Below are 54,560 nucleotides of genomic sequence, written 5' to 3' on the forward strand. Positions count from 1 at the left end.
TCTTCCCAGCACCGCCCTTCGGGACGGTGTGGGGCTGCTGTCGGAAATAGCTCAAAGGCATCAAAGTTGTTGCCGATCTGCTCACCCAAGAATACTACGGGATTGCTACACCTAAAGACTCCCCCTATCTGGATGCAATTAACAAAGGTATAGCGACTTTGTTATCCAATGGCACTTACAAGCAAATTTATCAAAAATGGTTTAACGCAGAACCTCCGCAATTGCCAGACTCGTTGGCCATAGGGCATAGGGCATAGGGCATACGGCATTGGGCATTGGTTATCGTAAATCAAAGGGTTTAAGACCCCTACCTCTATAGGTAGCACCAGTTTCAGTCCTTCCCTGCGGGACGCTACGCGAACGTCTGAAAATGTCTTTAATTTTGAATTTTGAATTTTGAATTGTTAATCTCCCCCTGCTCCCCCATTTATAAGGAATTGGCTGCCAATATATTAAATATTTATCTAATATGCGTCACAATTAATACTGCCACCAAAATTTATTGATCAACTACAATCTCTTGTAGGTCTACTGTAGTCAGGGGCAGCCAATTGTGGCACCTTGGATCTTAGTGGCTATAAGCACCTTGGAACCGGAATTAAGGAACCTCCACTATGCTGATTTGCCCTCAGTGTAAATTTGAAAACCCCAATAGCAACAAATTCTGTCAAAACTGTGGCACGTCCCTGACTCACAAAGTCTGTCCTGAATGCAGTACCGATGATGTACCTGTGAATGCACTACGCTGTCATAACTGTGGTACGGAATGTGGAACAGTGTTTTGGGCAATTATTGCTAAGGAAACGACTGGGGAAGCTTTGGGAGATGAGGGAGATCAGGGAGATGAGGGAGTAATATTCGGCTCATCTCCTTTATCTTCTAGTTCTCAGATTGGATTAGACTCCTATTTAGACTCCCAAGAGCGCTATCAATTGTTAGATCCGCTACCTGCACAAACGGAAACTGCCACCATTACTGATGTAGGTGTGAAAGTTCTAGACTGCCAGCCGTATCAAATATCACCTATTGAGGCAATACTAGCAGGTCAGCAATCAGATTTGCTAACGCCATCAGTGGAAGCAAGTGCAATTCCTCCCCTTGCTCAAGTTTATATTGCCTTACAATCTCAAGGTCTGCGGGAGATACCGCCGATTCACGATGCCTGGCAGCAGGGTGATATCCAGGTAGTAATAATCGAAGACCGCTCGCATTGGCAGCATTTACTCGACCTATGGCAAGAAGAAACAACGAGTTCGTTAGAAATTTTACACTGGTGTTATCAAATGACCCAACTTTGGGCAGTATTGGAACCAGTAAATTCTTGTCAAAGCCTTTTAGATTTGTCGAATTTGCGATTGGATGAAGACCAAACACTGGGGCTACAAAGGTTGTATGTAGAATCATCGAATTCTCAGCTCCCCGCCGAGTCCCCAGAAGATGCCCAAGACCAAACATCTGTTATTCCAGATCAACCATTAACCATTCAAGCTTTGGGGCGGGTTTGGCAAGCGCTATTTAAGCAGTCTCAACGCACTCAATTTGGGTCTGTAGTCCAGATGTTGGGGGATTTAGATGCAGGTAAGATTCAGACGATCGCCCAGTTGCGATCGCGTTTGGAGGAAATCTCTATTGAACTCGAAGCACTAGGAACCGCAACTTTGCCCCCAATAAACGATGAAAATACTGCGGTGTCCACTATCCCGCAATTAGATCAGCCAGAAGAGATCATTAGTAAAATTGATGATATGCAAACTGTTGTGCTGGGCATGCAGTTAAATAGCTTGGAAGATGCAGGATGCACAGATGTGGGGCATCAACGTGATCATAACGAAGACTACTTTGGCATTGAAACCAAAATTCATAAGTTGCAGTTGCCTAAAAGTCGGGTTCTCCAAGGGCATGGTTTGTATATTCTCTGTGATGGCATGGGTGGACACGCTGGCGGCGAGATAGCCAGTCAGTTAGCAGTCAACACCCTACGGGAATACTTTCAAGAACACTGGATTGCCAACCAACTGCCAACAGAAGATAGCATTCGTGAGGCAGTGTATTTAGCTAATGAGGCAATTTACAAGCTCAATCAACAAGATGCCCGTTCTGGAGTTGGGCGCATGGGTACAACTCTGGTAATGCTCTTAATTGAAGATACTCAAGCAGCAGTTGCTCATGTGGGAGATAGCCGTCTCTATCGTTTGACGCGCAAGCGGGGACTAGAACAAGTCACAGTAGATCACGAAGTTGGACAACGGGAAATTACGCGCGGAGTGGAAGCAAGCATAGCTTACGCCCGCCCAGATGCCTACCAACTCACTCAAGCCTTGGGGCCTCGTGATGAAAACTCGATTAATCCCGATGTTGGCTTTTTCGATATCAATGAAGATACCCTGCTGCTGTTGGCATCGGACGGTCTATCAGATAATGATTTGCTAGAAACCCATTGGCAGACTCACTTAGAACCCTTACTTAGTTCTGGTGTTAACTTAGAACAGGGTGTTACAGATTTAATTGATTTGGCGAACCAACACAATGGTCATGACAACATTACTGCTATACTTATTCGAGCAAAAGTACGCCCAAATCTGGAAAGTTAAAAATAAATGAGAATGGGGCATGGGGCATAAGGGACTTCCAAGAAATAAATTATCCATCTTGTGGCGTGGGCAGCGTTCGACTGAGCGCTCACGCCGAAGTCCTGCCCGCCCTGAATATAGGACGGGTGAGGACACCCATCCCACAAGAAAATTTGGGATGTTTTTTTATTTGGAAGTCCCTAAGAAAGAATAATTATCAATTCCCAATAGACATATCCGTGAATTAACCTAAAAGCCTTACAAATCAGGGGTTAAAACCTAAATTTACAGATAAGTTTAATGCCCAATGCCCAATGCCCAATGCCCAATGCCTGATCCATTTATCTTTTAGGTTGTATTGTGGTTAGTCTGACACTGTTAGAACCGCAACAGAAAACGCCCCTCCAGCAGTGGTGCTTTGAGAACTCCTCCATAATTCGGATTGGTCGAGCGGCAGATAATCACGTTGTTTTAACTGATAGTTTAGTTTCGCGGCATCATCTAGAACTCAGACAAGTCGATTTGGCCAGCAATGGCGCTGCTTGGCGACTGATTAGTCAGGGTACAAATGGGACTTTCCTTAACGGTGTCCTGGTGATTCAGAGTCCGTTACCAGATAATTCCCTTTTGCAACTAGCACAGGGAGGGCCAATACTGCAATTCCAAATTCAGGAGGTAACAGTACTGGAAACTGGTTTGCGATCGCCAGATATGCAACGGCCAGAAGAAAACGCCGCCGAGACATTTTACTCAGCAAAAAATCCGGCAAATTCATCCTCCACTTGCACGCACGAAGGTAACTCACCGAATAATCTATTTTGCATCCACTGCGGTCAACCTCTCTCTGTACAACAGAGGATTCGCCATTATCAGGTGTTGCGAACTCTCGGACAAGGAGGTATGGGTACTACTTATCTGGCTAGGGATGCGACTGGTGAGATTGCGGCTATGCCACAACTGCTGGTGTTGAAGCAAATGAATGCTGATATGGTGAAAATTGCCAAAGCTCAAGAGTTATTTGAGCGGGAGGCGTACACTCTCAAATCCCTTAACCATCCTGGAATTCCCAAGTATTATGACTTCTTTGTAGAAGACGGAAAAAAATACTTGGCAATGGAACTAATCCACGGACAAGATTTAGAGAAACGTGTTTATACTACTGGGCCAGTGACACCAAGCCAAGCGATCGCTTGGATGATCCAAACCTGCGATATCTTAGACTATCTTCATAGCCAAAGCCCTCCACTGATTCACCGCGATATTAAACCCGCCAACTTAATGGTGCGAAGTTCAGTAAATCGCATAGTGTTGCTGGATTTTGGCGCAGTTAAGGAAATTGGCACAGCGCCCGGTACTCGAATTGGGGCAGAGGGTTACTGCGCTCCTGAACAAGAGCGAGGACAACCTTTGACTCAATCTGATTTGTATGCAATTGGGCCAACGCTGATTTTTCTGCTCACTGGAGAAAACCCGTTTAAGTATTACCGCCAACGAGGGCGAAATTTCAGGTTTGATGTGGCAAAAGTTCCCACCATTAGTTCCCAATTAAGAGATGTGATTGATCGCGTTACAGAACCATTGCCACGCGATCGCTATCAAACTGCAAAAGAATTAGCTGCGGCTTTAGCTGCTTGCAAAGTTTAGGGAGTAGGGAATATTGAATATCCCTATTCCCTATTCTCTACTCCTCATCCCAAGTTTCTACAGCTAGCAATTCACTAACTGGGTCTTGCATACTAAAGCCAAAGTCGAGCAGTTCTTGTTTCCAGTGCTGCCACTCATTACCATAGAGCAAAGCGATTTTCCAGATGCTATCGCTTGGCTTGATAATGTTCGATTCTATGAGTGATTGCACGTTGCGCTGCAATTTCACCATTGGGTGAATCACTTTTTGAGTCATAACCTCGATTAAATTCAGATTTGGTTGGTAAATACTTAATTAAAACTGCTTACCATTCTGCAATTGTTGCCGGCCGTAGAGTGGTGTAATTTGGTAAAGCTAGTCTTAACTTTCTAACTATACCATAATAAATTCTACTAAGTTACTGGTAAATTCGGTTTTGTACGGTAATTACCACCACAAAACTCCGATTTCACCAAGCAGTCCTTAAACTTCTTGCAGAAATCAGGCAAAGGTTCAGACTGGGAAAATTCTATTTGTTGAAATCACAAAAAATATGTGTGGTTGTTGAAGAACCCATAGGACACGGGCTAGTTTAAAGTTTTTGACTGACAGGAAAATTTACAATTGAGTAGAAGTGTCTACTGTTTCTGTTTATCTAAACGTTATTTAGAATATCGCAAACATCTGGCATTAAGCAAATTAATTGCAAATCTTTATATAATTTTAATATTTTACGCCGTGTGCAACTTTCTCTCAAACCTAACCTCCAATCCCTTCCCGACAAGGGAAGAAACCTCACCCTGGTTCTGCTACGCAAAACCTGTCCCTTTCCTTAGTAAGGAGAGGGATTAGATTAAAGTCAGGACTCTTTGAGGTTTTGTTTTGGCTAATTCGATGACTTGTGTGTACACCGTAGACGAGGGAAGGGGAGCAAGAATCAAAGCCTCTCGGACTGTGGAGGAGAGGGTTGTGGTTTGAAGCATTAGGACGCGTGGCAAAATTGTTGCTACAGCATGGGCTTACCATAAAGTTCTCTGGTATTCAGAGTCAGCATTTGAAGTTTGTGTAAAAATTTTTAGCGAAGATGTTAGTTTTTTTTGAGGAGATGGGCATCCTCATAACAGGAGGCTTGCTGATACCTAAGTATTTACCGCAGCAAGTATGTGAGGCATGGCTAGTTCGGAGGCAGAATACCTAATTACCCGCAAAAAGCAGATTCAGCGGCGACAAAAGATTGTCACGATAGTGTCCATGTTCTCGTTTTTTGGTTCAACGGTGTTTGCTGTAATTCCGGCAATACAACAGGCTAGTCAACCTAAGCCAGCAATTGCGTCTCCTTCTGCTGAGTCAGTATTACAGCAACAGGCGCGGGGCTATGAGCTAATTTTACAACGGGAACCAGAAAACCAACTTGCTTTAGAGAATCTGTCTATGGTGCGGTTGCACTTGAAGGATGCTAAGGGTGCGATCGCACCTTTGGAGAAGTTGGTGAAGTTGCACCCTGATCGGCAAGATTATAAGACTGTGTTGGAGCAAGTGAAGAAGAGAGTAGGAGAGTAAGAGCGATCAATAGAGTAAACAACTAAAGATACGAATATGAATGACAAAATTGCCGATTCTGAACTTAACCGTTTGATTCCTCCAGAAATTAAAAACGATGAATTTTATGCAGCTATTCAAAGGATTGCTAAAGAAGAAGATATTAAAACAGTTCTAGAAATTGGTTCATCTTCAGGAGAAGGAAGTACCGAAGCATTTGTAACAGGACTTCGTGAAAACCCTAACAAGCCGACATTGTTTTGCATGGAAATTTCAAAAACTAGATTTACTGAGTTAAAAAATAATTATAAAAATGAATATTTTGTAAAATGCTATAATATGTCTTCTGTTCCTCTAGAAAACTTTCCTGATGAAAAGGAAATTATTGACTTTTATAATACCCATCATACTAATCTAAATCTTTATCCTCTTGAGCGTGTGCTTGGTTGGTTACGACAAGATATTGAGTATGTAAATAAGTCTGGAGTATCTGACAACGGAATTCAAAAAATTAAGAAGGAAAACAACATTGATTGTTTTGATTTAGTTTTAATTGACGGTTCAGAATTTACTGGTCAAGCTGAATTGGATGAAGTGTATGGAGCAAGTTTTATTTGTCTAGATGATATTACAACATTTAAAAACTATCAAAATTTCAATCGCCTGTTGAGCGATTCTGATTACATCCTCATTATCTCAAACCAAAATGTACGTAATGGCTATGCGATATTTCAACGAAAAACAGTGCAGCCAGTCAGCTATCAAAATATCCATGATGCCGTTGAATCTATTGAAGGATTTATGGTTACTGGGCAAGAAGAATACCTTTTTAATAAGGTGAAATCTCTTCCTGAAGATGCTGTTATAGTTGAGATTGGTTCTTTTAAAGGTCGCTCGACAGTTGCGATGGCATATGCTTGCATAGGAACCAAACGTAAAATTTATTCTATTGATACATGGGATGGTAATGATGCTGACTTTTCTGAGCGACAATTCTTTGAAGTTTGGCAGCAGAATGTTCAATTAAACGGTCTTGAGCAATATGTAATACCACTACGCGGCTACTCTCATGATGTATTAAACCGTTGGGATAAATTTACAAATAGTAAAGCTATTGATTTTATTTTTATTGATGGTTCTCATCAGTATTTAGATGTTTTAAAAGATTTTAACCTATCGTTTTCATTGGTAAAAAACGGCGGATGGATAGCATTTCATGATGTTGTACCCACCTGGCCTGGACCACAACGTGTATGGCATAACATTGCTAAACTACGTCTTATCAACCATGAGTATTCTTCAACGCTAGCATGTGGTCAGAAAAGTTTGGCTGCTATCACCTCTACCTCAACGCCAGAATTACCAATTCACTTTTTTACCATAGTCCTCAATGGTCAACCATTTATCCGCTACCACATTGAGATATTCAAACAACTTCCTTTCAAATGGCATTGGCACATTGTCGAAGGTGTAGCTGAATTAAAGCACGATACTGGATGGAGTCTGAAGCTGGGTGGATATATAAACGATGAAATCCATAATAATGGTCGCAGCAATGACAGTACAACAGAATATTTAGATGAACTCGCACAGCAATATCCCGACAATATCACAGTTTATCGTAAGCCAAATGGTGTATTTTGGGATGGCAAACGGGAAATGGTTAATGAGCCATTGGTCAACATAAATGAAGAATGTTTACTATGGCAAATAGATGCAGATGAGTTATGGACAGTCAAGCATATTTTGACTGCACGACAGATGTTTATTGAGAATCCTGATAAAACTGCCGCTTTCTATTGGTGCTGGTATTTTGTAGGAGAAAAAATAATTATCAGTACTCGTAATTGTTACGCCCAAAATCCCAGACAAGAGTGGTTGCGAACCTGGAGATATAAGCCAGGATCAGTGTGGGTAGCACATGAACCACCAAGACTAGAAGAACCTTTACCAAATGGTCAATGGCGGGATGTTGCAGGAGTAAATCCTTTTCTGCATCAAGAGACTGAAAGGCATGGTTTAGTTTTCCAACATTTTGCTTACGTAACACCAGAACAATTACGCTTTAAAGAGCAATACTACGGTTATAGCAATGCTGTTTCGCAGTGGAAAGCTTTGCAGGAAACTACTAAATTTCCAGTTCTGTTACGCGAATATTTTTCGTGGGTAAGAGATGAAACAATGGTTGATACCGTTGAATCATACGGTATATTACCAATTGCACAAAGAGAACTCAGCAACAATGGTTGGCAGTTCTTGCAACCAGATGAAGTGCAGCAACAAGTTTCACAGATTAAGAAAGCAACACCAATAATTCTGGTTGACGGGGTATTTTTCCAACTTTACCAAACTGGTATTGCGCGTGTCTGGAAATCCTTATTAGAAGAATGGGCAAATAGCACTTTTGCTAAACATATTATTCTACTTGACCGGGCTGGAACTGCTCCCAAAATTCCCGGTATTAGATATCGCAACATTCCACGTTATGACTATAACAATACTGATGCTGACCGAGGAATGCTACAGCAAGTTTGCGAAGAAGAAGGCGCAGATTTATTTATCTCTTCTTACTATACAACGCCGACTACAACGCCTTCTGTGTTCATGGCTTATGACATGATTCCAGAAGTTATGGGATGGGATATGAATAATCCCATGTGGCGAGAGAAGCACCATAGTATTCAACATGCATCTGCTTATATAGCAATTTCAGAACATACAGCGCGTGACTTGGCACGTTGTTTTACTGATATACCTATACAATCTGTTACCGTAGCTCATTGCGGAGTTAGCAGTACTTTTTCACCAGGCAAATCTGAAGAGGTTAATGCTTTTAAATCAAAATATGGGATTACAAAGCCGTACTTTATTTTAGTTGGTGGTGGAACTAGCTATAAAAATAGTATTTTGTTTTTCCAAGCTCTTTCAAAACTTGCCAATAGCTACGGATTTGATATTATCTGTACAGGAAGCGGCGGTTTATTAACACCTGAATTTAGAGCTTACACATCAGGTAGTGTTGTTTATATGCTGCAACTCAGTGATGAAGAGTTGGCAATAGCTTACTCTGGTGCTGTAGCACTAGTTTATCCTTCTAAGTATGAAGGTTTTGGAATGCCTGTGATTGAAGCAATGGCTTGTGGTTGTCCAGTTATCACCTGTCCTAATGCCTCTATTCCAGAAGTAGCAGGAGACGCAGCAATATATGTGAATGATGATGATGTGGATGAACTGGCAAATGCGCTCTGTGAGGTGCAAAAGCCTAGTATTCGTCACTCCTTAATTACTGCGGGTTTGGCACAGACCAAAAAATTCTTATGGTCAAAAATGGCGCAAACTCTAAGTTCTGCCTTGATTGATACTACTCTTCTTTCTTTAAACCTCAACGAGGTTAATTTAATTATTTTCCCAGATTGGTTGCAACCAGAAGAGTTAATCGGTTTAGAATTGCAACGAGTGATGAAGGCGATCGCCACTCATCCTAATAGTGAAAAAACTACCCTACTTATCGGTACTGGTAACATTGGTAGTGAGGATGCTGAACTATTTTTATCTAGTGTGGTTATGAATCTTTTGGTACAGGAAGATTTAGACGTTACCGAAAGATTAGAAATTTCTCTAGTGGAAAACTTGGCTGATATTCAGTGGTCAGCTTTGCTACCTCGCATACATGCAAGAATTCTTTTGGAATACGAAGATAAAAACGCGCTGAGTCAAGCAAAAGCAGAAACTCTCACATCTTATGAAATAGAAAGCTTTAGCGAAGCACAAGCTGAACAGTTTTTTTTTGCTTGAGCAATAAATTATTTCTTGAGGGAAGATGGAAAGAAGCGATCGCGCAATATCAAAAACTCCTAGAAATCCAATCAGATGATGCAGATATTTATTGGAATTTAAGCTATTGCTATAGACAGTTAAACCTGCTAGATGAATATTTTAGTACTCTCCAGCAAGGAATTAAGCTTTACCCTACAGATGAAAGACTACATTTTTCATTAATCATCGATTTGCGGCAGAATGGACGTATTCAAGAATCAATTTTAAGTGCCGATCATGCTGCTAAATGCTTCCCTGATGATTATACTTTTCAACTGCTCAAATATTTAACAGTTCCATCAATATATGAGAATCAGGCGGAAATTAACTTTTTTCGCCAGCGCTACACCCAAGGGCTGCAAAAGTTAATTCAGTATACATCTCTTAAAACTACACAAGAACAACATAGTGCTTTAGCAGGTATAGGTCGCCTCACAAACTTTTTCCTATCATATCAAGCACAAAATGATATAGATTTGCAACGCCAATATGGAAACTTAGTGCATGAAATTATAGCTGTTAACTATCCACAATGGGTGGTTCCTTTATCTATGCCTAAGCTTCAGCCTAATAAAAAAATTCGTATTGGTTACGTTTCCCATTATCTACATTCTTATAGTGGAACACTTTGGTTAACAGGTTGGTTGCGTCAGAGCAATCATGAAAGCTTTGAAATCTACTGCTATTACACAGGAAATGAGCCAGATCCAATTACCCAAAAATTTCAAGAATATAGTGATGTTTTCCACCATATTCCTTATAATTTATCAGCAGCCTGTGAACAAATAATTGCTGATAAGCTGCACATTTTAGTTTTCCCCGAAATTGGGATGAATCCGCAAACTATGCAAATGGCAGGTCTGCGGCTTGCGCCTGTGCAATGTGTCGCTTGGGGACATCCGGTAACAACTGGCTTACCGACAATTGATTACTTTTTATCTAGCGAGTTAATGGAACCTGAAAATGGCCAAGAGCATTATTCAGAAAAATTAATTCGCTTGCCTAATATTGGCGTTTCTTATCCTAAACCGTATATTCCACCAGTTATCAAAACTCGCTCAGATTTTCAGCTACTAGATGATGCGGTTATCTATTTATGCTGTCAAGCTCCTTTCAAGTATCTACCGCAATATGATTTTATTTTTGCTGAAATTGCTCGGCGTGTTCCACAGGCTAAATTTGTGTTTTTGCGTGGTACTTTACTTCAGCCACGCCTGAAGCGTGCTTTTGCCGCTATCGGTTTGAACAGCGAGGATTATTGTGTATTTATCAGTATTGCAGAGCGACTGGACTATCTAATGATTAACTTGCTTTCAGATGTTTATCTAGATACATTCACTTGGTCTGGTGGTAATACTACCTTAGAAGCGATCGCTTGTAATCTCCCCATTGTTACCTCTCCGGGAGAATTTATGCGCGGTCGTCACTCTGACAGCTTCCTGAAAATGCTAGGAGTGACAGATACTATAGCTGAAGATGAAACTGAATACATCGAGATTGCTGTTAAATTAGGACTAGACCCAGCTTGGCGACACAGCATTGCAGAGCAAATGAGTCAAAATCACGACCGTCTGTTTGACGATAAAGCCTGTGTTGCAGGTTTAGAAGCCTTTTATATACAAGTTTGTAGTAAGCACTTCAGTGCTTAAATTTGTAATTAGAGAAGAGGACTAAAGTCCTCACTACGAACTTTTCAATTGTTTGTAGTCAGCACTTTAATGCTAAAAAAATCTATGTATGAATATCGCAAACTCACAGCAGAACAAAAAGCTGAACTAGTTAAATATCGCTTAAGCCAGGGTTATCCACCACACTCACCACCACATGAAGTACGAGATAAGCAATTTTATTTGCTAACGGTAGCTTGTTATGAACATCAGCGTCATATACACATTGAATCTCGTCGTCAGCAACTCCTAGATATGATTTTTGATAAGCTTGGTGGGAGTGTAAATGAAGAGAGAAGCGCTTCAGCGCTGACTACGAACTTAAGAATTTGTGCTTGGGTTGTTTTGCCTAATCACTATCATCTACTGGTTGATGTTGAAAATTTTGATGTATTAGGTGAATTATTTCGGAGAATACATGGTGCGCTTTCTCGACAGTGGAATATAGAGGACAATATTACTAAGAGAAAAATTTGGTATCGTTGGAGCGATCGCGCTATTCGCTCGGAAAGACATTACTATACAACTCTTAACTATATTCATTACAACCCAGTTAAACATGGTTTAGTCAAATCTCCTTACGACTGGGTTGAAAGTAGTGTTCACTGGTATTTACAAGCTTTTGGACGGCAATGGCTGCGTGATTGTTGGACTCAATATCCAGTCCAAGATTATGGTAAAGATTGGGATAATTTTTAATGTTCGTAGTAAGGGCTTCAGCCCTTATTAACAATCTATTTTCAGGGCTGAAGCCCTCACTACGAGGTTATTTCCCCTCAATATACTTCTGCCACATCTGCTCATAAGCCTTCTCCATTTCACGGGTAAACTGCTTGCCATTCCACAACGGTGCTGTTTGCCGCGATGCTTTCAGCTTCAAAGCCACCTGCTGGCGTAAAACTTCATCCTTGCCCAAACGCACACCCCATTCTATATACTCTTCATCAGTCCAGGCAATGCCTTCTGTGATACCCGCATTTATCATCATGGTGTAGCTGTTACGCGCTGCAAACTGTTCGCCAACTCGCGTCACCAAGGGGATACCCATCCACAATGTTTCTAGAGTTGTTGTCGCTCCGTTGTAGGGAAATGTATCTAATACAATATCAGCAATCCCTAAATTAGCACGATGAACTGCCTCTGAATGAACCATTGGTAAAAATCGTAATCGAGAACAATCTACACCTTGTTCTTCGGCAATTTGATAAAAGAAGCGTTTAATTGTTTCCTCCTCAGAAAGTCCTTTAATCAAAAAGTAGCTGTTAGGTACTTGTTTGATAATTTGCATTTGCCACTTTGTCGTTTCTGGATGGCGTTTATATCCTCTTTGGGCGCTGAGATATACAACGGCATCCATAGGAATATCCAAGTCATCGCGGCGGAGAGTTGGCACACCAATTTCAAAACCATCTACTGCTATGTAAGTTTGAGGTAATCGCCAAATTTTCTCTGTATAATAATTTTGTGCATCATCTGGTAGTACATAAGGGTCTGCGATAAAGTAATCAATTGCAGGTATACCTGATGCATCCCACCCTAGCCAAGTAACTTGAATTGGGGCTGGCTTAAGTGCCATCACTTCACAAGTAACATCTAGAGTAATGCTATCAAGGTCAACTAAAATATCAATTTTATCTTGATATATCTGGTCAGCATTTTGTAGGCCATTCATACCTAATTTCCAAGCTTTTCCTGGCTGATTTAGATACCACTCTTGGAGATTGTCAGTTACTAATTTGTAGCCAACAAAATAAGTATGAATATCAAATTTATCTCGATCATGATGTTGAAATAACCAGCGAGCTAGCCAACCAACAGAATGATTCCTTAAACCGTAAGATATATAACCAATTTTTATTTTTCTCGGATGGTGTATTAAAGATTGATGATTAATAATTTCATGATCATAGTTTTTTCCTTGTGATTGGCCAAGAGCTTGAATATAATTATTAAAAATCCCAGCTACCTGATTATGAATAGCTCGGAAATCAGCAGGAGCATCTTTAATGTGAGGTATCGCAAAAGATGGCACAAGTAACCGTAATATTCTTCCTTCTTCTATAGGAATTCGTTCAGCTTTAATAAACTGTTGAAACACAGTTTCTAATTCTTGACAAGTTGTACATACCTCTTGCCAATATCCTCCTGCTGACATTAGACCCCTTAACAGCAAATGGAGGGCAAAAATTTTATCAGCCAAGTTTTCTGATAAAGAATAACATAACTTAGCTGTCTCTATGCCCTGAGAATAATTACGAGCATCTTGATAAAAAGCCGCTAAGTGCCGCAAAACTTCTACATTATCTGGCTCCAATCGTAAATACAATTCTAGTACAGATGATGCTAGTACAGGGTTTAGTAAACTATGACCAATTTCCATAGCAGCAGGAAGCAGTATAGAGAAGCATTGATGAGGATCAGAGAAATAAGACAGACTAGCTTCTATTAAATTTAGATTAATTGGATGTAAGGGTATAGTATTTAAAATTTCTTTTAAAACTTGGATTAATAATTCGCTATTAATTTCTATACTTTCTTTTATATTTAAGCTTTCAATTAATCTCCACTCATTCAAATCATCAATTTGTTCAAACTTTTGCAATTTGATAGAAAGTATAAGAATTTGAAGCCAATTATTTATATAACTAGGATTAATTTCCCGCATATGCTGGCGAATTAACCAAGCAAGGGAATATTCTGCCAGTGTTTCACGCCTTTCAGCTTCTATTTGCAAAACTTGAAATAGTTCATTTGTCCAAATTGGTAACTGTTCTTCATCTGCCTCTGTCATTGGCAGCATCCAAGTCATTTGAGCTTCTGCTTCTTGCCCTTGCAATAGCAACAGTAACCCTAAATGCCAATAATAATAAAGAGTATTTGGTTCTATTGCTATTGCTTGTTCATATAACTGTGCTGCTTGCGAATATTTTTCTTGAATTAAGTATTGTTCAGCTTGATTTTGCCAATTATATATATCAGTAATCATTGTAATTCTCTGAGAAAATTTTATGAAGAATATACTTGTGAACGACTTCATAGGCATCTCCGAAAATGACATAGGCACAATTCATGAACTGTCCCTACCAAGGATTTCGGCCAACGCATAATTAATTTCTGGAGATGTCTAATGGAAATAAAGTGGATAGAAGCATCTACCCACTTTGGAAACTATCTTGTTGAGAGACAATTTATATACTGTTTGTCCTTGGTTGCTTACTTACCCAAAGAGGTGAAGTTGTTGGGACAAGTCATTACTCCAGGGGTAGCGAGGTAGGTAAAAGTAGTGCCACTTGCATTTGTACCACTGTTAGACATGGGAGAATTAGATTCACACAAAAGACCTATTGTAGTAGCTTCACTGGTAGCACCTATGTTTGTCACCTCTACACCACCAACATAGCTTTTGAGAGGTGCACCGACTACATTTACTGATGCTTGGTTGGTTACTAAAGCACCAGTGCCGGACAAAGTACCAGTAATTGTGTATGCGTAATTTACGGTTTGTGATTGAATACCAAGTCCTAAGCTACTAATTGAACTTGAAAATGCAGTATTTTCTAAGTAATAAGCTTGCTGCGCGCGGTTCAACGAACCTGTATAAGTTTTAGCTTCTGACTGCTTGGCTTTGTTAGCTTGGTTCAAGAAAGAAGGCAAAGCGATCGCAGATAAAATACCGATGATGATAATTACTACTAGTAATTCAATAAGTGTAAAACCCTCATCTCCCTTCTTCTTGGCGAGGATGTGTTGGAGAAACTTGGCTTTTAGTTCGGTTTTCATAAGTGTTTTTCCGGGGGTAGGAAGTGGTTGGGTGTTCTAGATGTAACTTACCCAACTGCGATCGGTTTCCTATCACCCCACCTAAAAAAACTTTTGCCTATATTTATTCAAACTCAGGTGGCCACAGCTCTAATATTGCCAGTTCCCAACCTGGTAGCAAGTCTGGTAATCTGAGCGTGTCGCCATTCTGCAATATCACCGGAGCTTGGTTTAGTCTATAAACTGTTGAGGAAATTGAAGCCATGCTTGATTTAGATGAATTCCAAAATACTCGATTGTACGAGAGTATCTTGGAAAAGACAAAGCCGAAAACAGAATTAGAAACAAAATTGAAATTAATCTCAAAATATGTTGAGAAAGGTATGAGCATTCAAGAAATATCAGAATTTTTAGAATTAGATGTTGAAATTATCAGAAAATACTTGCAATAACAGCCTTAGAGGTTGTTTGAAAAGTATTAGGCCAATAGAATTCGCTACTACACAAGCAAAGTCCAAAGTCCACCTCCGTGGACTAACGGGAAATCAACGGTTTTTAACCCACGGAGGTGGGTTTTGTCTGTGTAGCCGCGATTTCTAATCGCCAGGATACTATAGAATGAAAATCTTCAAAAGAAAGTGCTAGCATTTATCCAAGCGATTGTATTTTATAAGTTTCCCAATCTTGCTTTAGAGGAAATTGAAGCATAGCTTCATTTAGATGAATTACAAAATACTCGATTGTACGAGAGTATTTTGGAAAAGACAAAATTTAAATTAGTCCCAAAACTTACTGAGAGAAATATGAGTATTAAAGAAATAGCAGAGTTGCTAGAATTAGATGTTGAAATTATCAGTAAATATCTGCAAGAACAGTCTTAGAGGATGTTTGAAAAGCATCGTTATTAACATCACAACCGGCGAAACCTAAATTTAATTTTTTCTTTACTTTTTCTTTGACTTTCCGTAGCGATCGCCCAAATGGTCGCACATAAACCTTTTTTGGTAACTCCTTTGTATTTAAACTTTAGGATGATACATAAAAAATGATCCTTAGAATACTTTTCTGTGCAAGTAAAAACTATATATTTTGCACATCTAGCACAGTAGGAAACGCCGAGGGGGAGACTAGGTAAAAGCTAAAACGTACAAGATAAAAAGTAAAAGGTAAATTTACTTCTTCATTTTTGCTTTCTTTCTATCCTTGTGACGCAAGCATTTAGCCTACTCACTCTTGGCGTTTTAATTTTTCCTTTCTCCGCCGTAGCAAGTTCACAACAGCTACGACGGAGTTTTGTTTTCTTTGTTTCTCACGTCTAGATTTAGTTTTTTTAAACTTCCTTCGTATTTAAGTTAATAACCTTCATTTAATGATTTGTCAAGATATTTCGGAAAATATTTTAGATGAAGAATTCAGATGGCTATTGGCTACTCTTGCGCCCCAGCTTTTTGCAGACTCCGCACGACATTCTTATAACCATTAAATTCTGCAATCATCAAAGCAGTATAACCGCCCCGGTTTTTCAAATTCACATCTGCCCCGGCTTGGAGTAATAACTGCACAATTTCGTCATAACCTGATGAGGCAGCCCACATTAATGATGTTGCCCTCGCTGAGTCTTGAAAATTCACATCTGCCCCCTTTGCCAGCAGCAAATGTATGATCTCTGTGTACTTGCGTTCGGTTGCCTTGATCAAAGCAGTTTTGCCCTCATCCCCCGGAGTGTTGGCATCAGCACCATAGTCTAGCAACACTTTCACTGTTTGGGTATGTCCTTGTGATGCAGCCAGAATCAAAGGTACTTCACCAAGGTTTTCCCCAGTAATATCTCCCCCAGAATCCAGCAGTGCCTTGACAATTTCGCTGTGTCCCTGCAATGCTGCTATAAGCAGTGGCGTATCACCCAGATGGTTTCTAATTTGGACATCTGCACCTCTGTTAAGTAACACTTGCACGACATCAATGTAGCCTTCCACAACGGCAAGATGTAGGGCAGTTTCATCATCTTGGTCTTGGAGATTAATCTCGGCACCTCGATCTAGTAAAGCTGCTGCGATCGCACTCTGTCCAGCTGCTGCTGCTGCCGATAAAGCAGTTCCACCATCAGCGTTTTTCACATTCACATCCGCCCCTGCTGCTAGGAGTGCTTCCACAATCTTCAGATGTCCCAAGTCTGCCGCTAGCATTAAGACTGTCTCACCCTCCTGATCTTGAATATTGACATCGACACCAGTTTGGAGAATTGCTTCTATAACTTCTATTTTTCCCTGCTTAACGGCGAGTTTCAAGGCAGTATCATCATCTTTATCTACGATATTAACTTGGGCGTTAGCAGCCAATAAGACTCGCACTACATCAATATGACCTTTGAGTACTGCTGCCATTAAAGCTGTGCTGCCATCTTCATTAGTGGCATTAACATCAGCACCTCTGGATAGTAAAAGCTGCACAATGTCAAGCTGTTTGGCACTAGCTGCCAACATCAAAGCCGTCAAACCATAGAGTTTTCTGGGCAAGTTGATATTTGCCCCGGCATCTAGCAGCGATCGCGCAATTTCGGTGTAGCCTAAATTTGCAGCAAACATTAACGCCGTCGTGCCTTGGCGATCGCACGCATCCACTAAGGCACCAGCAGCCAGTAGCGCACACAGCCCTTTGATATCACCACTTTTAGCAGCTTTTAGCAGCAAAGTATCGTTGTTTTCAGTCATGGATGAGATCCCACACAGGGGCTTTTGTTCGTCTAACCTTAAAATTTAGCTGAAACAGCAGAAACCCCACATCTCACTCGAATGAGCGTGGGACGGCAGTTGCTTTAAGTCGGCAGAACCGCCCAACGCACTGCCTCATGAATGCGAGGGAAAAACGAAACATCGTCTTTATTGCTTTTCTGCGTAGCAGTAATAAATAAAAATGATAGTTGAGTTTTTCGCAAAATATTTATTTTATTTCTTTAAGCACTGGCAGACTGTCAATATACTCTTCAATTAACTGAGTCAGCGTCTTGTCTTTTTCTACAGCATATTCTCTAAATTTTTGCATCCTTCTTGCCGATACCCTTAAACTAATCCGACAATCTTTCATCTCATCCACCCAATAGACGTACATTTATGTTATTATAGTTTATAAGGAGGCAAGACAAATGCGGACATCCTATCAGTATCGAATTAACCCAAACAAAGAACAAGCAGAAAAGATTGACAAAACGCTAGAAATGTTGCGGTATCAATATAACTATTTGCTTACTCAACGGTTTAATTGGTATGAACAAAACCGTTCTCCCATTGATAGATGCTCTGTTATAGTCTCACATCTACCAGAGTTAAAAGGCAAACCTACTTATTATAGCCAAAAAGCATCACTAACTCAACTCAAAAAAGACAGACCTTGGTACAAAGACATTCATTCTCAAGTGCTACAGGAAATCCCCAAGAAAGTTGAAATAACTTTCGATAGATGGTTAAAAGGTGATCTTAATGGTAAGAAATCTGGTAGACTTAGATTTAAAGGGAAAGGACAATATAAAACATTTACGTTTCCTCAGTTTAAGCAATATCATTTTACTAAGAATAAAATTACATTGTCTAAAATTGGCACAGTCAAAGTAATTGTTCATCGTCAAATACCTGAAGGCTTTGATATTAAAACTGTGTCTGTCACCAAAAAAGCAGATGGTTACTATGTAACTCTAAGCCTTGATAGCAAAACAGTTTCGACCATTAAACCTAATTTTAATGATGCAAATATTGTTGGTATTGATGTCGGTCTGATTGATTTTATTGTTACTTCCGATAATGAAAGAATTGCTGCACCAAAGTTTTTACGTAAAGCTGAACGTAGATTAAAATCAGCACAACGTCGTGTTTCTCGCCGTAAAAAAGGTTCTAATCGTCGTAAAAAAGCTATTAAAAAGCTGGGTATTCAGCATAAAAAAGTATCTGATACCAGAAAGGATTTTCACTTCAAAACAGCTAAAAATATTCTTGATAAATATGATGTAGTAGCCGTTGAAAAACTGAATATCAAAGGACTAGCTAAAACATGGTTGGCTAAAAGTATCAACGATGCCGCATGGGGGCAGTTTATAACCATACTTTCAAATAAAGCCGTAAACGCTGGTTTGAAGGTAATATCTGTAAACCCAAATGGTACGAGTCAAGAATGTTCTAATTGTGGTCAAAAGGTCAAGAAACTGTTATCTGAACGGATACATAATTGTCCTAGTTGCAAAATCAGTTTATGCAGGGACTTGAACGCAAGCATAATTATAAAGAATCGTGGGACGCACGATCTTAAAGCTCAAATTATGTCCTCAACGAGGAGTCTTTGAGAAGCCTACACTTACCTGTACTCAGGAAGTGTAGGTACGTCACTCTGAGATTGTTTATCCACTTTGGCAAGAGGGCGAAGGAAAATTGCAGGGCGAGATGGGGGAGATGAAAGAGCGAAATCTTCCTTATTCTCTTTTAATTTGTGCAACTTTAAGCACAGAAAATAGAGTTATGCTAATTTTTATGAATATTTAATACTTGGGCGAGAACACGATGACTCTGGAACTTTCTGCGTCGGTAAAATATTGGCTGAACTTCATTCATCCGGTGCTGATGTGGGCGCTATTAGCACTCTCAATTTATGCTGCCTACTTGGGGCTGCAAGTACAGCGTACCAGAAATGCTCAGGGGGAAGAAAAGAAAGAACTGATTAAAGGTAGATATAACGTCAGACACTACCAAATGGGGTCTATACTCCTAGCTTTGATGGTGACAGGTGCGATCGCTGCTATGGCTGTCACTTACATTAATAACCAAAAGTTATTTGTCGGGCCTCATCTACTAGCAGGACTGGGTATGATGTGTTTGATTGCATTTTCTGCTGCTTTGTCTCCTTATATGCAGAAAGGGGCGAATTGGGCGCGTGCAACTCACATTCTCTTGAATTTCACCCTTTTGGGACTTTTTGCTTGGCAGGCTGTTAGTGGCGTGCAAATTGTCCAAAAAATTCTCACTGGTACATGAACCTATCCCACTAATAAAATTTGTGCTACAAAGCTTAAGTTGATTGAGAACTCAAAACGAAAAATCAAGCTTTTCAAGCACATTTTACGAAAAGAAGTAGAGATTTTTAGAATAGTGGGATAGGTTCATAGTAAGTAGTCATTTGTCAGTTGTCATTCGTTTATGACAACTGACAAATGACTCAGGGCTTTTGCTTGAAATTGCCACTACAGGGTATTTCTAAAGATTTCTGAAAATCTTCCTGAACTTTGCGAGTTAAGCGACGGGAGACTTGGCGGACAATTTGGTTAAGTAAGCGATCGCCTGTAGATTGAATTATAGACTGGGGTAAGCGCTGAATAAACCTGGGAAAGTGCAAATAAACCATTAAATCCAATTCCCATTCAACTCTGGTAACCTCGCCAATACTAGTAAAAGCATCGCTTTCTATTAACTGTAGAGATGCGCGATAGTCTACGTCATAACCAGGCGGCTGGTAATCAGGAATGGGAATTGTACGGATGCGGTAAATACCTTCTTCTGGGGGCAACAATTCCAAACCAATTTTCGGTTCTACTTCATAACCAAAAGCACCAAAACGACCAATTACTAAAGCGTAGCCATTTTCCCCAAGTGATTCCACCTTCATCGGTTGAGCGCAATCAGAAAACCATGAAGCGTGAGCATTAAGATACTCGGCAACCTTCTCTATTGGGGCAGGCATTTCCATAAAATCTTGATAACGACCAGAAAATGTTGTGAGCGTCGCTACATTTCCTTGTCTGAATACGTCCTCGGCTTGTTCTTGGCTGGACGCTACAGGTAAAACTGCTTCTGTTATTTCCCAGGATTTATATTCGCTTTTTCTTGAAAGCATAAATGCGTTACTGTATAATTTTGCGTTCGTCTATATTAATAGTTCCCCAGATGCTTGGGTCATTTCGTACCAGTATTCCATTTTCACCCAAACCTTATAAATCTACCATCAACTCCATAGAATTACTAAAATAAAGAACTGAGCAAGCACATAATAGTTTCCCAGGATAGCATTTCTCATGAAAGCATTTGTAGCAGGGGCAACGGGTGAAACAGGTCGGCGGATTGTCCAAGAGTTGATAGCGCGGAATATTCCCGTCATAGCCTTGGTGCGGGATATTGAGAAAGCTAGGGGTATTCTGTCTCCTGAAGCCGAATTGGTGGTAGGTGACGTGTTACAACCAGAAAGTCTGACTGCTGCGTTGCGAGATAGCACAGTTTTGTTAGTTGCTACTGGGGCAAAACCTAGCTTTGACCCCACTGGCCCCTATAAAGTGGATTTTGAAGGGACTAAAAATTTAGTAAATGCTGCTAAGGCAAAGGGAATTGAGCATTTTGTCTTCGTTTCTTCTTTGTCTACTTCGCGGTTATTCCATCCACTGAACTTGTTTTGGCTGATTTTGCTATGGAAAAAGCAAGCTGAAGAGTATATCCAAAAAAGTGGTCTTACTTATACGATTGTGCGTCCTGGTGGGTTGAAGAATGAAGATAACCCCGACCCGATCGTGATGCAGAGTGCTGATACACTCTTCGAGGGTAGCATCCCCAGGCAAAAAGTCGCCCAAGTTGCTGTTGAGGCGCTGTTTGAAGCAGATGCACGCAATAAAATTGTCGAAATTGTTGCCAAACCGGAAGCAGCCTCAAAAAGCTTTCAGGAGCTATTTCAACAGTCCTGATATCCGATCTAAATTGACCGCCCCTTGATTCGACTCCGTAAAGCGATCGCTCCATCCCACACCCAAAACGTAGGGGTAAAGCGCAATGCTAAACCCCTTATTCAGGACAGACAAGCGATCGCTCTGAAAAATTACCTCTGAAAAAATGCAATTTTAGTATGATAAAAGAGACAAAATATGTTCAGGTGTCATAGCCGTTAAACCTTCAATATGAAGTACTCACTATTGAAAATATCTTCAGGAGTAAAAGGGCATTTATCTGGAAAAATCTCAGGTGTAAAGCTGTTTTTTGAATTGCTTGCCTTCTGGCTTTAATATAAACTGCATCTAAGCAGTTAAGAGAATAGTTATAAAGTATTTTGGAACGAAAAGAAAATTCTAGCTCATCACGAAAATTAGTTATTTTTATTTGCCAGCCTCGTTGGCAATCTTCTTTTTGAATTTTCCAATAACGATAAAGTAAAAGATGAATTAATAATTGTTTTAAGTAACTTTCTACTTTTCGTCTTTGTTCAATTCCCAAAGCTTCGATTTCTTCTGATAAATGTTGCCAATCGAGATTTTCAATATCTTTATTTTCTAATTGTTTAAGTGTTGTTTCTACCTATAAATAATAATCTTCTTCGTAACGGGGAGGTTCAACAGATTTTAATATTTCTGTTGTCATAGCTAATCGCTGGAAAAATCAATTCTGTAATTATAACATAGGTAAGCGATCGCCTTAAGTTTCAGCCGCATCATTAATAACAACTTATGTGATTTTAGCGACTAAGACAATACTTATTCGGTATTTTTGGGAGGATGTCGCTTGCTATACTTATTTATGCTCGTTTTTTCTAATTATTAAAAAAATGAGCGAATCGGCAATGATAACTGATAATAAAGTATGAACTTTGCCAGAATGAGTACGTCAATGATTATTGTTAGCAAAAAGAGCAAATTTGAAGGAGTCGGACTCTGAAAGGCTTTGAATTCAAAGGCGTTGAAAAACTTATTGGGCCAATAGCCGCGCTTCTCGGCTTTGTATATTTGTTGCAATGGTATATTGGAGACTTGCGATCGCCTTCTGATCCCATCTTTGAAGAGAAACAGCCGCCTTTGGTGATGAAACAGGGCGATCCCTATATCCGTGCTTTAATGCGAACTATTTCGGCGAGTGAGGCTAGTGGAAACCGTCCCTATTCGCTGTTGTATGGTGGACAACAAGTCAACGATCTTAGCCGACATCCTGAGATATGCGTCACAATTGTCACAGGCCCCAACACAGGTAATTGTTCCACTGCTGCTGGTAGATATCAAATTATCAACGTTACTTGGTATCGTTTAGCCCCGCGTTATCACCCAAAGCCGATGCAGATGATGTTTTGGACTGCTTATAGTTTTGAAGCAGAATATCAAGATGTAGTAGTTTACCGTTGGTTAAATGATTCTAAAGTTTGGGGAATTGATATTTCCCAACAGTTGCGTCACGGAAAGTTAAATGATGTTTTGCGGCGACTCTCTCCCACCTGGACAAGTCTCGGATATGGTATACAAACAAATTTTGTTAGTAGCTCTTTGCCTAAAGTTTATCAGAAAATGTTGCAAGAGGAATTAACCGCAGCCAAGCAACCAACCCCTTCAGGGAATTCAAAATTCAAAATGAATTAACTTATGAATTAGGGTAGCAACGGTTAAAGAAGTAGGGAAGTTATTCTAGTTTTGAATTTGCTTTTTAAAAAAATATTTGATATTTTGCACAAATTCTCCAGCATTTTCAAAGTGAATGTTATGTGCAGTATTACTAATTACTTTTAGTTGGGCAATTTTACATATATTAGCCATTTCTGTATTTATATCTCTAAACTTTTCATCATTTTCACCAGCTACTAAAAGTAAAGGCATTGTATTATCTTTGAGTTTTTCCCATAAAGATGGTTGATTACCAGTCCCCATAAATTGGAGTGATTTCGTTAATTCAGTCAGATGATTCTGCAAACGATTTTCTAGCAATCTTTCAAATTCTGGATGATTTTTGATAGAACCAAAAATTGGCTGACTATACCAATTTGACACAAAAGCAGCAAAATCAGTTTTAATAATACTTCTGCTTAATTTTCTAGCTATTTGAGCATCACGTCTAACTCGTTCTAATCGATCTGCTTCTGTTGCTAAACCTGGGGAAGCTGATTCTAATACAACTTTAACAAAACGTTCTGGGAAATGTAAAGTTAGGTATAAAGCCAATCTTCCACCCATTGAATAACCAATTAAGTAGCATTTATCTATTTTTAATTCATCTAATAAATTGATTATTGCTTGAGCCGTGGGTTCTATTTTATAGTATTCATCACCTCCTAAAACTTGGGTTTTACCATGTCCTGGCAAGTCAAGAGTGAGATAAGAAAAATCCTCAGCTAGTAATTTTATAGCTTCATCAAATTCATTAATGTTTCCCATGAAGCCGTGCAAGAAAAGAATTAGAGGTTTGTTTATATTGACATTTAAATAATAGTTAAATTTATATTTTTTTAAAGTCATTTCCGCAAGCTTCATTAGGAATTACGAATTACGAATTATTTTAATTTTGGCATAAATAACCCTCTGCCTGAGTCAATACAGCAAATCTGGCATCTCTACAAAATGTCTTGTCGTGCTAGTTAATTTTTTCTTTTTGTAATTATTAAGGTAAAAATCGATCTAAAGCAGCTTTTAGCTGTTTAATTTCAAGATCAATATTACCCTCTTGTGCGGCTCTAGCAATACACTCAGTTAAATGTTCATCCAAAACAATTCGCGCTACCCGATCCAATGCGCCGCGCACTGCGGCAATTTGCAGTAGAACATCAGGACAAGGGGTACTTTGCTGCACCATTCCCTTAATACCGCGAACATGTCCTTCTATACGCGATAATCGATTAACAATTCGCCGTAAAGACTCTTCGCTATGGACATGAGGATGAGTCGATTCTTCACTCCCATGAGTATGATCTGTATACTCATGGTCTGTATCTTGATGGTGGGAATGTTCTGCTTGCTGGGATATTGGCAAGGATTCCTTGCCTAATCGGTTTGATACATTCATGAGTTATCAAAGAACTTGTAGTTTTAAGATCCTAATTTAGGACTCGACCAACCAAAAATTTCTAGGTCAGGGTGGAGAGTGGAGGAATGAGGGAGAATTAGAATTTCGTTTATTTAGCTTAAAAGACTTCCAAATAAAAAATATCCAACTATTTCTTGTGGGATGGGCGTCTCGCCCGTCCTAAGAACTGGGCGGACTAGAGACCTTACCCCACAAGACTCGTTCTTCTGCCTCATCTCCTCCACTCTCCATCCCCCCTAACTCTACTACTGACGATTAGCTTTTTCTTGGGGAATAATTTCTGTTACTACTCTACCGCTAGAACTGCCACCTTTGACAACAATATTTTCTGTTTGCAGATTACCAACGGCTGTTTCACCCCGAAAATTTAACGGTGGGTCAACTTGCCGATAAACTATATTTCCCTGAGCTTCAACTAACTTATTGTCTAAATACCAAGTTAATGAATTAGATTTCAAAGACTGGCGACGCTGACCAATGGCGTTGACATTACCTGTTAAATAAACCGTTTTTTGCGGTATTTTCATTTCACCTTGATTGGCGGTAACAGTAAGATTTTCGACACGCTGGAACATCCGCACGGGGGAATTTGTAATCACAGTTTCTGCGTTCATGTTCCAGGTCATAGAGTTACTAGCTATTTGCACTGGTGGGTCTAGTAATTCTAATTGAGCATTCTGTTGAATAGTAGCAATTTTCGTTTTTAAGTTGACTTCGGCAGAATTTCCTTTACCGCGATCGCTAATTTTATTATCTTTATATCGGTCAATTTGGATGGGGCGATCGCCAATCAATTTTTCTTCTTTGATTTTCCAAATTAAATGCTCGGTTATGACTTGCATCTGGGGATCAACGGAATTTGCTACTACCCCTCCAGAAAATTCCATGCGCTGTTCGCGGGTTTTAACTCGCGCTTCCTGTGCCACTGCTTGTAGTTGTTTATGACTCCCGTTAATCTGGTTGCGGACAATCAACAAATCTTCTTGAGGACGCCATTCTAATTCATTACCTTGCAACACAACCCCATTATTAGGATCTGTGGCAAATATTTTACCCTTAAGAAACAACTGCTTCCCATTTTGTTCAATGTCTGCTACATCTGCCTTGATTTGGTAAACCACTTTCCCATCTTGGTATAGTTCACCATAAGGACTTTCAGCCTGACCAATTTGTTTTTCTTTGGTGTATTTCGCCCGTTTAGCTCTAACTTTCCAAATCGGTCGTCCGACTTCATCTGCTTGTTCTAAGGTGACATCAAAGAAAGTTAAATTGTTATCTTGATTCGCTGATCCCTCAGTATTTTGTTGAGAAACTGTGGGGGATTTACCCCCGCAAGCAACTAAACCAAATATCAAAAAAAAGGTTAAAGGTAAAAGAACAAAGGAGCGAGTGGAGGAGAAATTTTGGATTTTTTTTCCCACCTCTCTCCCCTTTTGATGAAATTGATGCGCCATTATTCTTGGATTTCTAGATGTCCATCACTACTTCTGGGGTCTTCCAAAAAACCAATACCCGATAACGGCCGATATGGATAGCTTTGGCGAGGGGTTTTTTGAATATCTTCTTTGATGGCTTCTAAATCAATGTAGCGATCGCTTACATTAATTAAGCTGTCGCTAGTCATCGAACGCAAACTCACCACTTCTACCCGCACGCCGCGATAGCTGACTGAATTTACCGCATAAGCCAAATCTCCATCACCGCTAACTAAAACTGCGGTATCATAAGAATCAACTAGCGCCATCATATCTACTGCTATTTCTACATCCAGGTTAGCTTTTTTAGAGCCATCTGGTAGCTGTACCAAATCCTTCGCAATGACTCGATAACCATTGCGACGCATCCACAGCAGAAACCCCTGTTGCTTCTCGTTTGTCCGGTCTACCCCAGTGTAAAAAAAAGAACGCAGTAGTCTAGAACCTCCAGTTAATCGGCACAAGAGCTTCGTGTAATCGATTTCGATCCCTAGTTGCAATGCAGCGTAAAATAGATTTGAGCCATCTATAAATATGGCAACCCTGCCCCGATTCTCCAAAACTTGTTCTGGCGTAAAAATTGAATCGGTTTCAAAATTATTCAACATCATTGTCATACCTCAATTTTTATCCCTGTTATTTTTGATACAAATTACCAACTTTTAGATGCTAGTCACAGCGGCTTATGATAATGTTCCGGGGCTAATATAAGTTGAGCCACGATAAATTTTTTGAGAGAATAAGAAATTGAACAAAATCAGAGTTTGATCAGGACTAATCGCTTTTCGGGGGTTCTATTCGCTTAAAAATTGGTTGGGGTGTACCCAACTGTTGTTTACTCGATAGTATCCCCCATGTCGAATGGATGACAAAAGGAGCGATAACTGAACTTTGTATTTGATCGTTAAAGTTTATTCCGAAGCCCAGCTGCTGATAAATATCGCTACTGATGTTCGGAATAATTGGGGAAAGCAGATAAGCTGCTAGTCTAACTGATTCTAGAACTGCGTAGAGAACTTTTTCCACCGTCTCCTGCTGTCCCTGCTTATATAATGACCAAGGAGCTTGTTGATCAATAAACTTATTACTAGCTTGCACCAGTAAAAGGATGGCCTCGCAGGCTTGACTGAAAGCTAGCTCCTGGTAGGCTTGTTTTACCTGTTCACCTAAACGTAAACCAATTGTTTTCAAAGGATTTTCGTCAGGAATTGCTTCATTGCCGATTGATGGGACATTATTCTGGGCGCAGTATTTCTTCACCATGTTTAAGGTGCGATTGAGCAAATTACCTAAATCATTCGCCAAATCTGCATTCAGAACATTAATGAACCTAACTTCATTAAAATCTCCATCCTTGCCAAATTCGATTTCCTTAAGGAAGTAATAACGAACGGCATCACTACCATAGCGCTGAACTAACGCCACCGGATCAAGGGTGTTACCCAGACTTTTACCCATTTTCTGACCATCTTTAGTCAAAAAGCCATGCCCGAATACTCGCTCTGGCAAGGGTAAGCCAGCCGACAACAACATTGCTGGCCAGTAAACTGCATGGAAGCGCAAAATATCCTTACCAATTAGGTGCAAGTTAATCGGCCACCATGTTTCTAAAGCATTTGCTAAAGTCGGTTCTGCATCTGGTTCAAGTAATGCTGTGACATAACCTAGCAGCGCATCAAACCAGACATAAAGAGTGTGCTTGGGATCAGTTGGTACAGGAAAACCCCAATCTAGATTTACCCGCGAAATTGAAAAGTCTTGCAGCCCTTGATTTACAAAGCTGAGGACTTCATTCCGCCGACTTTCTGGTTGAATAAAATCTGGTCTAGATTGATAAAATTCTGTCAGCTTATTTTCATATTTGGATAAGCGGAAAAAATAGTTTTGCTCGTCTCGCCACTCGACTTCTTTGTTAGTATGAATCGGGCAACGGTGTCCTTCTAAGAGATCCCGTTCTTCTTTGAATTCTTCGCAGGATACACAGTACCAGCCTTGTTGTTGTCCCTGGTAGATATCACCAGATTCCCAGACTCGCTCAAAGAATTCTTTGACGATCGCTTCATGACGAGGTGCAGTAGTCCGACTAAAACGATCATATTGAATGTCTAGTAACTGCCACAAACTAATGAAGCTAGGGACAATTTCATCACAAAACTCTTGCGGTGCCTTGCCTAAACTTTCTGCCGATCGCTGAATTTTTTGCCCATGCTCATCTGTACCTGTAATCAGCAATACCCGATGCCCCAGCAGCCTCTGAAATCGCGCGACAACATCGGCGGCGATCGTTGTATAAGCACTGCCTATATGAGGGACATCGTTTACATAATATAGTGGTGTTGTTAGTGCAAATGTCTTTTTTGTTTTATTCACTAGATTCATGCAAAATATAAATTAACTTATTAAAATGTTTTACATCTTAGCTTTGTCCGGTAAAATCACAAAATTATACAATATTATTCCCATTTTTTCCAATAATACCTTAATACTAGCAAATTTATCAGGTCAACAATCCTTTTGTAATATGCCTCAATTCATCTCATTTTTGCCTAAAAGATCGAAATTAACTAATCATAGTTTTTTTTAATAGTTACTATTAGATGATATTATTGTATTCAGGAATACATAATTTCCAAGGCAGAAAATCTAGCTGCTTTTGTGGATTAGACATTTCTATCTTAAGACGGTGATGGCAATAGTAAAGAAATGTAAAAATTAATTTAAGATAAACTGCCATATTTACTGGAAAAATATATTGATTAGGTATGAGTCGAAATAGCCCCCTAGAGATTTCTCGCGCTTTGGTGGCGGCATTCTCAACCCAAATGTTTCGCTATTATGAGGATCGCATTCCCCAGGATGCCAGCGTACTGGTAGTCAGTAATCACCGCAGCTTTATGGATGCAGTGGTTTTAATGGCGGCGTTATCGAGTCCGATTCGCTTTGCTTGCCATCACTACATGGGACAAGTGCCAGTAATGCGGGAGATTGTCACCGGACAATTGGGGTGTTTCCCCTTGGAGGAAACTGAAAACCGCCTGCAAAGCTTTTTTTCACAGTCGCAGGTGCTATTACAGTCGAAGCAGATGGTGGGAGTATTTCCAGAAGGGACAGAACCAATGGTGAAATTTACTGTGCCAAATCATCTGGGTGAATTTCATCGGGGATTTGCTCATTTGGCATTGCGAGCGGATGTGCAGGATTTAGCTGTTTTGCCCATCGCGATCGCCTCCTTAGAAGAGGTAAACACGTCTGGCTTCCCCTTAAAGCTTTTGAGCCTATTTGACCCTTCAGAACCTTTATTTAACCAAGGTGGTTGGCATCCTTTGGTAATTTATCGGCGGGTTGCGGTGTTAATCGGTCGCCCTTATTGGATTACACCCCAACAGCAGAAAAAATATCACGGCAAACAGGCCAGAACTATTATAGCTGAACTGACGGAACACTGTCACGGCGAAATTAGTAACTTACTGCGTCAAGGTTGCTATTAAGGTCAAAAGAACCGAAGCTTTTATAAGCAACAATCAGCATTCCAAAAGTTTTATACCATTGACTAGTAACAAATGACCATAACAGAAGTTGAGCTAAACCCTTGTTTCCTGACTCCTGAAAGAGTACAGCCAGAGTATCCTTTGTTGGTATATTTGCCAGGAATGGATGGAACTGGCCAACTATTGCGATCGCAAACTGCTGGGTTAGAAACTGGCTTTGATGTCCGCAGTTTGGCGATCCCACGCAAAGACCTTAACACTTGGGATGTGCTAACTAAGAGTGTATTGGACTTGATCGACGCCGAATTAGAAAAAATCCCTGAGAGGCCAGTTTACCTGTGTGGTGAGTCCTTTGGTGGTTGCTTGGCAATGAAAGTGGCGATCCAAGCGCCACATTTATTTAAGCGAATTATCCTAATTAACCCAGCTTCGTCCTTTCATCTTCGTCCTTGGTTGAGTTGGGTATCGCAACTTACTTACTTAGTGCCATCAGAATTGTATGATGTTGGCGCACTGGGGTTGTTGCCCTTCCTAGCATCTTTGCCACGCATTTCTCCAAGCGATCGCCATGAACTGTTGAAAACTATGCGTTCTGTACCGCCAGAAACCGTTCATTGGCGGTTGTCTTTACTGCGAGAGTTTAATGTTGATGAGGAACAGTTAGGCCGCTTGACTCAACCAGTTTTGTTGATTGCCGGTGCTAGCGATCGCCTTTTACCTTCTGTAACTGAAGTGAAGCGGATAGGGAATATCTTACCAAATAACAAGATTGTGGTCTTGCCCCATTGTGGACACGCTTGCTTACTAGAACAAAATATTAATCTCTATGAAATTCTTAAGGCTAACAACTTTTTAGAAAGTAATGCTGATATCGGTACGGGGTTAGAGATGAGAGGATAGGGTAAAAGGTAAGGTGAAGCTGTGAAGGCTAATGCTTGTGGGCGATCGCTCTACGAGTGCAAATCGCCCACAAGCATTAATACTTTAACTACTCAAAGCTATCTGGTTTCAGAACTTGCATTCGGAAAGCGATCGCTCTTTTGCCAAAATGGGTAGGCTTGCTTTCACAAGCAGTGATTGCATTTTAAATTTCTTTAATTCATAGATTCAAAGTCAACAAGAAGCCAATTTATTCCATCCATTATTATTGGAAATTTTTCTGAAGGTATGTTTAACTCCTGAAAACATTTATCTCTATATCTTTCTTTTTCAGTAAAATTAGTGATGGCTTTAACTAATGGCTTTTTTACTTCGTAGCTTTCTGAAGCTTTAGCGATTGCACGTGCGGGTATTTCGTTATTTACACGCAATATTGCTAGAAATTAACCAAGGCGAAGGAAATTTGCTTCAAGAAGACTCTTATGATTGGGGTTTCCAAGGACAGCCAAAAGGCAACCCAGCAGAATATATCCCTGGAGTTGGGCTAACAGTTGTTGGTGGCAAGAACACTCACCCCTGAGCAATATGTTCCTATTCTTGATGGATTAACACAGTTATTCAGACAATAAAATAGTTGCTCTTAAACTGATATTTACGTTTATAGACGGATGTCAAGCCACTCACACTTTCGCTACAAGTTAAAGAGAGAGGCTTTACAAGATGGTATCAAGCAATGGCAGACAAACCCCAAAAAATAGAGGTGAATAAATTAGTTAATTCACCCAGAGAAACTTCAGAAGTAAAAATCCAGGCTCAATCATCGGTAGAAAATAAACCGTCTGGATTAGAGTCTTTTGTTGAAACTGTTGCTCAGACTGGCAAAGCAGTTTTTGACACAGCAGTAGGGGTGGGAGAAGCGACGGCGAAACAAACACACAAGTTAATTGAACAAACAACTCAAACTAGCGGTCAAATTGTAAATCGCCTTAACGAAAATTGGCTAATTAGAAAACTATCTGGAGTGTTAAATCTCAATTGGCTAATTGGTACTACTAACCTTGTTGATTTGGAAAAAGCAGAAGTTGCGGTAAATAAGCTCAAGCAACAGTATCCCAATGAATCACCTAGTCAGATTGCTCACCGAATCATGGTGGAAAAAGCAACTCAAGCAGCCACAGTTGGACTCGCAACTAGTATTTTGCCAGGAATAGCAGTGGCATTGTTTGCAATTGATTTAACAGCGACAACAAAATTGCAGTCAGAAATGCTTTATCAAATTGCATCTGTCTACGGGCTAGATTTAAAAGATCCTGCCCGTAAAGGTGAAGTTTTAGCAATTTTTGGTTTGGCTTTGGGTGGAGAGCGTCTTTTGAAAGCTGCGGGATTAGGCTTGCTGCGAAATGTGCCTTTGGCGGGTGTAGCGATCGCAGCTAGTTCAAATGCGACGATGATCTATTCATTGGGGTATGCTGCTTGTCGATTTTATGAAGCCAAGCTGGATGAATCAACTTCACTGACATCGCCACAGACATTGGCAACATTAAAAGCCGAAAGTGAGAAATATTTGTCAAGTGCGATCGCTCAAGAAGCGATCATGGATCAAATTTTAGTCCACATGATTCTAGCCAGTCATCCCGAAAAGACTTGGAAAGAAATTTTGCCAGAATTACAAGCTCTAAAGCTCAGTCCTACCTCGTTGGATGTCATTGCCCAAAATATCAAATCACCTAAGTCTTTAGATATATTGCTCAATCAGCTAAATCGTGATTTTGCTATGCCTTTGTTGGCTCAGTGTGAGAAAATTGCCCAGCTTGATCATCAGACTACACCAGTTGAGCAAGAAATAATCAAAGCGATCGCCAGGAAATTTGACATTGACACAAATGCAATTGGGGTATAGGGCATTGGGCGGAAAGCAGGAGGTAAATAAGTGGAGTTATGAACGGAGTTCACAAGTCTCAAAGACAGAACTAGCCATTTCAAGATGATTCAAAAGGTTGAATAAGGTTGAATGAGGCTAAACATTTTTAATAATTTTAAAGCCTGCCAAGTCGTTCGAGTTTGGCAGGCTTTTGTAGTATTTTACTAAATTAATGTTCTGTGATTAATCTTTCCAAATATAACTACTTCTCTTTGTTTCAAACCTTTTACCTTTCTTAATCGAGCTTTAGGTTGCTGTTTATCTAGTCTAAGTTTTTGTCTATTTAATTCCTGAGCTATTAATTTTTGAGCGCGGCTTTCAATTTTAATTTGGCTTTCTATTGGCTGTTCTTTAATTTTTTCTTTTAGGCTTTTACCCATTCTTCTTACCCTGACTCTTTTAGGTTAAAATATCATACATTTTCAAGAGTATATCGAGTCATCATCGCAACATTAAAGTAAAAACACTGTTTTTTTATACTTGTGTTTATTATATAATCACCGTAGATATTCTAAATTCCGAATACTCTCCAGAATGGTATAAGTCTATAAGTATTTAGACGCTAAATTATACCTAATGTCCCTTGCTCGCTCACTCGCCATTACCTCTTATCCCCAGTGGGGTTCCCACCTTCCCCACTCCCCTCACCATGAAACAAGAATTTTGAGCAATACTGGTACAGGAAGGAATATTTACACAAAATCCCAAAATGACAATTCAACCTAGTGATCAGCCTTTGCTAGAGTGGGCGGGCGATAGTTTGGCAATTGGATTATTTGAAGATGCCGTAGAGTTAACCGGAGAACTGGCTACTTTAGATCAAAAGTTTTCCGGGGTTTTAAAAGAACTGATTGCCGAAGAAGAATTTAAAGGTAAAGCCAACAGCACTATTTTCACCCGTGTCAATGCTGGTAGCCAAGTGCGGAAATTGATTTTAGTAGGTTTAGGAAAACCAGAAGCACTAAACCTAGATTCTCTACGCCGTGCGGCGGCGGCGGTAGCCAGAGTAGGAAAAAAGCAAAAAAGCAAAATTCTGGCATTTAGTTTTCCATTATGGAACAACGATCCAGCAGCCAGTGCCCAAGCGATCGCCGAAGGTGTCGAATTAGCACTTTACGAAGATATTCGCTTTAAATCTGAACCAGCAGAAGATAAAGGATCACAAATAGAAACCGTAGATTTACTAGGTTTTGGTGGACAAGAAGCCGCCATCATCCGCGCCAATCAAATCGTTTCCGGGGTAATTTTGGCACGACAGTTAGTAGCAGCGCCAGCTAACGCGGTAACACCAATTACTTTAGCCGAAACTGCTCAAGCGATCGCCACAGAACACGGTTTACAACTGCAAATTCTGGAACGAGAAGACTGTGAAAAGTTGGGTATGGGTGCTTTTTTAGGAGTAGCCCAAGCTTCCGATTTGCCACCTAAATTTATTCACTTGACTTATAAGCCAGAAGGTACACCCAAAAAGAAATTAGCAATTATTGGCAAAGGTGTAACCTTCGATTCTGGCGGACTCAACATTAAAGGTGCTGGTAGCGGCATCGAAACCATGAAAATGGATATGGGCGGTGCAGCTGCCACCTTGGGCGCAGCAAAAGCAATTGCTCAACTCAAGCCAGATGTTGAAGTTCACTTTATTTCGGCGGCGACTGAAAACATGATTAGCGGTCACGCCATGCACCCTGGAGACGTTCTCACAGCATCGAATGGCAAAACAATCGAAGTGAACAACACCGACGCTGAAGGACGTTTAACCCTAGCAGATGCCTTAGTGTATGCCGACAAACTGGGCTTAGATGCGATCGTGGATTTAGCCACCCTAACTGGTGCCAACGTCATAGCTTTGGGTGATGATATTGCTGGTTTGTACACTCCCGATGATGCTGTCGCTTCCCAGATCGAGAAAGCTGCTGAAACTTCAGGGGAAAAAATTTGGCGGATGCCAATGGAAGAAAAATATTTTGAAGGGCTAAAGTCTGGCATTGCGGACATGAAAAATACAGGCCCGCGTCCAGGTGGTGCTATTACGGCCGCCCTTTTCCTCAAACAATTCGTCAAAGAAACTCCTTGGGCGCACTTAGATATTGCAGGACCTGTGTGGACAGATAAAGAAAATGGCTACAACGGCGCAGGGGCAACCGGTTACGGCGTTCGGACGCTAGTTAATTGGGTGCTGGGGAGTGGGGAGTAGGCTTGCCGTGAGCGTAGCCGAATGGGAGTAGGGGGAGCGGCAGGAGATCAGGGGGATGAGGGAGACAAGGAGAATAATCCATGCCCAATGCCCAATGCCCAATGCCCAATGCCCAATACCGAACAATTCGTGCTATCTTGAGCTTGCCAGCAAAAATTGTTGCAATAGTAACAGAATTAATTTGGCGGTCAGAAAGTTAAGCTTTTTCGGCAAAGCCATCTGGTAAAATTTGTAAGGTTTCTAGAAGCTGTGAGCAATGAGATCGACTCGCGTAAGGATCGCAATTGACGCAATGGGAGGGGATCACGCACCCGGTGAAATCGTTGCTGGCGCAATGCGAGCACGGGAAGAATTGGGTGTAGATATATTGTTGGTTGGTGATCCCCAACAAATAGAAGCTGCCTTGCCGCCAAAAACGAATTTAGGGCAGGTGGAGATCGTGACTGCGGAGGAAGCGATCGCAATGGATGAAGAGCCTTTAAACGCAGTTAGACGCAAACGCAAGGCTTCTATCAATGTGGCCATGGATTTGGTCAAGCAGCAACAGGCAGATGCGGTATTTTCTGCCGGTCATTCTGGGGCAGCTATGGCATCAGCTTTACTCCGCTTAGGACGATTACCGGGAATTGACCGCCCAGCGATCGGGACAGTTTTTCCCACGATTATTGCTGGTAAGCCAGTGCTGGTACTTGATGTTGGCGCAAATGTCGATTGCCGTCCCAAGTTTTTAGAGCAGTTTGGTGTCATGGGATCGGTTTACAGTCAGTATGTTTTGGGTACAACTGAACCTAAGGTAGGTTTGCTGAATATCGGCGAAGAAGACTCTAAGGGCAATGATGCAGCCGTCCGCGCCCACCAAATGCTCCGCGAAAATTCCCAAATTAATTTTATTGGCAATGCCGAAGGGCGTGATGTGCTTTCCGGTCGCTTTGATGTAATTGTCTGCGATGGCTTTGTGGGTAATGTATTGTTAAAATTTGCCGAAGCAGTCGGAGAAGTGATTCTGCAAATTCTGCGGGAAGAATTACCCCAAGGATTGCATGGTCAAATTGGTTCAGCACTCTTAAAACCAAACCTGAAGCGGGTTAAGCAGCGAATGGATCACGCCGAACACGGCGGCGCTTTGCTGTTAGGCGTGGCAGGAGTCTGTTTTATCGGTCACGGTAGCTCACAAGCTCCTTCAATTTTTAATGCAATTCGCATGGCCAAAGAAGCCGTTGACAACCAGGTGATACAACGAATTCAGTCCCAATATATCCTAGAGCGCGAGAGCGGTTAGTCATTGGTCATTAGTCATTAGTCATTTGCAAAGGACAACTGACAAAAGACAAGGGAGAAAAGGCAAAAAGCTGATAGCTTGGAGATTAGGAGTGCAAAATTTAGGCGTAGCAATTACCGGAAGTGGCTCGGCAGTACCAGCAACTTGCCTACACAACCAGAGATTGACTGAACTGGTTGAAACATCAGACGAGTGGATAACTACAAGAACTGGAATTCGTCAACGGCGATTAGCGCTGCCATCTGAGTCCTTGAGTGTACTCGCTACTGCCGCCAGCAGTCAGGCGATCGCATCTGCGGGAATTAAACCAGAAGACTTAGACCTGATTCTGCTAGCGACTTCCACCCCTGATGATTTGTTTGGTAGTGCTTGTCAAGTACAGGCTCAATTGGGAGCCACCAACGCAGTAGCCTTTGACTTGACTGCTGCCTGCTCCGGCTTTGTGTTTGGTCTGGTTACAGCAGCCCAATACATTAGAACAGGAGTCTATCAAAATGTACTTTTGATTGGGGCAGACATCCTCTCTCGCTGGGTAGATTGGCAAGATCGGGGTACTTGTGTATTGTTCGGTGATGGTGCAGGTGCAGTAGTATTGCAGGCTGCCAAAAGCGATCGCTTGTTAGGATTTGCACTCAAAAGTGATGGCACTCAAAACCATCACCTCAATCTTGCATATACAGGCGCTTCCCAAGAACTGCTCCCCAGTGTAAATATCACTAAAGGCACTTATCAACCCATTACTATGAACGGCAAAGAAGTCTACCGCTTTGCTATCCAAAAAGTGCCAGAAATCATTGACAAAGCCTTGTTTCAAGCCAACCTCAGCGTTGACCAAATAGATTGGCTGTTATTGCATCAAGCTAATCAGCGAATTATCGATGCCGTTGCCCAACGCCTGAATGTCCCAGAACATAAAGTTATCAGTAATCTCGCTCACTACGGAAATACCTCTGCTGCTTCCATTCCCTTAGCTTTGGATGAAGCAGTGCGGCAAGGTAAAATTAAACCCAATGACATCGTTGCTGCATCCGGCTTTGGTGCCGGTCTTACCTGGGGCGCGGCAATTTTTCAATGGGGAAGGTGACTCAATTTTGGATTTTGGATTTTGGATTTTAGATTTTAGATTGATCCCACACATGAATGCACACCCGCGATCAAGAATTTTAGATTTTAGATTTGTTCTGGCGTTGAAATTCGCTTGCTCTCAGACCTTGTTAAATTTTGAATTGAATAATCCAAAATCCAAAATTTAAAATCTAAAATTCGGTAAATATTTTGTTCTTTGTTAATGACTAATGACTAAAACTGCATGGGTGTTTCCCGGACAAGGTTCCCAAGCGCTGGGAATGGGAATTGACTTATTAGATATACCTACCGCTAAAGATAAGCTTGCCCAAGCTGAGGAAATTTTGGGCTGGTCTGTAACAGAAATCTCTCAAAACGAAGAAGAAAAGTTATCACAGACGCTATATACCCAGCCAATTCTTTATGTGGTAGAAAGCATTCTTGCTGACCTGCTCCGAGAACGAGGACACCAGCCAGATTTAGTTGCTGGTCACAGTTTGGGAGAATATACTGCCCTTTATATTGCGGGTGTCTTTGAGTGGTCGGCTGGTTTATATCTGGTGAAGCGTCGTGCGGAACTTATGGATAGTGCCGTCGGTGGAATGATGGCGGCTTTGATAAACTTTGACCCCGAACAGTTGGAAAAAGTTATTGCCCAAACGCCTGATGTGGTGCTAGCAAATGACAATAGCTCGGCTCAGGTGGTAATTTCAGGCACGACTGAGGCTGTACAAGCGGTGCTGTCTCAAGTTAAAGCAAAGCGTGCTATTCCCCTAAAAGTTTCTGGAGCATTTCATTCACATTTAATCGCCCCAGCAGCTGCCCAATTCCAAGACATTCTAGAATCTGTGGAATTTCAGCCAGCGATTGTACCAGTGTTGTCTAATGTCGAACCAATTCCGTCTATTGATGCCGAGATTTTAAAGCAGCGCTTGAATAAACAAATGACTGGTTCTGTAAGATGGCGAGAAATTTCTCTGCAACTACCAGCCAAGGGTATCCAGCAAGTAATTGAAATTGGCCCTGGTAAAGTTCTAACTGGCTTGATTAAACGTAGTAGCCCTGATTTAATATTAGAAAACATCCAGAGCGCTGCTGATTTACCTGTTTAATTTTTTTTTTAGAACTTCATTTCAATTATAAATTCTGTACCTTCACCCAAAACTGAGTTAAAACTCAATTTGCCGCCGTGGGTTTCTTCAATAATTTGACGAGCGATCGCTAATCCCAATCCCGTCCCTTTACCCACAGCTTTTGTAGTAAATAAGTGGTCAAATATCTTTTGTTTGACTGATTCACTCATCCCCTTACCATTATCAGCGATCGCAATTTTTACGCCCTGATTATCCACAAAGGTTTTAATTATAATTTGGTTGGGATTGTCCTTAATTTCTTTGAAACTCCGTCCCGTATTTGATTCATCCAGCGCATCAATGGCATTTGCCAAAATATTCATAAATACCTGATTTAATTGGCCAGGAAAACATTTAACCTGGGGTAAATTACCATAATCAGTTATCACTTCAATTGCCGGACGTTGTTCGTTTGCTTTGAGGCGATGTTTGAGAATTAAAATTGTGCTATCAATGCCTTCGTGGATATTAAATGGCACTTTATAATCTTGATCAGCGCGGGAGAAAGTGCGGAGACTAGTGCTGATATTTTCCAGGCGATCGCACGCCATCGACATGGAATCAAGCATCTTGGGCAAATCTTCTAAGCTATATTCCAAGTCGATTTCTGACTCGTGGTCAATAATTTCCTCACTCTTGTTGGGGAAATTTTCTTGATAAAGTTTCAAGTGTTCGATAATATCGGCAAAGGTAGGTTTAGCTTGTTTGAGACTGGCAGCAATAAAACTGAGGGGATTATTCATTTCGTGACCTACACCAGCAACTAAGTTGCCTAGTGCAGACATTTTCTCATTTTGCACCATTTGTAATTGAGCTTGTTGTAAATCTTGCAATGCTTGTTGCAAATCTTCTGATTTTTCCTGCGATTCGGCGAATGACTGCTCTAGCTGTTGGGCATTTTCTAGCGATCGCTGATAAAGTTGGGCATTTTCTATGGAAATTGCCGCTTGAGCGCAGAGTAAATTTAGCAGCTCAACGCGATTGCTCGTGAACGCCCCCGTCGCTAAATTATTTTCTAGATATAAAATGCCCAGGAACTTACCTTGATGCAAAATCGGGCTACACAAGATACTCTTAGGCTGCTGATGCATGATATAGGGGTCATTGGCTAATGTCGGATCGGCGATCGCATCAAGCAGCACAGCAGTCTGCCTGTTGTTCTTCACTTTGTAAATCAGCTTCAGAGGAATGTCCTGGCTGTCTTCAATGGGAAGGCGCTGCAACACGACTGGCTCCGAACCCTCAATAATTGACCCTTTGATCAGCAGGCGTTCGTCTCGCATGAGCATTAACACGCATTTATTAGCCCCCGCATTTTCGATGAGGATAGAAAGCAACGATGAAAGCAGTTTTTCCAGTTCGATTTCGCCTGAGATCGCTTGAGAAGCTTTGAGAATGGCAGCTAAATCTAAAGCCACAGAGACACTGCTACTGCTGGAAGTGGCGGATGTGTCACTTCCCAAGGCGAAGATAGTTTCGCTAATGGAGAAGGGAGAACGGGTTTGGTTGAGGATGGGGGCGAGGAGTTGGGGATAGTGGTTTTCCAGGTCAGCAACTTTGGCTTTAGCACCCCAGCGAGTATAGCAGTAGTAAGCATTTGTGATGTAAATTTGAGCAAATTGCTCTTTACCCCATTCCAAGTAGAATTTAGCTGCGAGTTCGTTGGCTAAGGCTTGTTCGTTGATGAACTGATGTTCTTTAGCAAGAGTTATGGCTTGGTCATAACACTCAATGGCGGCGATTTTTTCACCCAAAACTTGATAACGTTCAGCCTCGACTAGATACCATTTATGCAAGTGATTCATCGGGGCATTGTGCGCCCACTGGTGCAGAATAGTTTGATGGGTTTGCACCTGAAGAAGAATTTCAGCTTGCTCTGCTTCTGGCTGTGTCGGGAAGAGTGCTAGGTGCGTTAGTGCGGCATAAAAATGGAAAATGGGAATATAAACCAATCCCGATACTGCCATCAAATAGAACTTGACAGGAGTTATGTAGTTGAGGGCAGCCTGATAATTGCCCCATGAGTAGGCAAGCAGCAGTTTGTAGATGTAGACAACGGCGATCGCCGTGAGATCATTATCTTGCTGGTGCTTCAGCAGCATCACCGTTTCATCGTAGATAGTGCCCATGAAGCAATCGACTTGGCTCACCGTTTCTCTCAAATGCTGCACCGTTTGCCGCACTATGTCCAAAAAAATATTCGGCGAATCTTGTTTCACCTGAGCTAGGGCAGCACTGTAAGCAGCCAATTCGGGTGACAACGTGTCCAGGTTTAGACCGGCGAACAGCGCAGTATAGGCGTAAACTGCTATGCTATAGCCAGCGTAGAGAAAATCGCCGGTTTCCATGCCAGTTGTGTAGCTATCTTTGAGCGTCGGTATCGTCGCCAAGAGTGCTTGCTGGTAATGTTGAATGAAAGCCCCAAACAGGTGTAGAGTGAGGCACTTCATGCCCTGAGCCTTCAACCGTTCCAGCAAGGAGAGCGCTAATCTACCAAATTCGTAGCCTGTTTCGACTTCGCCCAAAAAGGCACACTGCACCATTCCATGAATCGCATATCCTACCGTCGAGGCGGGAGCATTGCCAAACTGGAGCGACAACCGCACCATCCTCGCGCTCAAGAGGGGCAGTAAACCTGGCATAACCTGGAGCATTGGTGAAAACAACACTCCTAACAATTGCATCGCGGCTTGGGCGGTGCGATCGCTCATCACAGGCAGGTCAATCAGCCCGGTAATCTCTCTGCCGCTTTGAAGGCTGGCAAGCTCTTGTAGTCCTTTGCCGATTTCGGCTTCATCTGGCGCATTTGGGAGATCCACCCCTAATTGACTTAGTGCCTCTCTTCCCACCGCGATCGCCTCTAACATTTGGCTCTGAGCCGCTTGGGCCGCGATTTGAATGCCGTAGATTTTAACTTTGTCGAAAATTGTCTCTGCCTGCTGCAATACCACTGCGGCTAAGAGTTCCATGCCCTCGAAGTCACCATTTAAATAGGCAGCTTCCGCAGCCGTCACATAGAGATTCAGAGTCAATTCATACTGATGTTGCCAACAGTTTGTTTGTAATAGCTTAATCCCCGTTTGCAAATAATCCCTGGCGGCGGCGTAAGCTGTAGAATTTCTCGCCTTGACTCCAGCTTTCAAATTCAGTTGAGCTAATGCTTGGCGATCGCTTGGTTGAGTAATTAACTCCATTCCTAAATTCAAATGCCCGACAAGATCAAACAGTTTTTCCTCAAGCTCTATTGGTGAGAAATTTTCTCTAAGTAACTGTCCTATTTTGAGATGAGTTGCTGTTTTTTGCTCATCGGGAATCAGGGAATAAGCCGCTTGCTGTACTCGGTCATGTAAAAATCTATATGAAGCTGCCGTTTGTCCTACCATGCGGGTTCGCCCTTGGCGTTCTCGAAGAGTAGCCGCTAGCGCGTCTATGTCTTTTGTCATTTGTTTGATAATTCTATGCTGGGTGGTTGTTCACCAATAATTCTTGATAGTTTGGGGATAACTTCAATAATTACTTGTCCATTTTCTCCAACAGCCTCTAATATTTTGTTTCTCCATTGCTGGATTTGGAGATCACTTTCAGTTAACAATTGTCCAATTAAATCTCGAAAGGCTTGCACAAATGCACTAAAGGGAATATTACGTTGAAATTGGTCATATTTTCCTTTGATAAAATAACCGCGTTGCCGCACAATTGGTTTATGAATTTCGTTAACTACAACAGTTTTACCAATACCCGAAAAACCAGCTACCAGCATCATTTCTGTTGCACCCAGGCTAACTCTTTCAAATGCTTGGAGTAGGGTTGATACTTCTGTTTCTCGTCCATAGAGTTTATCGGGGATAATAAAGCGATCGCACACATCCCGTTTCGCAATCTCAAAATCCTTGATTTTACCATCAACTTATAGCTGATGTAAACAATTTTCTAAATCAAACTTCAATCCCAAGGCACTCTGATATCTAGATTCGGCATTTTTTGCCATCAATTTCATCACAATATTACAAAGAACTTGAGGAATAGGAAAATCAACCTCACTCCAGCCCTCTCCTTGGTAAGGAAAGGGTGCTTTATGCCGGTGAGGTTTATTCATATTTGGTGGCTGCTTTGCAATATGAGAATGTACCAACTCCATTGGATCGTTTGATGCAAAAGGTAAAACTCCAGTAAGTAACTCGTAAAAAGTTACACCCAGAGAATAAAAGTCAGTCCGGTAGTCAATCCCCCGATTCATTCTTCCTGTTTGTTCTGGAGAAATATAAGCGAGTGTACCTTCTAATACATTAGGATTGATTAGTGTCTGCGTTTCCCGTGGTAGTAAAGATGCAATACTAAAGTCAATTAATTTAACTTGTTTAGTATCGGGATTAATCAGAATATTGGCGGGTTTGATATCTTTATGAATAATACGTTCTCGATACAATATATCTAAGGTGTTACAGAGTGCGATCGCTATCTGTAAAAACTCCGTGAGATTTCGTAGACTTTCCCCTGTTCCCCATTCTTTAAGAGAAATCCCTCCAAAGTCTTCCATCACCAACGCATAGCCATTTTGGTAAGGTTCTAGGCTGTAGGTTTGGATGATTAGTGGTGAGTTGAGATTTTTGGTAATGGTGTACTGATTACGAAACTGCACCAGTTCACTGAAACTCGGATAAGGATTTTTCAGCAGTTTAATCACCACTGGTAAGGAGTCAGTCTCTCGATACCCTCGATAAACCAGAGTTCTAGAACCATTGTAGAGTTCTTCACTTACTTGATATCCGGGAATAATGACAAAAGTACTAACCATGCTGCTAAATTCTTAAGGCTTTTAGATTTAGTATTCCCGGATATCTGAGGTTGTTTACCAAAAGAGCAAAAATTTACAAAGGAATTTCAATGATAAATTCTGTACCCTCACCCAGAACAGAGTTAAAACTCAATTTACCACTGTGAGTTTCTTCAACAATTTGACGAGCGATCGCTAATCCTAATCCGGTGCCTTTTCCCACAGCTTTTGTAGTAAATAAGTGGTCAAATATCTTTTGTTTCACTGATTCATTCATTCCTTGACCATTATCAGCGATCGCAATTTTCACACCCTCACTTTTTAGGGATGTTTTAATTATAATTCGGTTGGGATTGACCTTAATTTCCTGAAAATTATGTCCTATATTTGATTCATCCAGCGCATCAATGGCATTTGCCAGAAGATTCATAAATACTTGATTTAATTGTCCAGGAAAACATTCAATTTTAGGTAAATTGCCATAATCAGTTATCATTTCAATTGCTGGACGTTGTTCGTTTGCTTTCAGGCGATGTTTGAGAATTAAAATCGTACTATCTATACCTTCATGGATATTAAACGACACCTTATAATCTTTATCAGCGCGGGAAAAAGTTCTTAAACTAGTGCTGATATTTTCCAGGCGATCGCACGCCATTACCATTGAATCAATAATCTTGGGTAAATCTTCTAAGGTATAATCCAAGTCAATTTCTTTGGCATGTTCTTTAATTTTATCACCTGGATTGGGTAGACTTTCTTGATATAGTTTCAAGTGTTCAAAAATATCTGCAATGGTGGGTTTACCTTGTTGGAGGCTGGCATAAATAAAGCCCAAAGGATTATTCATTTCATGAGCTATCCCTGCAACTAAATTACCCAATGCAGACATTTTATCACTTTGAACAACTTGTAATTGTGCTTGTTGTAAGTCTTGTAATGCAATTCCTGCTTGTTGATATAGTCGAGCATTTTCTAGGGATATTGCTGCTTGAGACGACAGGAGGTTAATTATCTTCAAGCGATCGCTAGTAAATACGCCAGAAGTTAAGCTATTTTCTAGGTAGAGAATCCCCATCATCAGCCCTTGATTAAGAATTGGAGTACAAAATACACTCAGGGGTTGATCTTGCAGCATATACTTGCCAATTAAACCAGGAATATCTGTTTTACAATTATTAATTACAACTGTTTGTTGGGTATTTTTGACGTAATGAATAATATTTACGGGAATATCTTGACAATTGAAGAGTGATTGTGGCTCAAGAATGGTTTGTATTTCCTCATGAGCAATAAAGGTAATTGCCCTAACTTGCCAAGTATCACCAGACACTTGACTCAACGGGGGCAACCCCCGCACGGCAGTGTCCTTTTCTTGGGGAAGAATTAGTGCAGATTTGTTCGCGCCAGAGTTTTCTAGGATAATACGGGTGAGACTGGCGATGAGTGTGTCTAATTCTAGAGAACTGGAGATAGCTTGAGCGGCTTTCAGGACAGAGGTAAAATCTAGAACGTTGGGAATACTGCTGCTAGTACTAGAACTGTGAAAAAATGAAGAAGTCTCATTAAAGCTAATAGTTTCTAGGGAGTTGAGGTTAATTCGTTGCTGTTGCAGAATGAATTGAAGTAGTTGGGGATAGCCTTTTTCTAGGTGTTCTATTTTGGCTTTTGCGCCCCAACGAGCGTAACAGTAGTATGCTTCTTGCATATATGCTTGGGCGACTTTTTCTTTACCCCAGTCGAGGTAGAATTTGGCTGCTAGTTCGTTACTAAGTGCTTCTTCGTTAACGTATTCGTTTTCTTTGGCGAGAGAGATGGCGCGATCGTAATGTTCAAGTGCTTCTGTTTTATTGCCCAACACTCGTTGTTTTTCAGCCTCAACTAAATGCCATTTATGCAGATGATTCATGGGAGCATATTGCGCCCATTGGTACAGAGTCGTTTGATGGATTTCTACCTGAGCGAGAATTACACAAAGCTCAATTTCTGGCTTGGGAAATAGTGCCAGGTGCGTCAGGGCGGCATAGAAATGGAAAATCGGCGCAAAAATCACTCCTGCTACTGCGATCAAATACTGCTGGGCTTGGTCAATGTAGTCGCTCGCAGCCTTGTAGTTACCAAAAGAATAGGCAAGTAAAAGTTTGTGGATATATATCTCGGCCATCACCGAAAGTTCATTAGCCTGGCGATGCTTGGGAATCATGATTTCATCATAGATAGTGCCACTCAAACAATCCGGCTGAATCCGGGTTTCCCTGAAGTTCTCTGCCGTCTGCCGCATAAGATTTAAATGGGTCTGAGCAGAATGTTGCTTCACCTGAGTCAAGACAGCGTTGTAATTTGCGATATCTGATTCCCAATTGCTTAGTTCAGCACCAGTCCAAAAGCCGGCATAGCTGTAACAGCAAACGTTATAACCAGCGTGTAAAAAATCGCCAGTTTCCATACCAGACGTAAAACCAACTTTCAGTATCGGTATCGTTGCCCTAAAGCTCTCTTGGCGATGCTGAATAAAGCCGCCAAACAAAATTAGAATCATGGATTTGAATTCCCGCACATCAAATCGATCGAGCAAATTCAATGCCAATTGCCCAAAGCCATAGCCTGTTTCGACCTCTCCCAAAAAGGTACACAGCACCATTCCGTGAAGCACATACCCCATCGTGGAAGCGGGTGTATTCCCAAACTGAAGCGATAGACTCACCATTTTCGAGCTAACTAGGGGCAATAAACCCGGCATTCTCTGGATAATAGGTGAAAACAACATTCCTAACAATTGTATGGCTGCTTTTGCTTGGGGATCAGTCATCACTGGTAGGTCAGCCAGTTCCTCAATTCGTTTGCCTTCGAGTTGACTGGCAAGAACTTGTAGAGTTTTAGCAATCTCAGCATCGTTTGCCTCGATAGATAGCTCAACTCCCAATTCTAAGAGTGCATCTCTGCCCAGTGTAATAGCTTCTAATAGTCTGCTCTGAGATGTCTGGGCAGCAATTTGAATTTCGTAAATTTTAACTTTATCTAAAATCGTCTGGCCTGATTGCAACACCTGTACCGCTATCTGTTCCATACCTTCAAGGTCAGCATTCAAGTAAGCAGCTTCGGTAGCGGCAACATATAGACTGAGGGTCAATTCATATTGATCTTGCCAGCAGTTGGCTGTGAGTAGCTCAATCCCAGTCTGTAAATAGACTCTGGCCGCAACATAAGCGGTAGAATTTTTGGCTTTACCTCCTGCTGTCAAGTTAAGTTGAGCCAAGGCTTCTCGTTCGCTTGATTCGGTAATTAACTCTTGTCCTAGATTCAAATGCCCGACAATATCAAACAGTTTTTCCTCTTGTTCTCTCACAGAGGAATTTTGTAGAAGTAATTGGCCAATTTTGAGATGAGTTGCTTGTTTTTGGTTATCAGGAATTAGAGAATAGGCAGCTTGTTGTACTCTGTCATGTAAAAATCTATATTTGGCTAATTGTTTCTTGATATTCCTATTTGACAGCGCCAATTTATCATGAGCTTCTCCCTGATAAAACTTATAAACATCACTAATGGGTAAAATCAACCCTTCTTGTAAAGCTTTCCATAAACTAGCAGCCGTTTCAATTTCTGATGATTCCGAAACAATTGCCAAAGTTGATAAATCAAATTGATTGCCAATACAAGCTGCTAACTGCAATACCTTTTGAGTTGATTGAGGCAGTCTTTGTAATTGTAATACCATGAACTTAACAACATCATCTGTAACCGCTTGCTGATTTATTTGTGTGATATCACATTGCCAACATCCTGACTCCAAGTTAAATTCAATTAATCCATCTTGATGTAATGCGTAGAGAAACTGGATAGCAAAAAATGGATTACCTTGAGTTTTTTGAGATACCAATACAGAAAGAGGTAATGCCAAATTTTCTGTACATTTAAGTGTATCAGCAACTAATTGATTCACTTGCCCTTGACTCAGTGGTGCTAAAGTAATCGTATTAATTGTAGCTGCTGTTTTTTGGATCTCATTCAAAGTCAAGATTAACGGATGTGATGGGTTGACTTCGTTATCACGATAAGCACCAATTAAGAAAAGATGCTTTGTATCAGCCATTAATAACTGCATTAACATCAGCGATGCCGAATCAGCCCATTGCAAGTCATCTAAAAACATCACTAATGGATGTTCAACACTGGTAAAGACTTGGGTAAATTTCTGAAATAATAAATTAAATCTATTTTGTGCCGCAGTTCCTGATAATTCTGGTACTGCTGGTTGAATACCAATAATTCTTGATAATTCGGGGATAACTTGAATAATTACCTGTCCATTTTCTCCAATAGCTGCTAAAATGCGGCTTTTCCATTGCTGGATTTGAGCATCGCTTTCTGTTAACAATTGCCACATTAAATCCCGGAAGGCTTGCACAAATGCACTGAAGGGAATATTCCGTTGAAATTGGTCATATTTCCCTTTAATAAAATAACCTCGTTGTTTGACAATTGGTTTATGAACTTCGTTAACTACAACGGTTTTACCAATACCCGAAAAACCAGCTACCAGCATCATTTCTGTGGCACCAAGGCTAACTCTTTCAAATGCTTGGAGTAGGTTTTCTACTTCTGTTTCTCGTCCATAGAGTTTATCAGGGATAATAAAGCGATCGCAGACATCCCTTTGGGCAATTGAAAAACTCTTAATCTCACCAGTTTCTTGAAGTTGAATTAAACAATTTTCTAAATCAAATTTAATTCCTAATGCACTTTGATAGCGATCTTCAGCATTTTTCGCCATCAATTTCATCACGATATCACAAAGAACTTGGGGAATAGTCAAAGCAACCTCACCCCAACCCTCTCCTTGGTAAGCAGAGGGTGCTTTATGCGGGTGAGGTTTATTCATATTTGATGGAAGTTTTGCAATATGACAATGCACTAACTCCATCGGGTCGTTTGATTGAAACGGTAATTCTCCCGTTAATAATTCGTAGAAAGTTACACCTAAAGAATAAAAATCAGTCCGGTAGTCAATCCCGCGATTCATTCTTCCTGTTTGTTCTGGGGAAATATAAGCGAGTGTCCCTTCTAAGATATTGGGATTGATTAGTGTTTGGGTTTCCCGTGGTAGTAAAGATGCAATACTAAAGTCAATTAATTTAACTTGTTTGGTTTCGGGATTAATCAGAATATTGGCAGGTTTGATGTCTTTTTGAATAATTCGCTGATGATAGAGTATATCTAAGGCATTGCACAGTGCGATCGCTATTTCTAAAAACTCTTGTAGAGATTGTCGGATTCCCTTCACTCCCCAATCCTTCAGAGAAATCCCGCCGAAGTCTTCCATTACCAACGCATAGCCATTTTGGTAGGGTTCCAGACTGTATGTTTGGATAAAAAGAGGTGAGTTGAGATTTTTAGCTATGGTGTACTGATTACGAAACTGCACCAGTTCACTGAAACTCGGATAAAGATTTTTCAGCAGTTTAATCACCACTGGTAAGGAGTCAGTTTCTCGATACCCGCGATAAACCAGAGTTTTGGAACCATTGTAGAGTTCTTCGTTAACTTGATGTCCGGGAATATTGACTCTTGTACTAACCATACTGCTAAATCCTGAAGACTTCTAGATTAAGTATTCCCAGATATATGAAGTTATTTACAAACAAGAGTCAAGATTTATAGTGGAATTTCAATGAAAAATTTTGTACACTCACCCAGAACAGAATTAAAACTTAATTTACCAAAAATGCCCTTCAAACTTCCAGGCTGGGACGAGCATTTGCCTTTGGAGGAGAACTTTTCGATTTACTGAAATTATGCAGAAATTGGAGTTCAAATGTGGTAAGGTCGCGCCATTGACCCAATTGTAGGTCATCTAATTGTAGGCGGCCTATGCTGACTCTAACCAGCCGTAAAGTCGGAAAGCCTACAGCCGCAGTCATGCGCCGTACTTGGCGGTTTTTTCCCTCTGTCAAAGTCATTTCCAGCCAAGCTGTCGGTACATTTTTGCGAAATCTAATCGGTGGGATGCGTTCAGGTAGCTGTGGTTCTGTTGTTAACAGCCTAACTTCTGCTGGTTGAGTGCGGTAATCTTGAATTTCCACACCTATTTGCAACCTTTTTATTGCATCTGCATCTGGAATTCGCTCTACCTGTACCCAGTAAGTACGTTTATGACCAAAACGTGGATGGGCAAGACGATGTTGCAATTGTCCATCGTTCGTTAACAGCAGCAACCCTTCACTATCCCAGTCTAAGCGTCCCACAGGATACACATCAGGTACATTAATATAATCTTTCAGGGTGCTATGTGTGGGAGCATCTTTTGTAAACTGGCTGAGAACGCCATAGGGTTTGTAAAAAATAATATATCGGTAATGATTTGTCATTGGGCACTTGTACTGAGCGAAGTTGAAGTATTGGTCACTTGTACTGAGCGAAGTCGAAGTATTGGTCACTTGTACTGAGCGAAGTCGAAGTATTGGGCACCTTCTCGCTTCTCCCCATAGGGGCTGACGCGTGCTTACTGAGCAAAATTATGCAAGGTTTAGGCATTAAATATATCAAAATAAAAAGGATTGAATGCCTAGTCAACTCCTAACTCCTGTACAGACGCGATTAATCGCGTCTCTCCTAACTCCCAACTCCTAACTTATAAAAATCTGTTTTTACCATACCCCATGCCCTATGAGCAACTACTTTCGCTCTAATGTTGACGCAATGGCTAGCTACATTCCCGGTGAGCAGCCCCAACGCGGTACACAGATTATTAAACTCAACAGCAACGAAAACCCCTATCCTCCTTCCCCTGAGGCATTAGCTGTCCTACGGAATATCGATGGCGAGTGGTTGCGGCGATATCCAGAACCTTTCGGGGGAGAGTTCCGGGAAGCTGCAAGTAAAGTTTTAGGAGTTCCTAGCGATTGGATAATTGTCGGAAATGGCAGTGACGAATTGTTGAGCGTGATCATTCGAGCTTGTGTAGAACCGGGGAAGAAGGTAGTTTATCCGATGCCAACTTACGTGCTATATCGCACATTAACAGAAATGCAAGCTGCGGAAATTATTGAGATTCCCTACAGCGAGGACTACAGTTTACCTTTGAAAGAGCTGGTTGCTGTCGATGGTTCTGTGACATTCATTGCATCACCTAATAGTCCATCGGGGCATGTGGTAGCAACAAATGATCTAGGAAAATTAGCCAGCCAGTTATCTGGAGTTTTAGTGATCGATGAAGCATATATAGATTTTAGCGAAGAGAATGCTTTGGCTTTGGTAAAGGAATACGAAAACGTCATCGTGATTCGGACACTTTCTAAAGGGTACTCATTGGCAGGATTGCGCCTAGGGTTTGGAATTGCAAATCCCAAATTGCTGCATGGATTGTTTAAGGTGAAAGATAGCTATAACATTGATGCGATCGCTTGTGCAATTGGCACGGCTGCTATTACCGACCAAGCTTATAAAAATGCTTGTGTAGCAAAGATTAAGGCATCACGGACTAAGTTAGCAACAGACTTAAAACAATTAGGTTTTCATATTTGGGATTCTCAAGCTAATTTTTTGTTGGCACAACCAAGAGAAGGAAACGCAGAATATCTCTATCAAAAACTGAAGGAACGGGGAATTTTAATTCGCTACTTCAAGCAGCCAGGATTAGATGATAAATTACGCATTACTGTTGGTACTAATGAACAAAATCAGGCTTTAGTGAAGGCGTTGATTTATTTGTTAGAGAGTGGGGAAGAGAGGGTCTAAAACCTCGACTACGCCTTGAATTTTGACTTCTATGCTTCTGAGAAATTGCTTGTTGTAAGAAGTTTACTTTCTGAGCGCTGGACAGCATATATATAGTGCGGTATGTCGCGCCAGAGTGTCTCCTGAACGATTTTGAGGCCGTTCTTCTCAGCTACACGCCGAGAGGGGATGTTTTCAGGGCGAATCAGGGAAATGACGCGATGCCTACGGCGGGCTACGCCTACGCTATCCAGTACGTTAAAGGCATACTCCTGGCAAGCAGATGCGGCTTCAGTCGCATAACCTTGCATTTGTTGATCACGGCGGATATGATAACCAATTTCGAGTTCTTGGTGTCCCTCTACCTCCTGCCAAACCAATCCACAGTCGCCGATTACCTCGCCCGTTGCCTTGAGAACCATCGCCCACAAGCCGAGGCCGTGCTGTGCGTAGTTGCAGCGATGCCGATCAATCCACTTTTCCACCATCTCGCGGTCAAAGGGCTTTGGATAGTAGCGCATTGATTCTGCATCGCCGAGGACAAGCAGTAGCGCGTCGAGGTCAGAAAGCGTCATTTCCCGCAAGAATAGGCGTTGGGTTTCCAATATCATTGCTGAATCTTCCTTTAGCCATTGTCGAGTTTATCTTTGCCTAGTATGTAGTAAGCACTTCAGTGTTTATAGCGCGATCAAATTAAATTGTTACAGTCATATATCTTTTATCCTTTCATGATGGTTATTGAAAAAGGCAACTATAGCTAGATGACTAATAAAATTGCACTTTACCAAGTTTTTTTAGAGCAAAGAATAATGAACTAATATGTAATGTTTGCAGCAATATACCATTATCAATATCTTCAATTACCTTTTCTAGGGGTAATAAAACTACATCAATTTGTTCGGTAACATCTAACTTTAAATCAGATACACGTTCGACATTTGTTGCTAAAAAACAATGGGTTAAATTGGTATGATTAGCTGGGTTTGGTGATAATATACCAGTTTCAATAAAATTATTACTAGTGTAACCAGTCTCTTCCAATAATTCGCGTTTTGCAGCTTCTACTGGTAAAACATCTTCAGCCTCTACAGCACCGCTAGGCAATTCTAGAATTGTTTTTTTCAGACCGTGGCGATATTGCTTTACTAAAATAACTTCCTGATTTTTGGTTAAAGCTACAATATTTACCCACGTTGGATATTCAAGAACATAATAGGGGTCAACTATTCTTCCATTAGGCATTTGGCAAGTATCAGACCGGACTGAAATCCATCTATCTTTTACTATATGTCTAGATTTTAATATAATCCAATCAAATGAATTTACCATATTTAAACCTCTATTTTTCTGCTTTTTGCAGAAATTATTTCATTGAATGCGTGTTGCTAGAATCACTGAATTTCTTGCTGTGACGCGGATTTCTGTGGCAGCAATCCGAGGATCTTTGAGCCAAAATTCCCTTATTGGATCTGTTCTTCCGTGCCATTCTGGAGGCCAGCATTCTTCGGGTGTGAGATCGTCCAATAAAATTAAGCCTCCAGGCTTGAGGGCAGTTATCAATGTCTGAGGTTCTGTGAGTTTTGCTTTTCCGCCATCGGCAAATAACAAATCAAAGGGAGCATAGATGAGTAAATCGCGCCAGTCGCCTAGAAGTGCGCGGACATTAGATTTATCTGCAAATAGCTGTTGTACAAGTTTGGCAAGCTGGCGATCGCTTTCAATAGTAATCAATGTACTATCTGGGTGTAATGCACTCACAATCCAAGCTGCACCAACCCCGCATCCACTACCAATCTCGCCAATTTGACCCTGTGTAATGTGCCTAGTGAGGATATGCAACAGGCGACCAACTTCCGGGAGTGAGGATTGGGTAAACTCAAGTTGTGCAGCTAAGGATTCGGCCTGTTGCACTAATGATGGACTAAATGTGATGGGATCGATTGTCATCGATAAATATCTGGAGCAATTTCGGTAATGCTAGTCATATTGAAACTCACACTGGCAATAATGAAACATGGGCTGAAACTACCTTCCATCCTTCGGTAAACCTGTACCAAGTCTGGCTTTGTCGCCCGAAACGTTCTACACCATTAATATTGCGGCGAAATTCTAAAGTCACTGTTGCTGCATCTTTCCCAAAAGTTACAACCTTGAGATTCAAGATTTCTCGCTCTATTTTCGGGTTTGGTCGATTCTGGCGAAAGTTACGAACCTCCTCGCCGCCATAGAGGTTTTCTGTGATCCCAAACCGCACTACTTCGGGCGCATCCCAAAACAAGCTATCCATCACTTCCAAATTGTTATTAGAAAGGGCTTCTTCATACTTGAGGTACAAATCGGTTACTTCAGTTACAACAGCAGGGTCATTTATAGTAGTCATTATTGTTACCAATTTTTGGTATTATGGCTGATTATGCACTCTTTCAAATCGTCAGAGCTATTTTTCTTTTAAGATCCTTCAGCATGTAGATTCAGACGAACCAGATTACTGAAGGTGGAGATTTGTTGTTTAAAGAAAATTGAGCCTGCAACACAAATACTTGCACCAAGGATGACAGTATTGCTACTACAAATTTTACTTGCTAGTGCGCCAGCTATTAAGTTTCCTATAGGTACTGCGCCTGTAGATGCCATTACGTAAAGACCTGTAATTTGTCCGCGATTTTCATCGCTCACCAACATCTGAAGCAAAGTGCGTCCGGCAATTATCTGCAAAATAAAGCCGAAACCAGCTGCAAATAATGAGAGTAGCGAAAGCCAGAATACACGGGATAGGGCAAAGACAATCAAGCTTATCCCCATAAAACCTATGCCCAATGCTAGAACTTTACCCGACTCCAGTACATTGCTATGTTTAGTTAAATAGATACCACCTGCTAAGGTTCCCAAACTGGAAGCTGTCATCAAGAAGCCGAAGGTGTTAGGGCCACCCTGCAAAATATCTTTGGCAAAAATCGGCCCCAAAGCTAAATAAAATCCCCACACGCAACAGACTAAAGCTGAACCAATCAACACTGATCGAATTGGCAAAAACCCAAAGGCATATTTAAAACTAGTTTTTAATTCTTCTAAAGGTTTGCGTTTGGAAATGACGGCTTTTCTGGATGTCAGCCGTATTGCTAGCAGGGCAATAATTACAGCGATGTAACTGATGCTATCAATTAGGAAACACAACCCCGATCCCACTGCCGCAATCAACAAGCCTGCGATCGCAGGACCCAACATACTCGTCACACTCACCAGAGAAGAGTACAAGGCAAAGGCATTACCGAGATTTTCCTTAGCAACTGTTTCGGGAAGAAATGCCTGCCGAGTCGGAATATCGAAGGCGTTGATAATCCCTTGCAGCACACCAAGAATTGCAATGTACTGGATATTAATCGTACCGCTTAGAGCTAGCCACGTTAGAGCTAAAGATTGAAGCATCCCTAGAATTTGGGCAACCAGCAGAATTTGATGACGATTCGTGCGATCGGCGACGATTCCACCCAGAGGGATTAACACAAGCGTAGGAATTTGGCTGGCAAAACCCACTAGACCTAGCAACCAGGCGGAATCGGTGAGGCGATATACAAGCCAACTAGTAGCTACTTGAGTCATTGACGTACCAATCAGAGAAATTGCCTGACCTATGTAGTACAGGCGAAAATTTCTGGAACCAAAAGCACTGAGCATAACTTGTGATTTTTTTGATGCTTCCATACATCACCCCTGAGTAGTTTCCAGTCCTTATCCCTCTTTTGTCACTAAATGATCAAACCTAGATTTCCTGAGAAGATTAGCGATCGCAAACTAATAAAAACCTCCAAACAAAGCTCTATAGAACCCATTTGACATCTTTTACTGTGTTGAAGTAAAGTGACGGCAAAAGTC

44 protein-coding genes and 2 pseudogenes are annotated in these 54,560 nt (G+C 41.1%); 22 read left to right on the plus strand and 24 right to left on the minus strand.

Features of this window, described 5'->3' with window-relative positions; translation table 11 throughout:
- The first annotated feature begins 59 nt into the window (after positions 1 to 59).
- The 3 genes from HWQ38_RS26615 (at position 60) to HWQ38_RS26625 (ending at position 4,214) form a co-directional block, all read left to right on the plus strand.
- Positions 60 to 257, plus strand: a complete 198-nt coding sequence (locus tag HWQ38_RS26615; RefSeq protein WP_366933348.1) for a transporter substrate-binding domain-containing protein — start codon at positions 60 to 62, stop codon at positions 255 to 257.
- Positions 258 to 614: 357 nt separating this feature from the next.
- Positions 615 to 2,591: a serine/threonine phosphatase gene (locus HWQ38_RS26620; RefSeq protein WP_292799658.1), complete on the plus strand. Its 1,977-nt coding sequence runs from the start codon at positions 615 to 617 to the stop codon at positions 2,589 to 2,591.
- A 339-nt stretch (positions 2,592 to 2,930) separates the two neighbouring features.
- The gene (locus HWQ38_RS26625) at positions 2,931 to 4,214 is read left to right on the plus strand and encodes a protein kinase (protein WP_292799661.1); all 1,284 of its coding nucleotides are present in this window, start codon (positions 2,931 to 2,933) and stop codon (positions 4,212 to 4,214) included.
- Positions 4,215 to 4,251: 37 nt separating this feature from the next.
- Here HWQ38_RS26625 and HWQ38_RS26630 read toward each other — a convergent pair whose 3' ends face one another.
- Entirely contained in the window at positions 4,252 to 4,470 is a 219-nt protein-coding gene (locus HWQ38_RS26630) for a DUF4327 family protein (RefSeq protein WP_181930103.1), read from the minus strand.
- An 894-nt stretch (positions 4,471 to 5,364) separates the two neighbouring features.
- On the opposite strand from HWQ38_RS26630, the gene HWQ38_RS26635 reads away from it, so the two are divergent.
- The 4 genes from HWQ38_RS26635 (at position 5,365) to HWQ38_RS26650 (ending at position 11,915) form a co-directional block, all read left to right on the plus strand.
- On the plus strand, positions 5,365 to 5,754 hold the full coding sequence (locus HWQ38_RS26635; RefSeq protein ID WP_292799664.1) for a tetratricopeptide repeat protein: 390 nt from the start codon (positions 5,365 to 5,367) through the stop codon (positions 5,752 to 5,754).
- Between the two features lie 36 nt (positions 5,755 to 5,790).
- On the plus strand, positions 5,791 to 9,528 hold the full coding sequence (locus tag HWQ38_RS26640) for a class I SAM-dependent methyltransferase (protein ID WP_292799667.1): 3,738 nt from the start codon (positions 5,791 to 5,793) through the stop codon (positions 9,526 to 9,528).
- Entirely contained in the window at positions 9,525 to 11,198 is a 1,674-nt protein-coding gene (locus tag HWQ38_RS26645; protein ID WP_292799670.1) for a tetratricopeptide repeat protein, read from the plus strand. Before HWQ38_RS26640 ends, HWQ38_RS26645 begins: the two co-directional genes overlap by 4 nt.
- Positions 11,199 to 11,267: 69 nt before the next feature.
- On the plus strand, positions 11,268 to 11,915 hold the full coding sequence (locus HWQ38_RS26650) for a transposase (RefSeq protein ID WP_292799673.1): 648 nt from the start codon (positions 11,268 to 11,270) through the stop codon (positions 11,913 to 11,915).
- 67 nt (positions 11,916 to 11,982) lie between these two features.
- Here the strand turns inward: HWQ38_RS26650 and HWQ38_RS26655 are convergent, their stop codons facing one another.
- From HWQ38_RS26655 to HWQ38_RS26665, 3 genes and pseudogenes are all read right to left on the minus strand, one after another.
- Entirely contained in the window at positions 11,983 to 14,202 is a 2,220-nt protein-coding gene (locus tag HWQ38_RS26655; protein WP_292799676.1) for an O-linked N-acetylglucosamine transferase, SPINDLY family protein, read from the minus strand.
- Between the two features lie 227 nt (positions 14,203 to 14,429).
- Positions 14,430 to 14,996 (minus strand): type IV pilin-like G/H family protein, encoded by a 567-nt coding sequence (locus HWQ38_RS26660; protein WP_292799679.1) that lies wholly within the window; start codon positions 14,994 to 14,996, stop codon positions 14,430 to 14,432.
- A 103-nt stretch (positions 14,997 to 15,099) separates the two neighbouring features.
- Positions 15,100 to 15,231, minus strand: a pseudogene (locus HWQ38_RS26665) (Uma2 family endonuclease); the annotation flags it as partial.
- Positions 15,232 to 15,238: 7 nt separating this feature from the next.
- Between HWQ38_RS26665 and HWQ38_RS26670 the strand changes: the two are divergent.
- Positions 15,239 to 15,427: a hypothetical protein gene (locus HWQ38_RS26670; protein ID WP_292799682.1), complete on the plus strand. Its 189-nt coding sequence runs from the start codon at positions 15,239 to 15,241 to the stop codon at positions 15,425 to 15,427.
- Between the two features lie 400 nt (positions 15,428 to 15,827).
- Here the strand turns inward: HWQ38_RS26670 and HWQ38_RS26675 are convergent, their stop codons facing one another.
- The 3 genes from HWQ38_RS26675 to HWQ38_RS26685 form a co-directional block, all read right to left on the minus strand.
- Positions 15,828 to 15,965, minus strand: coding sequence for a hypothetical protein (locus HWQ38_RS26675; protein WP_292799684.1), 138 nt, complete (start codon positions 15,963 to 15,965; stop codon positions 15,828 to 15,830).
- A gap of 437 nt (positions 15,966 to 16,402) precedes the next feature.
- Positions 16,403 to 17,686 carry an ankyrin repeat domain-containing protein gene (locus tag HWQ38_RS26680; RefSeq protein ID WP_292799687.1) on the minus strand — a complete coding sequence of 428 codons (1,284 nt, stop codon included), beginning with the start codon at positions 17,684 to 17,686 and terminating at the stop codon, positions 16,403 to 16,405.
- Between the two features lie 229 nt (positions 17,687 to 17,915).
- Complete coding sequence (locus tag HWQ38_RS26685; protein ID WP_292799690.1) at positions 17,916 to 18,083, minus strand: hypothetical protein; 168 nt, start codon at positions 18,081 to 18,083, stop codon at positions 17,916 to 17,918.
- Positions 18,084 to 18,117: 34 nt separating this feature from the next.
- On the opposite strand from HWQ38_RS26685, the gene HWQ38_RS26690 reads away from it, so the two are divergent.
- Positions 18,118 to 19,305, plus strand: coding sequence for a transposase (locus HWQ38_RS26690; protein ID WP_292799693.1), 1,188 nt, complete (start codon positions 18,118 to 18,120; stop codon positions 19,303 to 19,305).
- A gap of 214 nt (positions 19,306 to 19,519) precedes the next feature.
- Positions 19,520 to 19,990: a DUF4079 domain-containing protein gene (locus HWQ38_RS26695; RefSeq protein ID WP_292799696.1), complete on the plus strand. Its 471-nt coding sequence runs from the start codon at positions 19,520 to 19,522 to the stop codon at positions 19,988 to 19,990.
- Between the two features lie 181 nt (positions 19,991 to 20,171).
- Here HWQ38_RS26695 and HWQ38_RS26700 read toward each other — a convergent pair whose 3' ends face one another.
- Positions 20,172 to 20,846 carry a DUF1997 domain-containing protein gene (locus tag HWQ38_RS26700; protein WP_292799699.1) on the minus strand — a complete coding sequence of 225 codons (675 nt, stop codon included), beginning with the start codon at positions 20,844 to 20,846 and terminating at the stop codon, positions 20,172 to 20,174.
- 178 nt (positions 20,847 to 21,024) lie between these two features.
- On the opposite strand from HWQ38_RS26700, the gene HWQ38_RS26705 reads away from it, so the two are divergent.
- Positions 21,025 to 21,681, plus strand: a complete 657-nt coding sequence (locus HWQ38_RS26705) for an NAD(P)H-binding protein (RefSeq protein ID WP_292799702.1) — start codon at positions 21,025 to 21,027, stop codon at positions 21,679 to 21,681.
- Between the two features lie 205 nt (positions 21,682 to 21,886).
- On the opposite strand, the gene HWQ38_RS26710 is transcribed toward HWQ38_RS26705, so the two are convergent.
- Positions 21,887 to 22,249: a DUF29 family protein gene (locus HWQ38_RS26710; protein WP_292799765.1), complete on the minus strand. Its 363-nt coding sequence runs from the start codon at positions 22,247 to 22,249 to the stop codon at positions 21,887 to 21,889.
- A gap of 425 nt (positions 22,250 to 22,674) precedes the next feature.
- Here HWQ38_RS26710 and HWQ38_RS26715 point away from each other — a divergent pair, with 425 nt between their 5' ends.
- Entirely contained in the window at positions 22,675 to 23,331 is a 657-nt protein-coding gene (locus tag HWQ38_RS26715) for a glycoside hydrolase family protein (protein WP_292799768.1), read from the plus strand.
- A 45-nt stretch (positions 23,332 to 23,376) separates the two neighbouring features.
- On the opposite strand, the gene menH is transcribed toward HWQ38_RS26715, so the two are convergent.
- The 5 genes from menH to metG all read right to left on the minus strand — a co-directional run bounded on the left by menH (position 23,377) and on the right by metG (position 28,620).
- Complete coding sequence (menH, locus tag HWQ38_RS26720; RefSeq protein ID WP_292799771.1) at positions 23,377 to 24,201, minus strand: 2-succinyl-6-hydroxy-2,4-cyclohexadiene-1-carboxylate synthase; 825 nt, start codon at positions 24,199 to 24,201, stop codon at positions 23,377 to 23,379.
- 142 nt (positions 24,202 to 24,343) lie between these two features.
- A complete protein-coding gene (locus tag HWQ38_RS26725; protein WP_292799704.1) occupies positions 24,344 to 24,745 on the minus strand; it encodes a metal-sensitive transcriptional regulator in 402 nt (133 codons plus the stop codon).
- Positions 24,746 to 25,011: 266 nt separating this feature from the next.
- The gene (gene lptC, locus HWQ38_RS26730; RefSeq protein ID WP_292799707.1) at positions 25,012 to 26,220 is read right to left on the minus strand and encodes an LPS export ABC transporter periplasmic protein LptC; all 1,209 of its coding nucleotides are present in this window, start codon (positions 26,218 to 26,220) and stop codon (positions 25,012 to 25,014) included.
- Positions 26,220 to 26,849 carry an NYN domain-containing protein gene (locus HWQ38_RS26735; protein WP_292799774.1) on the minus strand — a complete coding sequence of 210 codons (630 nt, stop codon included), beginning with the start codon at positions 26,847 to 26,849 and terminating at the stop codon, positions 26,220 to 26,222. Before HWQ38_RS26735 ends, lptC begins: the two co-directional genes overlap by 1 nt.
- Before the next feature lie 166 nt (positions 26,850 to 27,015).
- On the minus strand, positions 27,016 to 28,620 hold the full coding sequence (gene metG, locus HWQ38_RS26740) for a methionine--tRNA ligase (RefSeq protein WP_292799709.1): 1,605 nt from the start codon (positions 28,618 to 28,620) through the stop codon (positions 27,016 to 27,018).
- A 383-nt stretch (positions 28,621 to 29,003) separates the two neighbouring features.
- Between metG and HWQ38_RS26745 the strand changes: the two genes are divergently transcribed.
- The 3 genes from HWQ38_RS26745 to HWQ38_RS26755 all read left to right on the plus strand — a co-directional run bounded on the left by HWQ38_RS26745 (position 29,004) and on the right by HWQ38_RS26755 (position 30,785).
- Complete coding sequence (locus tag HWQ38_RS26745) at positions 29,004 to 29,729, plus strand: 1-acyl-sn-glycerol-3-phosphate acyltransferase (RefSeq protein ID WP_292799712.1); 726 nt, start codon at positions 29,004 to 29,006, stop codon at positions 29,727 to 29,729.
- Between the two features lie 72 nt (positions 29,730 to 29,801).
- On the plus strand, positions 29,802 to 30,629 hold the full coding sequence (locus HWQ38_RS26750) for an alpha/beta hydrolase (RefSeq protein ID WP_292799714.1): 828 nt from the start codon (positions 29,802 to 29,804) through the stop codon (positions 30,627 to 30,629).
- A 21-nt stretch (positions 30,630 to 30,650) separates the two neighbouring features.
- The gene (locus tag HWQ38_RS26755; protein WP_292799717.1) at positions 30,651 to 30,785 is read left to right on the plus strand and encodes a hypothetical protein; all 135 of its coding nucleotides are present in this window, start codon (positions 30,651 to 30,653) and stop codon (positions 30,783 to 30,785) included.
- A 38-nt stretch (positions 30,786 to 30,823) separates the two neighbouring features.
- Here the strand turns inward: HWQ38_RS26755 and HWQ38_RS26760 are convergent, their stop codons facing one another.
- Positions 30,824 to 31,039, minus strand: coding sequence for a hypothetical protein (locus tag HWQ38_RS26760; RefSeq protein ID WP_292799719.1), 216 nt, complete (start codon positions 31,037 to 31,039; stop codon positions 30,824 to 30,826).
- Between the two features lie 2 nt (positions 31,040 to 31,041).
- On the opposite strand from HWQ38_RS26760, the gene HWQ38_RS26765 reads away from it, so the two are divergent.
- Together HWQ38_RS26765 and HWQ38_RS26770 are read left to right on the plus strand one after the other, a co-directional pair.
- A complete protein-coding gene (locus HWQ38_RS26765; protein WP_292799722.1) occupies positions 31,042 to 31,188 on the plus strand; it encodes a hypothetical protein in 147 nt (48 codons plus the stop codon).
- 153 nt (positions 31,189 to 31,341) lie between these two features.
- Positions 31,342 to 32,508 (plus strand): EcsC family protein, encoded by a 1,167-nt coding sequence (locus HWQ38_RS26770; protein WP_292799725.1) that lies wholly within the window; start codon positions 31,342 to 31,344, stop codon positions 32,506 to 32,508.
- A 185-nt stretch (positions 32,509 to 32,693) separates the two neighbouring features.
- On the opposite strand, the gene HWQ38_RS26775 is transcribed toward HWQ38_RS26770, so the two are convergent.
- Positions 32,694 to 32,909, minus strand: coding sequence for a hypothetical protein (locus tag HWQ38_RS26775; protein ID WP_292799728.1), 216 nt, complete (start codon positions 32,907 to 32,909; stop codon positions 32,694 to 32,696).
- 329 nt (positions 32,910 to 33,238) lie between these two features.
- Here HWQ38_RS26775 and HWQ38_RS26780 point away from each other — a divergent pair, with 329 nt between their 5' ends.
- From HWQ38_RS26780 to fabD, 4 genes are all read left to right on the plus strand, one after another.
- Entirely contained in the window at positions 33,239 to 34,723 is a 1,485-nt protein-coding gene (locus HWQ38_RS26780) for a leucyl aminopeptidase (protein WP_292799731.1), read from the plus strand.
- Positions 34,724 to 34,979: 256 nt separating this feature from the next.
- Positions 34,980 to 36,002, plus strand: coding sequence for a phosphate acyltransferase PlsX (gene plsX / locus HWQ38_RS26785; protein ID WP_292799734.1), 1,023 nt, complete (start codon positions 34,980 to 34,982; stop codon positions 36,000 to 36,002).
- Positions 36,003 to 36,093: 91 nt separating this feature from the next.
- Positions 36,094 to 37,086, plus strand: a complete 993-nt coding sequence (locus HWQ38_RS26790) for a beta-ketoacyl-ACP synthase 3 (protein WP_292799737.1) — start codon at positions 36,094 to 36,096, stop codon at positions 37,084 to 37,086.
- A 211-nt stretch (positions 37,087 to 37,297) separates the two neighbouring features.
- On the plus strand, positions 37,298 to 38,179 hold the full coding sequence (gene fabD, locus HWQ38_RS26795) for an ACP S-malonyltransferase (protein WP_292799740.1): 882 nt from the start codon (positions 37,298 to 37,300) through the stop codon (positions 38,177 to 38,179).
- A gap of 8 nt (positions 38,180 to 38,187) precedes the next feature.
- Here the strand turns inward: fabD and HWQ38_RS26800 are convergent.
- The 3 genes and pseudogenes from HWQ38_RS26800 to HWQ38_RS26810 all read right to left on the minus strand — a co-directional run bounded on the left by HWQ38_RS26800 (position 38,188) and on the right by HWQ38_RS26810 (position 49,339).
- Positions 38,188 to 42,995 (minus strand): annotated as a pseudogene (locus tag HWQ38_RS26800) (ATP-binding sensor histidine kinase).
- A 73-nt stretch (positions 42,996 to 43,068) separates the two neighbouring features.
- The gene (locus HWQ38_RS26805) at positions 43,069 to 48,552 is read right to left on the minus strand and encodes an ATP-binding sensor histidine kinase (protein WP_292799743.1); all 5,484 of its coding nucleotides are present in this window, start codon (positions 48,550 to 48,552) and stop codon (positions 43,069 to 43,071) included.
- A 151-nt stretch (positions 48,553 to 48,703) separates the two neighbouring features.
- Positions 48,704 to 49,339: an rRNA large subunit pseudouridine synthase E gene (locus HWQ38_RS26810; protein WP_292799745.1), complete on the minus strand. Its 636-nt coding sequence runs from the start codon at positions 49,337 to 49,339 to the stop codon at positions 48,704 to 48,706.
- Between the two features lie 298 nt (positions 49,340 to 49,637).
- On the opposite strand from HWQ38_RS26810, the gene hisC reads away from it, so the two are divergent.
- On the plus strand, positions 49,638 to 50,708 hold the full coding sequence (gene hisC, locus HWQ38_RS26815) for a histidinol-phosphate transaminase (RefSeq protein ID WP_292799748.1): 1,071 nt from the start codon (positions 49,638 to 49,640) through the stop codon (positions 50,706 to 50,708).
- 29 nt (positions 50,709 to 50,737) lie between these two features.
- Here the strand turns inward: hisC and HWQ38_RS26820 are convergent, their stop codons facing one another.
- The 5 genes from HWQ38_RS26820 to HWQ38_RS26840 all read right to left on the minus strand — a co-directional run bounded on the left by HWQ38_RS26820 (position 50,738) and on the right by HWQ38_RS26840 (position 54,389).
- Positions 50,738 to 51,298 (minus strand): GNAT family N-acetyltransferase, encoded by a 561-nt coding sequence (locus tag HWQ38_RS26820; RefSeq protein ID WP_366933347.1) that lies wholly within the window; start codon positions 51,296 to 51,298, stop codon positions 50,738 to 50,740.
- A gap of 154 nt (positions 51,299 to 51,452) precedes the next feature.
- Positions 51,453 to 52,016, minus strand: a complete 564-nt coding sequence (locus tag HWQ38_RS26825; protein WP_292799751.1) for an NUDIX hydrolase — start codon at positions 52,014 to 52,016, stop codon at positions 51,453 to 51,455.
- Between the two features lie 39 nt (positions 52,017 to 52,055).
- Positions 52,056 to 52,634 (minus strand): class I SAM-dependent methyltransferase, encoded by a 579-nt coding sequence (locus tag HWQ38_RS26830; RefSeq protein WP_292799754.1) that lies wholly within the window; start codon positions 52,632 to 52,634, stop codon positions 52,056 to 52,058.
- 46 nt (positions 52,635 to 52,680) lie between these two features.
- Positions 52,681 to 53,067: an oxalurate catabolism protein HpxZ gene (gene hpxZ, locus HWQ38_RS26835; protein ID WP_292799757.1), complete on the minus strand. Its 387-nt coding sequence runs from the start codon at positions 53,065 to 53,067 to the stop codon at positions 52,681 to 52,683.
- 68 nt (positions 53,068 to 53,135) lie between these two features.
- Entirely contained in the window at positions 53,136 to 54,389 is a 1,254-nt protein-coding gene (locus HWQ38_RS26840) for an MFS transporter (protein WP_292799760.1), read from the minus strand.
- Between the last annotated feature and the right edge of the window lie 171 nt (positions 54,390 to 54,560).

The sequence above is a fragment of the Nostoc sp. NMS7 genome (assembly GCF_017115085.1).
Taxonomy (GTDB): Bacteria; Cyanobacteriota; Cyanobacteriia; order Cyanobacteriales; family Nostocaceae; genus Nostoc.

Coding starts and splice junctions, on each gene's coding strand:
- HWQ38_RS26735 (WP_292799774.1), bottom strand. CDS start 26,849: ATGTTGAATAATTTTGAAACCGATTCAATTTTTACGCCAGAACAAGTT.
- hpxZ (WP_292799757.1), bottom strand. CDS start 53,067: ATGACTACTATAAATGACCCTGCTGTTGTAACTGAAGTAACCGATTTG.
- HWQ38_RS26705 (WP_292799702.1), top strand. CDS start 21,025: ATGAAAGCATTTGTAGCAGGGGCAACGGGTGAAACAGGTCGGCGGATT.
- HWQ38_RS26650 (WP_292799673.1), top strand. CDS start 11,268: ATGCTAAAAAAATCTATGTATGAATATCGCAAACTCACAGCAGAACAA.
- HWQ38_RS26725 (WP_292799704.1), bottom strand. CDS start 24,745: ATGAATGTATCAAACCGATTAGGCAAGGAATCCTTGCCAATATCCCAG.
- HWQ38_RS26640 (WP_292799667.1), top strand. CDS start 5,791: ATGAATGACAAAATTGCCGATTCTGAACTTAACCGTTTGATTCCTCCA.
- HWQ38_RS26680 (WP_292799687.1), bottom strand. CDS start 17,686: ATGACTGAAAACAACGATACTTTGCTGCTAAAAGCTGCTAAAAGTGGT.
- hisC (WP_292799748.1), top strand. CDS start 49,638: ATGAGCAACTACTTTCGCTCTAATGTTGACGCAATGGCTAGCTACATT.
- HWQ38_RS26830 (WP_292799754.1), bottom strand. CDS start 52,634: ATGACAATCGATCCCATCACATTTAGTCCATCATTAGTGCAACAGGCC.
- HWQ38_RS26775 (WP_292799728.1), bottom strand. CDS start 32,909: ATGGGTAAAAGCCTAAAAGAAAAAATTAAAGAACAGCCAATAGAAAGC.
- fabD (WP_292799740.1), top strand. CDS start 37,298: ATGACTAAAACTGCATGGGTGTTTCCCGGACAAGGTTCCCAAGCGCTG.
- HWQ38_RS26660 (WP_292799679.1), bottom strand. CDS start 14,996: ATGAAAACCGAACTAAAAGCCAAGTTTCTCCAACACATCCTCGCCAAG.
- HWQ38_RS26655 (WP_292799676.1), bottom strand. CDS start 14,202: ATGATTACTGATATATATAATTGGCAAAATCAAGCTGAACAATACTTA.
- HWQ38_RS26745 (WP_292799712.1), top strand. CDS start 29,004: ATGAGTCGAAATAGCCCCCTAGAGATTTCTCGCGCTTTGGTGGCGGCA.
- menH (WP_292799771.1), bottom strand. CDS start 24,201: ATGACTTTAAAAAAATATAAATTTAACTATTATTTAAATGTCAATATA.
- HWQ38_RS26620 (WP_292799658.1), top strand. CDS start 615: ATGCTGATTTGCCCTCAGTGTAAATTTGAAAACCCCAATAGCAACAAA.
- HWQ38_RS26750 (WP_292799714.1), top strand. CDS start 29,802: ATGACCATAACAGAAGTTGAGCTAAACCCTTGTTTCCTGACTCCTGAA.
- HWQ38_RS26770 (WP_292799725.1), top strand. CDS start 31,342: ATGGCAGACAAACCCCAAAAAATAGAGGTGAATAAATTAGTTAATTCA.
- HWQ38_RS26630 (WP_181930103.1), bottom strand. CDS start 4,470: ATGACTCAAAAAGTGATTCACCCAATGGTGAAATTGCAGCGCAACGTG.
- HWQ38_RS26820 (WP_366933347.1), bottom strand. CDS start 51,298: ATGATATTGGAAACCCAACGCCTATTCTTGCGGGAAATGACGCTTTCT.
- HWQ38_RS26690 (WP_292799693.1), top strand. CDS start 18,118: ATGCGGACATCCTATCAGTATCGAATTAACCCAAACAAAGAACAAGCA.
- HWQ38_RS26780 (WP_292799731.1), top strand. CDS start 33,239: ATGACAATTCAACCTAGTGATCAGCCTTTGCTAGAGTGGGCGGGCGAT.
- HWQ38_RS26825 (WP_292799751.1), bottom strand. CDS start 52,016: ATGGTAAATTCATTTGATTGGATTATATTAAAATCTAGACATATAGTA.
- metG (WP_292799709.1), bottom strand. CDS start 28,620: ATGAATCTAGTGAATAAAACAAAAAAGACATTTGCACTAACAACACCA.
- HWQ38_RS26670 (WP_292799682.1), top strand. CDS start 15,239: ATGCTTGATTTAGATGAATTCCAAAATACTCGATTGTACGAGAGTATC.
- HWQ38_RS26810 (WP_292799745.1), bottom strand. CDS start 49,339: ATGACAAATCATTACCGATATATTATTTTTTACAAACCCTATGGCGTT.
- HWQ38_RS26635 (WP_292799664.1), top strand. CDS start 5,365: ATGGCTAGTTCGGAGGCAGAATACCTAATTACCCGCAAAAAGCAGATT.
- HWQ38_RS26685 (WP_292799690.1), bottom strand. CDS start 18,083: ATGTACGTCTATTGGGTGGATGAGATGAAAGATTGTCGGATTAGTTTA.
- lptC (WP_292799707.1), bottom strand. CDS start 26,220: ATGGCGCATCAATTTCATCAAAAGGGGAGAGAGGTGGGAAAAAAAATC.
- HWQ38_RS26700 (WP_292799699.1), bottom strand. CDS start 20,846: ATGCTTTCAAGAAAAAGCGAATATAAATCCTGGGAAATAACAGAAGCA.
- HWQ38_RS26695 (WP_292799696.1), top strand. CDS start 19,520: ATGACTCTGGAACTTTCTGCGTCGGTAAAATATTGGCTGAACTTCATT.
- HWQ38_RS26805 (WP_292799743.1), bottom strand. CDS start 48,552: ATGGTTAGTACAAGAGTCAATATTCCCGGACATCAAGTTAACGAAGAA.
- plsX (WP_292799734.1), top strand. CDS start 34,980: ATGAGATCGACTCGCGTAAGGATCGCAATTGACGCAATGGGAGGGGAT.
- HWQ38_RS26840 (WP_292799760.1), bottom strand. CDS start 54,389: ATGGAAGCATCAAAAAAATCACAAGTTATGCTCAGTGCTTTTGGTTCC.